Annotated in this window: 42 protein-coding genes and 1 pseudogene; 19 read left to right on the forward strand and 24 right to left on the reverse strand. The window is 71.4% G+C overall.

What is annotated here, in order from left to right; translation table 11 throughout:
- From GA0115242_RS36530 to GA0115242_RS36540, 3 genes are all read right to left on the reverse strand, one after another.
- Nucleotides 1–199 (reverse strand): maleylpyruvate isomerase N-terminal domain-containing protein (locus GA0115242_RS36530; protein WP_176729982.1); only part of this gene is annotated, 199 nt, incomplete at its 3' end.
- Between the two features lie 114 nt (nt 200–313).
- On the reverse strand, nt 314–1,480 hold the full coding sequence (locus GA0115242_RS36535) for a hypothetical protein (protein ID WP_093835957.1): 1,167 nt from the start codon (nt 1,478–1,480) through the stop codon (nt 314–316).
- Nucleotides 1,477–2,418 (reverse strand): 5-dehydro-4-deoxyglucarate dehydratase, encoded by a 942-nt coding sequence (locus GA0115242_RS36540; protein ID WP_093835958.1) that lies wholly within the window; start codon nt 2,416–2,418, stop codon nt 1,477–1,479. The genes GA0115242_RS36535 and GA0115242_RS36540 overlap by 4 nt, the downstream gene beginning before the upstream one ends.
- 304 nt (nt 2,419–2,722) lie before the next feature.
- Here GA0115242_RS36540 and GA0115242_RS36545 point away from each other — a divergent pair, with 304 nt between their 5' ends.
- The 7 genes from GA0115242_RS36545 (at nt 2,723) to GA0115242_RS36575 (ending at nt 10,119) form a co-directional block, all read left to right on the forward strand.
- Nucleotides 2,723–3,532, forward strand: coding sequence for an NAD-dependent epimerase/dehydratase family protein (locus GA0115242_RS36545; RefSeq protein WP_093835959.1), 810 nt, complete (start codon nt 2,723–2,725; stop codon nt 3,530–3,532).
- A gap of 269 nt (nt 3,533–3,801) precedes the next feature.
- Entirely contained in the window at nt 3,802–4,572 is a 771-nt protein-coding gene (locus GA0115242_RS36550) for a DeoR/GlpR family DNA-binding transcription regulator (RefSeq protein WP_093835960.1), read from the forward strand.
- 79 nt (nt 4,573–4,651) lie between these two features.
- On the forward strand, nt 4,652–6,025 hold the full coding sequence (locus GA0115242_RS36555; protein ID WP_093835961.1) for an ABC transporter substrate-binding protein: 1,374 nt from the start codon (nt 4,652–4,654) through the stop codon (nt 6,023–6,025).
- Nucleotides 6,022–6,960 (forward strand): carbohydrate ABC transporter permease, encoded by a 939-nt coding sequence (locus tag GA0115242_RS36560; protein ID WP_093835962.1) that lies wholly within the window; start codon nt 6,022–6,024, stop codon nt 6,958–6,960. Before GA0115242_RS36555 ends, GA0115242_RS36560 begins: the two co-directional genes overlap by 4 nt.
- Nucleotides 6,957–7,802, forward strand: coding sequence for a carbohydrate ABC transporter permease (locus tag GA0115242_RS36565; RefSeq protein WP_093835963.1), 846 nt, complete (start codon nt 6,957–6,959; stop codon nt 7,800–7,802). Before GA0115242_RS36560 ends, GA0115242_RS36565 begins: the two co-directional genes overlap by 4 nt.
- On the forward strand, nt 7,799–8,788 hold the full coding sequence (locus GA0115242_RS36570; RefSeq protein WP_093835964.1) for a zinc-dependent alcohol dehydrogenase family protein: 990 nt from the start codon (nt 7,799–7,801) through the stop codon (nt 8,786–8,788). Before GA0115242_RS36565 ends, GA0115242_RS36570 begins: the two co-directional genes overlap by 4 nt.
- Nucleotides 8,789–8,937: 149 nt before the next feature.
- Nucleotides 8,938–10,119 carry a TerD family protein gene (locus tag GA0115242_RS36575; RefSeq protein WP_093835965.1) on the forward strand — a complete coding sequence of 394 codons (1,182 nt, stop codon included), beginning with the start codon at nt 8,938–8,940 and terminating at the stop codon, nt 10,117–10,119.
- Between the two features lie 58 nt (nt 10,120–10,177).
- Here the strand turns inward: GA0115242_RS36575 and GA0115242_RS36580 are convergent, their stop codons facing one another.
- The 6 genes from GA0115242_RS36580 to GA0115242_RS36605 all read right to left on the reverse strand — a co-directional run bounded on the left by GA0115242_RS36580 (nt 10,178) and on the right by GA0115242_RS36605 (nt 16,536).
- Nucleotides 10,178–10,492, reverse strand: coding sequence for a hypothetical protein (locus GA0115242_RS36580; protein ID WP_141721891.1), 315 nt, complete (start codon nt 10,490–10,492; stop codon nt 10,178–10,180).
- Nucleotides 10,493–10,575: 83 nt separating this feature from the next.
- A complete protein-coding gene (locus GA0115242_RS36585; protein WP_370672346.1) occupies nt 10,576–11,634 on the reverse strand; it encodes a LacI family DNA-binding transcriptional regulator in 1,059 nt (352 codons plus the stop codon).
- A gap of 200 nt (nt 11,635–11,834) precedes the next feature.
- Nucleotides 11,835–12,869, reverse strand: a complete 1,035-nt coding sequence (locus GA0115242_RS36590; protein ID WP_093835968.1) for a 1-aminocyclopropane-1-carboxylate deaminase — start codon at nt 12,867–12,869, stop codon at nt 11,835–11,837.
- A 15-nt stretch (nt 12,870–12,884) separates the two neighbouring features.
- The gene (locus tag GA0115242_RS36595; RefSeq protein ID WP_093835969.1) at nt 12,885–13,532 is read right to left on the reverse strand and encodes a GntR family transcriptional regulator; all 648 of its coding nucleotides are present in this window, start codon (nt 13,530–13,532) and stop codon (nt 12,885–12,887) included.
- A gap of 416 nt (nt 13,533–13,948) precedes the next feature.
- Nucleotides 13,949–15,382 carry a hypothetical protein gene (locus tag GA0115242_RS36600; RefSeq protein ID WP_093835970.1) on the reverse strand — a complete coding sequence of 478 codons (1,434 nt, stop codon included), beginning with the start codon at nt 15,380–15,382 and terminating at the stop codon, nt 13,949–13,951.
- Nucleotides 15,383–15,921: 539 nt separating this feature from the next.
- Nucleotides 15,922–16,536: a hypothetical protein gene (locus GA0115242_RS36605; RefSeq protein WP_176729983.1), complete on the reverse strand. Its 615-nt coding sequence runs from the start codon at nt 16,534–16,536 to the stop codon at nt 15,922–15,924.
- Between the two features lie 273 nt (nt 16,537–16,809).
- Between GA0115242_RS36605 and GA0115242_RS36610 the strand changes: the two genes are divergently transcribed.
- Nucleotides 16,810–17,280 carry an NUDIX hydrolase gene (locus GA0115242_RS36610; RefSeq protein ID WP_093835971.1) on the forward strand — a complete coding sequence of 157 codons (471 nt, stop codon included), beginning with the start codon at nt 16,810–16,812 and terminating at the stop codon, nt 17,278–17,280.
- Here the strand turns inward: GA0115242_RS36610 and GA0115242_RS36615 are convergent, their stop codons facing one another.
- A complete protein-coding gene (locus GA0115242_RS36615; RefSeq protein WP_093835972.1) occupies nt 17,281–17,832 on the reverse strand; it encodes an HD domain-containing protein in 552 nt (183 codons plus the stop codon).
- Nucleotides 17,833–18,271: 439 nt separating this feature from the next.
- On the opposite strand from GA0115242_RS36615, the gene GA0115242_RS36620 reads away from it, so the two are divergent.
- Nucleotides 18,272–18,817 (forward strand): hypothetical protein, encoded by a 546-nt coding sequence (locus GA0115242_RS36620; protein ID WP_141721893.1) that lies wholly within the window; start codon nt 18,272–18,274, stop codon nt 18,815–18,817.
- A gap of 558 nt (nt 18,818–19,375) precedes the next feature.
- Here the strand turns inward: GA0115242_RS36620 and dapD are convergent.
- The 3 genes from dapD to GA0115242_RS36635 are packed head-to-tail and all read right to left on the reverse strand — an operon-like array spanning nt 19,376 to nt 21,296.
- Nucleotides 19,376–20,365 (reverse strand): 2,3,4,5-tetrahydropyridine-2,6-dicarboxylate N-succinyltransferase, encoded by a 990-nt coding sequence (dapD, locus tag GA0115242_RS36625; RefSeq protein ID WP_093835974.1) that lies wholly within the window; start codon nt 20,363–20,365, stop codon nt 19,376–19,378.
- Nucleotides 20,366–20,403: 38 nt separating this feature from the next.
- Nucleotides 20,404–20,976 carry a TetR/AcrR family transcriptional regulator gene (locus GA0115242_RS36630; RefSeq protein WP_093835975.1) on the reverse strand — a complete coding sequence of 191 codons (573 nt, stop codon included), beginning with the start codon at nt 20,974–20,976 and terminating at the stop codon, nt 20,404–20,406.
- Nucleotides 20,976–21,296, reverse strand: a complete 321-nt coding sequence (locus GA0115242_RS36635; RefSeq protein WP_093835976.1) for a DMT family transporter — start codon at nt 21,294–21,296, stop codon at nt 20,976–20,978. Before GA0115242_RS36635 ends, GA0115242_RS36630 begins: the two co-directional genes overlap by 1 nt.
- Before the next feature lie 223 nt (nt 21,297–21,519).
- On the opposite strand from GA0115242_RS36635, the gene GA0115242_RS36640 reads away from it, so the two are divergent.
- Nucleotides 21,520–22,368, forward strand: a complete 849-nt coding sequence (locus GA0115242_RS36640) for an AbfB domain-containing protein (protein WP_093835977.1) — start codon at nt 21,520–21,522, stop codon at nt 22,366–22,368.
- Between the two features lie 60 nt (nt 22,369–22,428).
- Here the strand turns inward: GA0115242_RS36640 and GA0115242_RS36645 are convergent, their stop codons facing one another.
- Genes GA0115242_RS36645 through GA0115242_RS36680 form a run of 8 tightly spaced genes read right to left on the reverse strand, consistent with a single transcriptional unit; the run spans nt 22,429 to nt 29,004 of the window.
- Nucleotides 22,429–22,767, reverse strand: a complete 339-nt coding sequence (locus tag GA0115242_RS36645) for a metal-sulfur cluster assembly factor (RefSeq protein WP_093835978.1) — start codon at nt 22,765–22,767, stop codon at nt 22,429–22,431.
- The gene (gene sufU, locus GA0115242_RS36650) at nt 22,764–23,216 is read right to left on the reverse strand and encodes a Fe-S cluster assembly sulfur transfer protein SufU (RefSeq protein WP_093835979.1); all 453 of its coding nucleotides are present in this window, start codon (nt 23,214–23,216) and stop codon (nt 22,764–22,766) included. Before sufU ends, GA0115242_RS36645 begins: the two co-directional genes overlap by 4 nt.
- A gap of 16 nt (nt 23,217–23,232) precedes the next feature.
- Nucleotides 23,233–24,489 carry a cysteine desulfurase gene (locus tag GA0115242_RS36655; RefSeq protein WP_093835980.1) on the reverse strand — a complete coding sequence of 419 codons (1,257 nt, stop codon included), beginning with the start codon at nt 24,487–24,489 and terminating at the stop codon, nt 23,233–23,235.
- Nucleotides 24,486–25,253, reverse strand: coding sequence for a Fe-S cluster assembly ATPase SufC (gene sufC, locus GA0115242_RS36660; RefSeq protein ID WP_093835981.1), 768 nt, complete (start codon nt 25,251–25,253; stop codon nt 24,486–24,488). The genes GA0115242_RS36655 and sufC overlap by 4 nt, the downstream gene beginning before the upstream one ends.
- 7 nt (nt 25,254–25,260) lie before the next feature.
- Nucleotides 25,261–25,593 carry a bifunctional 3-phenylpropionate/cinnamic acid dioxygenase ferredoxin subunit gene (locus GA0115242_RS36665; protein ID WP_093835982.1) on the reverse strand — a complete coding sequence of 111 codons (333 nt, stop codon included), beginning with the start codon at nt 25,591–25,593 and terminating at the stop codon, nt 25,261–25,263.
- Nucleotides 25,590–26,774 (reverse strand): Fe-S cluster assembly protein SufD, encoded by a 1,185-nt coding sequence (gene sufD, locus GA0115242_RS36670; RefSeq protein WP_093835983.1) that lies wholly within the window; start codon nt 26,772–26,774, stop codon nt 25,590–25,592. Before sufD ends, GA0115242_RS36665 begins: the two co-directional genes overlap by 4 nt.
- Before the next feature lie 56 nt (nt 26,775–26,830).
- Nucleotides 26,831–28,255, reverse strand: coding sequence for a Fe-S cluster assembly protein SufB (gene sufB, locus GA0115242_RS36675; RefSeq protein ID WP_093835984.1), 1,425 nt, complete (start codon nt 28,253–28,255; stop codon nt 26,831–26,833).
- Nucleotides 28,252–29,004 (reverse strand): helix-turn-helix transcriptional regulator, encoded by a 753-nt coding sequence (locus tag GA0115242_RS36680; protein ID WP_093835985.1) that lies wholly within the window; start codon nt 29,002–29,004, stop codon nt 28,252–28,254. Before GA0115242_RS36680 ends, sufB begins: the two co-directional genes overlap by 4 nt.
- A gap of 217 nt (nt 29,005–29,221) precedes the next feature.
- On the opposite strand from GA0115242_RS36680, the gene GA0115242_RS36685 reads away from it, so the two are divergent.
- The 4 genes from GA0115242_RS36685 to GA0115242_RS36700 all read left to right on the forward strand — a co-directional run bounded on the left by GA0115242_RS36685 (nt 29,222) and on the right by GA0115242_RS36700 (nt 32,864).
- Entirely contained in the window at nt 29,222–30,016 is a 795-nt protein-coding gene (locus GA0115242_RS36685; RefSeq protein ID WP_202556435.1) for an aminoglycoside N(3)-acetyltransferase, read from the forward strand.
- A gap of 11 nt (nt 30,017–30,027) precedes the next feature.
- Entirely contained in the window at nt 30,028–30,951 is a 924-nt protein-coding gene (locus GA0115242_RS36690; RefSeq protein ID WP_093835987.1) for an ABC transporter ATP-binding protein, read from the forward strand.
- 53 nt (nt 30,952–31,004) lie between these two features.
- The gene (locus GA0115242_RS36695) at nt 31,005–31,721 is read left to right on the forward strand and encodes an ABC transporter permease (protein ID WP_202556437.1); all 717 of its coding nucleotides are present in this window, start codon (nt 31,005–31,007) and stop codon (nt 31,719–31,721) included.
- Between the two features lie 126 nt (nt 31,722–31,847).
- Nucleotides 31,848–32,864: a COX15/CtaA family protein gene (locus tag GA0115242_RS36700; protein WP_093835989.1), complete on the forward strand. Its 1,017-nt coding sequence runs from the start codon at nt 31,848–31,850 to the stop codon at nt 32,862–32,864.
- A gap of 78 nt (nt 32,865–32,942) precedes the next feature.
- On the opposite strand, the gene GA0115242_RS36705 is transcribed toward GA0115242_RS36700, so the two are convergent.
- Both GA0115242_RS36705 and GA0115242_RS36710 read right to left on the reverse strand, forming a co-directional pair.
- The gene (locus tag GA0115242_RS36705; RefSeq protein ID WP_093835990.1) at nt 32,943–33,287 is read right to left on the reverse strand and encodes a hypothetical protein; all 345 of its coding nucleotides are present in this window, start codon (nt 33,285–33,287) and stop codon (nt 32,943–32,945) included.
- 91 nt (nt 33,288–33,378) lie between these two features.
- Nucleotides 33,379–34,365, reverse strand: coding sequence for a heme o synthase (locus GA0115242_RS36710; RefSeq protein ID WP_370672347.1), 987 nt, complete (start codon nt 34,363–34,365; stop codon nt 33,379–33,381).
- 347 nt (nt 34,366–34,712) lie between these two features.
- Between GA0115242_RS36710 and tkt the strand changes: the two genes are divergently transcribed.
- The 5 genes from tkt to pgl are packed head-to-tail and all read left to right on the forward strand — an operon-like array spanning nt 34,713 to nt 41,374.
- A complete protein-coding gene (tkt, locus tag GA0115242_RS36720; RefSeq protein ID WP_093835992.1) occupies nt 34,713–36,800 on the forward strand; it encodes a transketolase in 2,088 nt (695 codons plus the stop codon).
- 33 nt (nt 36,801–36,833) lie between these two features.
- The gene (gene tal / locus GA0115242_RS36725; RefSeq protein ID WP_093835993.1) at nt 36,834–37,952 is read left to right on the forward strand and encodes a transaldolase; all 1,119 of its coding nucleotides are present in this window, start codon (nt 36,834–36,836) and stop codon (nt 37,950–37,952) included.
- 4 nt (nt 37,953–37,956) lie between these two features.
- Complete coding sequence (gene zwf, locus GA0115242_RS36730; RefSeq protein ID WP_093835994.1) at nt 37,957–39,480, forward strand: glucose-6-phosphate dehydrogenase; 1,524 nt, start codon at nt 37,957–37,959, stop codon at nt 39,478–39,480.
- Nucleotides 39,477–40,595, forward strand: coding sequence for a glucose-6-phosphate dehydrogenase assembly protein OpcA (opcA, locus tag GA0115242_RS36735; RefSeq protein WP_093835995.1), 1,119 nt, complete (start codon nt 39,477–39,479; stop codon nt 40,593–40,595). Before zwf ends, opcA begins: the two co-directional genes overlap by 4 nt.
- Nucleotides 40,592–41,374, forward strand: a complete 783-nt coding sequence (pgl, locus tag GA0115242_RS36740) for a 6-phosphogluconolactonase (protein ID WP_093835996.1) — start codon at nt 40,592–40,594, stop codon at nt 41,372–41,374. Before opcA ends, pgl begins: the two co-directional genes overlap by 4 nt.
- 103 nt (nt 41,375–41,477) lie before the next feature.
- Here pgl and GA0115242_RS36745 read toward each other — a convergent pair.
- A pseudogene (locus tag GA0115242_RS36745) lies at nt 41,478–42,040 on the reverse strand (glucose-6-phosphate isomerase); the annotation flags it as partial.

A 42,040-nucleotide genomic window follows, 5' to 3' on the forward strand; every position in this document is an offset into this window, starting at 1 on the left:
GGGTGTCGGTGGTGGCGCCCAGGTCCTTGCGGGCGGCGTCCCGGAAGGCGGCGCAGAGGCCGGTGAGATGCCCGAGCAGGTCGCGCACGGCGAGGCCGGGGCAGGGCGTGGGGTCCCCCAGCCGCGCGTCGTCCACCTCCCGGGCGAGCCGGGCGACGATACGGGTCTGCGGTCCCAGGTCGACGACGGTGTCGGTCATCGTGGCTCCTCAGGGAGGCGGGGCGGTGTCCTGAAGGGTGGACCGCCGCCCCCGGGCGAACTCATCGCCCGGGGGCGCCGCGCTCGCCCTCGGCCCCGCCCCGGCTCCCCCGGGTCAGCGCGCCGCCAGCGCCTCCCGCACCGCCGCGAGGTCGGCGTCGGAGGCCAGTCCCGCGTGGTAGAGGCGGGCCTCGGTCGCGCCGTGCGCGCGGGCCCCCGCCAGCCGGGCGGCGAGGCCGGTGGGGTCGCCGCCCATGCCGGAGACGACCGGGAGGTTCGCGGCGAGCACCGCGTCCGGGCGGCCCTGCGCGGCGAACGGCGTGAGCAGGCCGGGTCCGTCCGCGCACGGGACGACCACACCGTCCGCGACGGACAGGATGTGCGCGGGGTCGACGCCGGGGTTGGCGCCGACGTGGTGGGTGACCGGGTCGGCGTGCAGCAGCACCTGGAACCCGGCCGGGGCGGCGGCCCTGACCGCGGCGACCGCCTCCTCCTGGAGGGTGCGGGCGACGCCGTCGCGCCAGGCGCGGACGGCCCCGGCCTCCGCCGCGCCGAGCAGGGTCCCGACGGCGTCCCAGCCGCCGCCGGGCTCCGGCGCGCCCCGCCAGACGGGCTCCAGGGCGGCGCGCACCCGGGCCGCCAACGCGTCGGCGTCCAGGCCCTGTTCGCCGTAGCCGGTGCGGCAGACCGGGCAGAAGCAGAGTGCCATCAGGTACTCGGCGGCCTCGCCGAGCGGGACCCCGCCGGTCTTGTCGTGGGCGTGCAGATGGGTGAGGCCGTACCAGCCGAGGGACTCCAGCTCGGTGCCGCCCGCGCCGGGCCGCGCCGCCGCCTCGGCGGCCAGGTCGACCAGGTAGGTCCGGGTGGCGGGGCGGGCGACGCAGGGCGCCCACGGGTAGCGGTCGCCGTAGGCGTTGACGACGGAGGTGTCCGGACGGTCGGCGCCCAGGCGGGAGTTGTGCGCGAGGACTACCCAGGTGTGCACGTCGAGTCCGGCCGCGGCGAGCGCCTCGGCGGCCTCGCCCCAGGCGTCGCCCGGCGCCCAGTCACCGGCCGGGTACGGGCGCAGCTCCCGCCCGCGCCACCGGTCGCCCGGCGGGTAGAGGACGGCGGCGTGCTCGGCGGTGACGATCCGGTGGCGGGGGTGGCGCGGGGTGAGGGCGCGGGTGGAGTGGTAGGCGGCGGCGAGCGTGACCTGCTCCACGCCGAGCGCGGCGATCCGCTCGGGCGCCGCGGGGTCGCCGCAGACGTCCCAGGGGTAGACGAACGCGGACGTCCTCACCGGTCCCCCTCCAGCAGCGCGTGGCCGCGTTCGATCAGGTGGGCGAGCTGCTTGACGTGCTCCTCGGTCGGCTCGTGCAGCGGCGGCCTGACCTCGCCGACGTCGAGCCCGGTCATCCGCACCCCGGCCTTGACCAGGGCGACGGCGTACCCGCGGCCCTGGGCGCGCAGTTCGACGAACGGCCGGTAGAACCCGTCGAGGAGGCGGTGGGCGGTGGCGTCGTCGCCGGTCCTGAGCGCGGTGTGGAAGGCGAGGGCGATCCGGGGCACGAAGCAGAAGACGGCGGAGGAGTAGAGGGTGATGCCGAGGCCCCGGTAGGCGAGCTGGGTCTGCTCGGCGGTCGGCAGCCCGTTGAAGTAGAGGAACTCCGCGGGGACCTCGGTGCGGACGGCGCTGACGGTCCGCTGCATCAGGTCGAGGTCGCCGAGCCCGTCCTTGAGGCCGATGATCCCGTCGGTGCGGGCGAGTTCGACGACGGCGGGCGGGGTGAACACGGCGTTGTCGCGCTGGTAGACGATGACGGGCAGCGCGGTCGCGGCGGCCACCTCGCGGTAGTGCCGCACCAGCCCCTCCTGTCCGGCGACCACCAGGTAGGGCGGCATGGCGAGCAGCCCGTCGGCCCCGGCCGCCTCGGCGAGCCGGGCGTAGCGGACGGCGAGCGCGGTCCCGTACCCGGCGCCCGCCACCACCGGCACCCGCCCCTCGGCGGCCTCGACGGCGGCCCGCACGCACCGCTCGTACTCCTCGGGCGTGAGCGCGTGGAACTCGCCGGTGCCGCAGCAGGCGAAGACGGCGGCGGCACCGGCGTCGACCCCGCGGCGCACGTGGGCGCGGTAGACGTCGAGGTCGAGGTCGCCGCCGGGCCCGTAGGCGGTGACGGGGAAGAACAGCGGCCCGCTGGGGATGCTGAGTCGAGCGGCGAGAGGGGCAGGCGTCACGGGCTCTCCCTGGGGCTGGCGTGAACGTTCTTCCGGGGCGCACGCGGTCGGGCGGGTACGCCTTCCGCTGCGTACGTTCCTCTGATCAGTGTCCATATTTCTGAACAACAGCAGCCTATGAAGCGGACTCCGACCCGGTCAAGCGCGCGGATCGGGCGGACACCAGCGGAAAGGGCGCGCGCACGGGGGCGCGGCGGCACACTTGACGGCGTACGCGGGACCTCCCTAGCGTGGTCACGAATGTGAATTACATCCACAGATGAGGCCACCTGTCTCAGGCGGCGGACCCCAAGGAGACCCGAGGATGCCCGCTCCCCGCACCGTTCTGCTCACCGGCGCCGCCGGCGGCCTCGGCACCCTGATGCGGGACCTGCTCCCGGCCCACGGCTACCGGCTGCGCCTGTTCGACCTGCGCCCCGTCGAGGGCGCCCCGGACGCGATCACCGCGGACCTCGCCGACCGGGCGGCCGTGCGCGAGGCCGTGCGGGGCGTCGACGCGATCATCCACCTCGCGGGCATCTCCCTGGAAGCCCCCTTCGAGAAGATCCTGCGGGCCAACATCGAGGGCACCTACCACCTCTACGAGGCCGCGCGCGAGGAGGGCGTCGGACGGATCGTCTTCGCCTCCTCCAACCACGCCGTCGGCTTCACCCCGCGCCCGCAGGGCGACGACCCGCTCATCCCGATCGACACCCCGCGCCGCCCGGACACCTTCTACGGCCTCTCCAAGTGCTTCGGCGAGGACCTCGCCCAGCTCTACTGGGACCGGCACGGCCTGGAGACCGTCTCGGTGCGCATCGGCTCCTGCTTCCCCGAGCCGACCAGCGTGCGCATGCTGTCGGTCTGGATGAGCCCCGCCGACGGCGCCCGCCTCTTCCACGCCGCCCTGACCGCCGAGAACGTCGGCCACACCGTCGTGCACGGCTCCTCCGCCAACACCCGGCTCTGGTGGGACCTCTCCGGGGCGCGCGCCCTCGGCTACGAACCCCAGGACGACTCCGAGCCGTACGCCGCGAAGCTGATCGCCGAGCAGGGGGAGCTGGATCCGGACAACATCGGACATGCGTGTTTGGGCGGCCACTTCGTGAACGACCCGCCGATCTGGCCGTACTGATCCTTTCGCGGGAGCGATTTTCCGTGGGGCGGGCACCGAACGGGCCCGCCCTCCGGCACGTTCGGGCACGGCCACTGCCCGATCCCACGCCCCCCACAGCTGCCGCGCAGGTCGAAGGCGGTCCCCGCGTGAGGCAAACGGGCCGACCCGGGCAGGAACGGGCGTGCAACAAGCCTGGTCAGAGGCGCGTGCCCGTTGTAGAACTTCCCCCATGGGTCCCACCGGGCCCGAACGGGCACACACAATGGGGTGAGAGGCGGGTGTCAGCCATGGAGGCGAGATCGGCGGAGGAACGCCAGCGGGAGATCGTGCAGGTCGCCCGCGCCACCGGTTCGGTCGACGTCACCGCGCTCGCCGACCGCCTGGGCGTGGCGAAGGAGACCGTACGGCGGGATCTGCGCGCCCTGGAGGACCACGGCCTGGTGCGCCGCACCCACGGTGGCGCCTACCCCGTGGAGAGCGCCGGTTTCGAGACGACTCTCGCCTTCCGCGCCACCAGCCACGTGCCCGAGAAGCGCCGGATCGCCGCAGCGGCGGCCGAGCTGCTCGGGGACGCCGAGACGGTCTTCGTCGACGAGGGCTTCACCCCCCAGCTCATCGCCGAGGCCCTCCCCCGGGACCGTCCGCTGACCGTGGTCACCGCCTCGCTCCCCGTCGCGGGCACCCTCGCCGAGGCCGAGAACGTCTCGGTGCTGCTGCTCGGAGGGCGGGTCCGTCCGGGCACGCTCGCCACCGTCGACCACTGGACCACCAAGATGCTGGCCGGTTTCGTGGTCGACCTCGCCTTCATCGGCGCCAACGGCATCTCCCGCGAACACGGCCTGACCACCCCCGACCCCGCCGTGTGCGAGGTCAAGGCCCAGGCCATCCGCGCCGCGCGGCGCACCGTGTTCGCGGGCGTGCACACCAAGTTCGGCGCGGTCAGCTTCTGCCGGTTCGCGGAGATCGGCACGCTGGAGGCCATCGTCACCAGCACCATGCTGCCGTCGGCCGAGGCCCACCGGTACTCGTTGCTGGGGCCGCAGATCATCCGTGTCTGACCGTTTCACCACTGTTCCCCCCAGGGCTTCTTCACACCCGTAAGCGCCCCTTATCTACACTTATGTTCAGGAGCGATCCATGCGCACCCCGAGCCGACGGAGGCCGCGAGCAACGCTTGCCATGGCCGCCGCAGGGACGCTGCTCGCCGCCCCGATGCTCTCCGGCTGTTGGGTCGGGGCGGGCGGGTCGGGTTCCGGCGGCGACTCCGTCAACGTCCTCATGGTGAACAACCCGCAGATGGTGGAGCTCCAGAAGCTCACCGCGGGACACTTCACCAAGGAGACGGGCATCAAGGTGAACTTCACCGTGCTGCCCGAGAACGACGTCCGCGACAAGATCAGCCAGGACTTCGCCAACCAGGCGGGCCAGTACGACGTCGCGACCCTCAGCAACTACGAGATACCGATCTACGCCCGCAACGGGTGGCTGCACGACATGGACCCGTACGTGGCCAAGGACCCCGGCTACGACGAGAAGGACATCCTCAAGCCGATGCGCCAGTCGCTGACCGGCGACGACGGCAAGCTCTACGGCCAGCCGTTCTACGGCGAGTCCTCCTTCCTGATGTACCGCAAGGACGTCTTCAAGGAGAAGGGCCTGACCATGCCGGCCCACCCCACCTGGACCCAGATCGCCGACCTGGCCGCCCAGGTGGACGGCGCCAAGCCCGGCATGAAGGGCATCTGCCTGCGCGGCCTGCCCGGCTGGGGCGAGGTGATGGCGCCGCTCACCACCGTCGTCAACACCTTCGGCGGCACCTGGTTCGACAAGGACTGGAAGGCCCGGCTCGACTCCCCCGAGTTCCAGAAGGCCGTCAAGTTCTACGTCGACCTGGTCCGCAAGCACGGTGAGTCCGGCGCCGCCCAGTCCGGCTTCGCCGAGTGCCTGAACAACCTCACCCAGGGCAAGGTCGCCATGTGGTACGACGCCACCAGCGCCGCCGGTGCCCTGGAGGCCGCCAACTCCCCGGTCAAGGGCAAGCTCGACTACGCCCCCGCGCCGGTGGAGAAGACCGAGTCGGCGGGCTGGCTCTACACCTGGGCCTGGGGCATCCAGAAGGCGTCCCGCAACTCCGACAACGCCTGGAAGTTCGTCTCCTGGGCGTCCAGCAAGGAGTACGAGGAGCTGGTCGGCAAGACCAGCGGGTGGGCCAACGTGCCGGCCGGCAAGCGCGCCTCGACGTACAGCAACGCCGACTACCGCAAGTCCGCCGCCTCCTTCCAGGAGATGACGAAGGAAGCCATCGAGGGCGCCCGCCCGAACGACCCGGGCGTGCAGCCGCGCCCCGCGCCCGGCATCCAGTTCGTCGGCATCCCCGAGTTCACCGACCTCGGCACCAAGGTCTCCCAGGAGATCAGCGCGGCCATCGCCGGACGCCAGTCCGTCGAGTCGGCCCTGAAGAAGTCCCAGAAGCTGGCCGCGAAGATCTCCGAGGAGTACGAGGGACGATGACCGCTACGACGGCGGCCCCACGGGCCGCGACCCCCGTACCCACCCGCAACCAGCCCTCCGCCCGGCTGCGCGCCTGGGCCACCAGGGCACCGCTGCTGCCCGCCCTGATCTTCATGATCGCGGTGACCCAGCTCCCCTTCGTGGCCACCCTGGTCATCTCGTTCTTCGACTGGAACGCGCTGTACCCGAAGGCCCGCCGCTTCACCGGCTTCGGCAACTACCAGCAGGTCCTCTCCGACGCCGACCTGCGCCACTCGGTCTGGACGACGATCCTGCTGACCGCGGCCGTGGTGCTGGCCAGCCTGGTCCTCGGCCTCGGCCTCGCCCTGCTGCTCGACCGCAAGTTCCGCGGCCGGGGCGTGGTCCGCACCCTGCTGATCGCCCCGTTCCTGGTCGTCCCGGTGGCCGCCGCGCTGCTGTGGAAGCACGTCCTCTACAACCCGGAGTACGGTCTGCTCAACGGCCTGCTGCACTACGTGGGCGGCCCGCAGCCCGACTGGATCTCCAACACCCCGCTGCTCGCCGTCGAGGCGTCGCTCGTCTGGCAGTGGACGCCGTTCATGATGCTGATCCTGCTGGCCGGGCTGCAGAGCCGCGACTCCCAGCAGATGGAGGCCGCCCGGGTGGACGGCGCGAGCGACTGGCAGATCTTCCGCCACCTCACGCTGCCGCACCTGCGCCGCTACCTCGAACTCGGCGGGCTGCTCGGCTCGATCTACATCGTGCAGAACTTCGACGCCGTCTTCACCATCACCTCCGGCGGTCTGGGCACCGCCAACCTGCCCTACACCGTCTACCAGAGCTTCTACCAGGCGCACGAGAACGGCCTCGCCTCGGCGGCCGGTGTCCTGGTGGTCATCGGCTCGATCGTCATCGCGACCTTCGCGCTGCGCGTGGTGTCGTCCCTGTTCCGTGAGGAGGTGGGCCGCGCATGAGCGCCACGACCGCAACGCCCGTACGCCGTAAAGGTTTTGGCCTGGGCCTGCTGGCCTGGCTGGCGGGCATCGTGTTCTTCCTCCCGATCGCCTGGATGACGCTGACGTCCTTCCACTCGGAGAGCGACGCGGCCACCAACCCGCCGTCCTTCGCGGCGCCGCTCACCCTGGACGGCTACCGCGACTTCTTCGGCAGCGGCGGCGGCGCGAGCCCCTGGCCCTCGCTGATCAACTCGACGGTGGCGTCGCTGACGTCGACGCTGCTGGTCCTGGTGCTCGCCCTGCCGGCCGCCTACGCGCTGTCCATCCGGCCGGTGAAGAAGTGGACCGACGTCCTGTTCTTCTTCCTGTCGACCAAGATGCTGCCGGTCGTCGCGGGCCTGCTGCCGATCTACCTGTTCGCCAAGAACACCGGCATGCTCGACAACATCTGGCTGCTGGTCATCCTCTACACCTCCATGAACCTGCCGATCGCGGTCTGGATGATGCAGTCGTTCCTGGCCGAGGTGCCCGTCGCGGTCATCGAGGCCGCGCGGGTCGACGGCGCCAAGCTGCCGACCATCCTGGCCCGCGTGGTGGCCCCGATCGCCCTGCCGGGCATCGCCGCGACCGCGCTGATCTGCTTCATCTTCAGCTGGAACGAGCTGCTGTTCGCCCGCGTCCTCAGCGGCGTGGTCGCCGAGACCGCCCCGGTCTTCCTGACCGGCTTCATCACCAGCCAGGGCCTCTTCCTGGCCAAGGTGTGCGCCGCGTCGCTCGTCATCTCCCTGCCGGTGCTCGCCGCGGGGTTCGCCGCCCAGGACAAGCTGGTCCAGGGCCTCTCTCTGGGAGCCGTCAAATGAAGGCCGCCGTCATCGAGTCCGTGGGCCGCGCCGTCGTCAGCGAGGTCCCCGACCCGACGCCGGGACCGCGTGACGTCGTCGTCGAGGTCGCCGCGTGCGGCATCTGCGGCACCGATCTGCACATCCTCCAGGGCGAGTTCGCGCCCAAGCTGCCGATCGTCCCGGGCCACGAGTTCGCGGGCGAGGTCGTCGGTGTCGGCGCCCAGGTCACCGAGGTGTCGGTGGGCGACCAGGTGGCCGTCGACCCGTCCCTGTACTGCTACGAGTGCCGGTTCTGCCGGGACGGCCACAACAACATGTGCGAGCGGTGGGCCGCGATCGGCGTGACCACCGCGGGCGGCGCCGCCCAGTACGCGGTGGCGCCGGTGGCCAACTGCGTGAAGCTGCCCGAGCACATCCGCACCCAGGACGCGGCCCTGATCGAGCCGCTGTCCTGCGCGGTGCGCGGCTACGACGTCCTCAACTCCCGCCTCGGCGCCCGCGTCCTGATCTACGGCTCGGGCACCATGGGCCTGATGATGCTGGAGCTGGCCAAGCGCACCGGCGCCGCCAGCGTCGACGTCGTCGACCTCAACCCGACCCGTCTGGAGACCGCGCAGCGGCTCGGCGTCACCGGGGCCGCGGCCAACGCGGACGAGCTGGAGCGGCCGCAGGGCTGGGACGTCGTCGTCGACGCCACCGGCAACGCGGCGGCGATCCAGGACGGCCTCGGCCGGGTGGCGAAGGCGGGCACCTTCCTCCAGTTCGGGGTGGCCGACTACGCGACGCGGGTGACCATCGACCCGTACCGCATCTACAACCAGGAGATCACCATCACCGGTTCGATGGCGGTCCTGCACAGCTTCGAGCGGGCGGCCGACCTGTTCGCGAACGGCGTGCTCGACCCGGAGATCTTCATCAGCGACCGCATCGCGCTGGACAACTACCCGCAGGCTCTCGAGCAGTTCGCGGCGGGCGTCGGCCGGAAGATCGTGGTCGTGCCGTAACGGACCCCACCCCCACCCCCCACACGTTCGGGCCCGGAATCCCTCACAGGGTTCCGGGCCCGAACGGCGTCACCCAAACCGGCTCAAAGGTTCGACATCGGGTAAGGGAACGGTAAAGCGGTGTTGCTCGTTCCCCCTGCATGACAGCTATGACCCCCGGCTCGAACATCCCTCTCTCCGTCGCCCGCGTGGTGGTGGACGTCGCCGCCCCCGTGCGGCTCGACGTATCGGGCCTGCTGCTCACCGGCGACGGCAAGGTGCGCTCCGACGACGACTTCATCTTCTACAACCAGCCGTCAGGGCCGGGCGTGACGTACCGCTCGGGCGGCGGCACCGCGCCGGACGCGATCGTGGTGGACACCACCGCGGTCCCCCCGGGCATCGAGAAGATCGTCGTGACGGCGAGCCCCGACGCGGCCGGTCAGACCTTCCAGGGCATCGAGCCGACGGCCACCCTCCGCGGCGCCGACGACCACAGCGTCCTGGCCACCTTCACTCCCCCGCAGCTCGGTGCCGAGACGGCGCTGGTGATCATGGAGATCTACCTGCGCAACGGCGCCTGGAAGGCCCGCGCGGTGGGCCAGGGCTACGCGAACGGCCTGGCCGGGATCGCGACGGACTTCGGCGTGACGGTGGAGGAGCCCGCCCCGGCCGCTCCCCCGGCCCCGCAGGCCGCTCCCCCGGCCCCGCAGATGGCGGCACCCCCGATGCCGTCGGCGCCGCCCGCCCCGCCCGCCGCCCCGCCGGGCACCGGCAAGGTCAACCTCGACAAAGGCCGCGTCAGCCTCCAGAAGAACCAGACCGTCTCCCTCGTCAAGGGCGGCCGCCCGCTGCTCTCCCAGGTCAGGATGGGCCTGGGCTGGGAGCCCGCCTACGGCGGCCGGGACATCGACCTGGACGCGTCGGTCATCGCCTACGGCCCCCAGCGCAACCACCTCGACAGCTGCTACTTCGGCAAGCTGACCATCCTCAACGGCGCGATCAAGCACTCGGGCGACAACCTCACCGGCGAGGGCGGCGGGGACGACGAGGTGATCGTCGTCGACCTCGGCCGCATCCCGCAGGAGGCGACCGGGCTGGTCTTCACGGTGAACTCCTTCTCCGGGCAGAAGTTCACGGAGGTCGCCAAGGCGTACTGCCGCCTGGTCGACGCCGCCACCGACGAGGAGCTGGTCCGCTTCGACCTCACGGGCGCCGAGCCGCAGACGGGCGTGCTGATGGCGAAGCTGATCCGCCAGTTCTCCGGCGAGTGGGAGATGACGGCCATCGGCGACTTCGTGAAGGCCCGCACGGTGCGGAACATGGTGAAGCCGGGGGCGCAGGCGCTGTAGCCGCTCACCGGCCGGAACGGGCCCCGGGCGACCGGGGCCCACCGGCCGGGCCCGCCACTCAGTCGCCCCGGTTCCCTGCCGCGTTCCTGCGGGCCGCCGCCACGAAGAGGACCGCGGCGGCCCCGGCGAAGCCCAGGCCCACGGTCGCGCAGAGCGTGACCGTCCGGGAGGAGGCGTCCGCCAGCCGGGGGACGCCGTTGACCAGGGCGAGCCCGTAGAGGCACAGCAGCGCCCAGGCGGTGAGCCGCGCCCCGGCCCCGCCCCGGCGCAGCCAGGACGGTGTCCGTCCCGCCAGGATCATCACCGCCACCGGAACCATCAGCACCGTGCACACGGCCAGCGCCACCGCGTGGTACACCGGATCGCCGTTCACCTTCGCCCCCCGTCGCAGATGACCGGCAGCCTAGGGAGGGACGCGGCCCGCGTCCACGCCGGGGTGCGGGAGCCCGTCCCCGGTCAGGCCGACGCGCGGACGACCAGTTCGGGGACGACCCACGCGTCCGCCCCGCTCAGCGGCTCCTCACCGGCCCGCAGGCGGGCGACCTGCTCGACCGCGAGACGGCCGAGGCGGCGCTTGTCGATGTGCAGGGTGCTCAGCGCGGGCTCCACCAGCTCGCCCAGCGAGAGCCCGTCGAAGCCGAGGACGGCGACGTCGTCCGGCACCCGGCGCCCCGCGCCCCGCGCGGCCCGGACCGCGCCGACGGCGATCAGGTCGTTGAAGCCGACGACGGCCGTCACCTCGGGCCGCCGCGCGAGCAGCCGCGCCATCCCCGCCCCGCCGCCGCTCACGCTGTGCTCGGGGCAGAGCACGATCCAGCTCTCGTCGACCGGCAGCCCGTGCCGCCGCACCGCGCGTTCGAAGGCGACACGGCGCGGCCCCGGCGCCCCCGCGTCGCCGTCCAGGAGGCCGATCGCCCGGTGCCCGGCCGCGACCAGGTGGGCGACACCGCGCTCCATGCCCGCGGCGACGTCGATGCCGACCGCGCCGAACCTGGTCTGCCGCGGACCGCGTTCCAGCAGGACGAGCGGGACGCCGCCGAGGTGCCGAGCGAGCACCTCGTCGGCGTCGGTGAAGTAGCCGACGACCGCGTCGGCCTGGTGCGAGAGCATGTCGAGCGCCTCCCGCTCGCGGCCCGGGTCGGTGCGGGAGTCCCACACCACGACCTGCCAGCCGCGCTGCTCGGCCGCCTCCAGGACACCCGCGGCGACCTCGGGGAAGTACGGGTTCATCAGGTCGGGGACGACGAGTCCGGTGGTCACCCCGCCCTTGCGGACCAGCCCGCGGGCGAACCGGCTGGGCCGGTAGTCGAGGCGGCGTGCCGCGTCCAGGACGCGTTCCTTGGTGGCGGGGTCGATCTCGCCCTTGTCGTTGACGGCACGGGAGACGGTCTGCCGTGACACACCGGCCAGGTGGGCGACGTCATGGATGGTGGCCCGGCGCCGGGCCCCGTCCACCCGCCCGTCCCCCGTGTCCCGCGTGTCCCGCCCGTCCCGCTGCTGATCGTCCGCCCGCACGCCGTGCACTGTATCCGGAGGGGCCGTGGCCGTCGCCGCGCGGCCCCGCCGGAGGCGACAGGGCGGGACGGGCGGCGGACGGCGACGTCGGTCAGTCGGCGTCGGGCGTCCGGCGACCGGCGACAGGCAGCCGGAGTGCGGCATCCGGTGCCCGGTGCCCGGCGACCAATGTCCAGTGTCCGGCGACCGGCGACCGGGCTCTAGAACAGCGCGCTGTAGGCGTTCAGGGCGGGCTGGCCGCCGAGGTGGGCGTACAGGACGGTGGAGTCGCGGGCGATCTCGCCGCGCTTCACCAGGTCGACGAGCCCGGCCATCGACTTGCCCTCGTAGACGGGGTCGGTGACCATCCCCTCGGTGCGTGCCGCGAGCCGCATCGCCTCCAGGGTCGTCTCGTCGGGGATGCCGTACGTCCCGGCGTGGTAGCGCTCGTCCAGCTCGACGTCCGCCTCCGTCAGCTCCCTCTCGACGCCGATGAGCCGACCGGTGCGGTCGGCGATCCTGGCGATCTGCTCCCGGGTCCTGGCGGGGGCCGCGGAAGCGTCGACGCCGATCACCCGGCGGGGTCGGCCGCCCGCCTGCTCCAGCGCGGCGAACCCGGCGACCATCCCGGCCTGCGTGGATCCGGTCACCGAGCAGACGATCACGGTGTCGAAGAAGACGTCCGCCTCGCGCTCCTGCTCCGCGACCTCGTAGGCCCAGTTGGCGAAGCCCAGGCCGCCCAGCGGATGGTCCGAGGCACCGGCCGGGACGGCGTACGGCTTGCCGCCGGACTCCTCGACCTCGCGCAGCGCCCGCTCCCAGCTCTCCTTGAACCCGATGTCGAACCCGGCCCGCACCAGCCGGACGTCCGCCCCGGCCAGTCGGCTGATCAGGATGTTGCCGACCTTGTCGTAGACGGAGTCCGGCCACTCCACCCAACTCTCCTGGAGCAGCACGCACTTGAGCCCGGCGCGGGCGGCGACGGCGGCGACCTGGCGGGTGTGGTTGGACTGGACGCCGCCGATCGAGACGAGCGTGTCGCAGCCCTGCGCGAGGGCGTCGGCGACCAGGTACTCCAGCTTGCGGGTCTTGTTGCCGCCGTACGCGATACCGGAGTTGCAGTCCTCCCGCTTGGCCCAGAGGGAGGCGCCGCCGAGGTGGTCGGTGAGCCGGGCCAGCGGGTGGATCGGGGACGGGCCGAACAGCAGCGGGTAACGCTCGTACGAGGCGATGGACTTGGCGGGCGGGGGTGTCATGGTTCCTCCGGAGGGTCAGTCGTCGTCGGCGAGTTCGGCGAGGCTGCGCCAGATCTCGGCGGTGACACGGACCGCGTCGTCCACGTCGCCGGCCGCGCAGGCGTCGATCAACTGCTCGTGCAGGCCCGCCGAACGGCAGCTGCCGCCCTCACCGAAGCGCTGCCGCTCCAGTCGGCGCACGAGCGGGGTGTGACGGGTGATGGTGGCCGCGGCGGCGCGGTTGGCGGCGACCCGCACGAGGACGTCGTGCAGCGCGTCGTCGGCGGCCAGCGCCCCGTCCACGTCGCCCACGGAGACGGCGGTGGCGAACCGCTCGTTGGCCGCGCGCATCGCCAGGACGTCGGCGCCGGTCAGCCGGGGCACCGCGACCCGGGTGGCCAGCTCGTGCATGGCGCCGACGACGGCGGCGGCGTCCCGGACGTCGGCGGCGACGACCGGGGTCACCCGGGTGTAGCTCTGCGGCTTGCTCTCCAGCAGTCCCTCGTCCACGAGGCGGGAGAACGCCTCGCGCACGGGGGCCCGGGACAGGCCGAGCCGCTCGGCGAGGTCGGCGTCCCGCACCACCGCGCCGGGCTCGATGCGCCCGGTCACGATGGCGTCCCGGATCGATGCGTAGGCGCGGTCCCTGAGCAGGGTGCGCCGGACGGGTCGCAGAGGCTCCATGACTGAAATGTTAGATGTCAGTCACGGGCGCGACAAGGGGCCGCTTCGGTGCGCACGGGGAAGGGCGCGTCCCGCACCCCCCGTTTGAAGTGCGGGCCGCGCCCGGCAGGATCGGCGTCGCACTGAGCCTGGTGGGACGCCGCGCACCCACTGTAGGAGGCGGGCCGTGAGAGGGGCGAGGTCATTACCCGCCCGTCCGTGCCCGGCCGGGCACGGACGGGACCGGAGACCGCCGGAAGCGGCCCCGCGACGGCCAGGAGCGGCGCCGGAACAGGCCCTGAGCAGGGCCGGAACAGGGCCGGAGCCCGAGCGGGCGCCGACCGGAGACCGATCCGGACCAGATCATCCGGAACAGGTCGGGCGGCCGCTTCCGGGGACCGCCGGACCCGCGCCCGGGGCCCTGTCCCGGACTCTTCTCAACCCCCGTGCTGGGAACGGGCCTTGAAGGCGGCCTTGCGGGCCTCCTTGGCGATCCGCTTGTCCGGGTGCAGTCGCCCCATGGCCTCCAGGACGTCGGCGGTGGCGGGGTGCTCGACCCGCCAGGCGGCGTCGAAGAAACCGCGGTGCTGGGCCGCCAGCCCCTGGACCAGGGCGCGCAGCTCCTCGGAGTTGCCCTCGGCGGCGAGCTGCGCGGCGACCGTGTCGATGGTCAGCCAGAAGATCAGGTCCTCGGAGGGCGCGGGCACGTCCCGGCAGCCGTTCTCGGTGAGCCAGACCCGGGCCAGGCCGCCGAGTTCGGCGTCGTCGAGGACCTCGCGCAGCGCGGGTTCGGCCTCGGCGCCGACCAGCGAGAGGGCCTGCTGGCAGTGGAGCCTGCGCAGCGGTGCGGCGGGGTCCTGGCCGCGCGCGGCGGACAGCAGGTCGCGGGCCGCGTCGAGGGGCGCGCGGCGGCGCACCCACTGGTCGATCTCGGCCTGCGCGGCGGCCTGCGGGAACGTCGCGGTGCCGTCGAGGAGCGCGTCGGCGTCCTTGTCGGCGAGGTCGCCGACGGCGGGCGCGGCGAGACCGGCCTCCAGGAGCCGGGCGCGCAGCCCGTAGCGGCCGAGCGGGGTGAGGCGGACCATGCCGTAGCGGGAGACGTCGGTGTCGTCGACGGGGGCGGCGGGCTCCTCGTCGGCGTCCGCCATCAGGGCCTCGTCGACGGGCTGGTACTCGACCAGGCCGACCGGTTCGAGCAGGCGGAACTGGTCGTCGAGGCGCATCATCGCGTCGGAGACCTGCTCCAGGACATCGTTGGTGGGCTCGCCCATATCGCTGGGCACGATCATCGAGGCGGCGAGGGCGGGCAGCGGGACGGGGGCGTCGCCGGGTCCGTCCTCGGTGACGGTGAGCAGGTAGAGGTTGCCGAGGACGCCGTCGAGGAACTCGGCCTCGGCCTCGGGGTCCCAGTCGAGTCCGGTGAGGTCCGGCTCGCCGGGGCCGTCGACGGCGTCGATCAGTCCGTCGAGGTCGGGGACGGTGGCGTCGGCGAGGACGGTCTCCAGAGCGGTGAGCCAGAGGCCGAGCACGTCGTGCGGGGAACCGGCCAGCAGGGCGAGGTCCTCGCCCGCGGTGACGGTGCCGTCGCTGTCGTCGTCGGCGTCGGCGATCTCCACCAGGCCGGTGTCGACGGCGACCCGCCACGCCTCGCTGGCGTACGCGGTGGCGTCCTCGCCGGTCAGGCCGAGGGCCTCGGCGGCGGCGGGGAGCTGCTCGTCGACGAGGCCGCCGCCGGCGTCGACCCGGGTGCCGGGACCGGCCCAGCGGGCGAGCAGCGCGGCCCGGGAGAGCAGGGGCGTGGACAGCGCGTCCCGCGCCAGCTCCGCTTCGGAGTGCAGCCGCACCGGCGGCAGGGGGGAGCTGTCTGGCATCGGCTGGTTCTCCTCGGGCCGGGTGGGTCTCGGCCGCTCAGCCTAGACGGATTTGGGACCATGCCGCCCGGTTCCTCTCCCGGCCCGCGTCAGGACATGGCCGAAACCCCGGCGGGGAGCGCAGTGGGCACGGGGGATCGCGTACGAAAAGGGGTGCGGGCGGGGGCCGGGGGCGGGTCAGGACAGGGTCGCCGGGCTGTGCGGGGCACGGTCGCCGCCCATCGTGTCCCCGCCGTCCCGGCGGTCACGGCGGCCCGGGAGGGATCACGTCCGGGCACGTCGACCGCCCGCCGGGACCCGGCCACCGGTGCGGGCACCCCGGGTCGGGGCGGGTCAGGCACCGCGGCCCGGGGCCGGTGGCACCGCCCGAGCCCGGGGCCGCCGCCGCCACGCCGTCGCCGGAGACGACATCGACCGGAAACCGGCTCCCCGGGACGGCGCGAGCGCCCGGCCGACCGCTGCCGGCGGGGCACTCGCGCGGAACTGCGGGTGACGGTCCCTCAGTTGTGGCTGTTCTGATGACGCAGCAGGTCAGGACATCAGTCCTCCCCCTGGGCCGTCTCTGGGCCGTCGTGCGGTACGCACTCCCCGCGGAAGACGCGATCCACAGCGGCCCGGGTCCGGGCCTCGCTGGACGGCATCAGGTGCGTGTACGTGCGGAGCGCGTGCATCCCGTTATCGCGACCGAAGGGCACGCCAGCGGTGACGAAGATGAGCGAGGCCGTGGCAGTGGGCCCGTCCAGGGTCTTCCAGGGCAAGGTCACCTGCATCGACGGATGCCGGGTGATGTGAGCGGCGAGCGCGAACGCCACGGTCTCGGGCAGCGGCACGTCACGTTCCTCGCCGCCCTTGGGAGGCCCGAAGACGGGACGGGATCCCTGAAGGAGCTTCACCTGCCGGACCACGTGCAGGGTGCCGCCGAGGAAGTCGATGTCGTCGACGGCCAGCCCGAAGATTTCCCCTTGCCACAGTCCGCAGCCAGCACCGACCGCGGTCATCTCCTGGTTCTGGTCGAGCAGGGACTCGTGCAGCTGCATCACGCGGTCCGCAGTCCACAGCTTGATCTTGCGGGGGGCCAGTCGCGGAGCGCGGACCGATCGAGCCCGGCAAGGGTTCTCGGCGATGATCCGGTCCTCTACGGCCGCCGTGAACACCGCCGAGACGTTCGCGAAGATCGAGCGCCGGTAGGAGGCAGCGCGGCCAGTCGCTTCGAGCTGCCTCTCCCAAGAAGGGGAAGGCGTGCACGCGTAGGCGGATCTCGACGCTCTCACGCGTCACGGGGTCAGTGGTGAGCGCCGCCATCCACGTCTTCGCGTACTGCTCGAAGGTCACCACTCCGGCCGATTACATGCGGAGCTTCGACTACGCCTTGGATGGTGGTCACCCCGCGTAGGAGCGTGCACCCTGCGGACATGCGAGCTGGAGGCATGGCCCGCATCGACTACGTCAACGATCCGAACGCCCCGATGGCGAACAGCATCGTCCCCTCCGTGATGGCTGTTGCCGTCAACGACGCCGGTCATGTCCTCATGATCCGCAAGACGCATAACGACCTGTGGGCACTCCCCGGCGGCGATGTGGAGATCGGCGAGTCCGTCGCAGACGCCGCCGTTCGGGAGACCAAGGAAGAGACCGGGATCGATGTCGAGGTGACGCGCGTGGTCGGTCTCTACACCGGCCCGGCTCACGTCATGGCCTACGACGATGGCGAGGTCCGCCAACAGTTCTCGATCTGCTTCACGGCCCGCATCCTCGGTGGCGAGCCCCGAACAAGCAGCGAAAGCAAGGAAGTCGTCTTCGTCGACTCGGAGCAGCTGGGCGAGCTGAACATCCATCCGTCTATGCGGATGCAGATCGAGCACGGCCTGTCCAACCGCTCCGAGCCCTACATCGGGTGACTAGGCAGCGATGCGACTACGAGTGCGTTCGACCGCGGCCCCGAGGTACGGCCGGGCCTTGCTGATCGCGTTGTGCACTTCACTTCCGGGCTCGTACCGCACCAGGATCTCGTCGATCCGACGATCAAAGTCGAAGTTTTGGCCGGCGGGCCCGGTCGTCATGTCAGCGTAGATAAGCGCATCGAGGAGGGGCGAGTCTTCCCGCTCGTAGACGGCCAACTCCGCCGACAGGCCGCGCTGTTCAGCCTCATACACAGCACCGGAGTGATGGGCGACTAGCCGTACGAGCCGGTCGGGAGCCCCCAAGGATTCAAGGTGACGGGCCCCGCCAAGCCGATGGAACCCGGTCTCGCGCAGCTCCGGCGCGTAGCCGATGTCGTGCAACCACGCCGCGGCGACGAGGAGATCGCGCTCATCCTCCGGCACAGCCGCCACAGCATCGCGTGCCCGTGCAGCAACAGCCTGAGTGTGGAGCCAGCGGTTACCGAGCGGGGGCAAGAGAGAATCGGCCAGATCGGCCGCTCCCTGAGGCGTGTCCAGTGCAAGAGGCATGAATCGCACCGCATCCGAGCCGCGGAGCGCAGGACAGTCCGGCGATGCCAACGAGGCCCCTGGTGCGGTGGAACTTTCCCTACTTCATCAAGGCCCGCGCACAGCGCGGGCACGGGCCGCCTCAGCGGCCCGGCCTGCCTCCTGTCTGCGCCCCGGCTGGCCGGGCCCGGCGGCCCGCTGCGTGCATGCGGGCAAGGTCAGGGAACACCCTCTGTGACTGGGGCGGTCGGCTCCACGGCTTTAGGCAGCCACTTTGGGGCGAGCCTCTAAGATCATGGCCCAACGTCGTGCTTTAACGGGCAGCCTCACAGACTGCCCGCCTCGCCATCAACTTAACGGGCCATGATCACTCGCCCCAAAGCAACTCCAGCCCAAGGCCGCTCCGCCGACCTTCTCTGAAGAGGACTTCCGCCCCACCTGGCGGATCTAGAGTTGCCGCATGACTCCTCGCGATCAGAACAGAATGGATCGGTATACCTGGCTGCCTCACCAAGCAGTACGCGCCTGCATTCGGCTATCCAAACGACATGAAAAGAAATTCCAAGAAGCGCGGCATTTTATGATCGACGTCGCCGCGTTCATCTCAATCATGTCACACCCGCCCCAGGGAACACGCAGAACGGATCAGGACATGCTCGACGCTCTGACGCTGGTGGCTGAAATGCAGGTATTACTGGAGACTTCGGAGGAGCGACTGCTCCGAGAGGCTCGACGACGAGGGATCACGTTTCGCGAGATAGCTGATGCCATGGCCATGCAAAGCAGGCAATCCGCAGAACAGCGCTTCATCCGCCTCGCCGGAGGCAAGGGAGAAGCCGAAAAGAATCACATGAATCACCGCCGCCAGGCGCGTTTCGGCTACATCATAGACGCCCAAGACAGGCACGAGAACCACCTCATGAACCTGAATCTAGCATTCCGCTGGATTGCGTTTGATGCGGACCTCCCTGAGGAAGTCGTACAGGATCCTGAGGACGAGAACTAGACCCGACCCCGCCCTGGACGTGGGCTTGTTGGATCAGCAGTAGCATTCCCGAAACGGCCGCCATCTGCTCCGAGCTAACGAATTGCAAACAGGCAATTAGTAGCCCAATTTGAACGAACATACTCAAATTCAGAGCGCGCGCTACGGTCACGATTTTCCCGTATCGAGAGGTTCGCATTAGCAGTTCCACCCCTTCACCTTCCGGAATACTGCTACCGACGAATCAATAGTGGCACTCGTAAGGGGCGGGTTCTCAAAACAGGAAAATGTTATCCGGGCCTAGAAGGACTCCTCGGCCCGCAACGACACAGGTGAGGGACCCGAAGGTCTCCGTTCAAGATCTCAAGCTTGTCAACGAAAAATTGACTACACAGGACGGCACCACGTTATAGACGAGGCGAGCAGCGACGTCGGACCCTCACGCACGAGCGCCCTCCCGGGCCGTCCTAGGGCCGTGGAAGGGCGCTCAGTGTTGACCAACGTCGACAGCTACCGACAGCTCAGCAGCAGGTCAGGGCGTTGACCGATAAGGCAGCCGCAGGTCACGGCCGCCGATGATCAGTTGTGGCTGTGCAGCACGTCGTTGAGGCCCGCCCACTCCGCGTTGTTCGGCACGGCCTGGACGGCGCCGGTGACCGAGTTGCGGCGGAAGAGGATGTTGTCGGCGCCGGACAGCTCGCGGGCCTTGACGATCTGGCCGTCGGGCAGGGTGACCTTGGTGCCCGCGGTGAGGTAGAGCCCCGCCTCGACCACGCAGTCGTCGCCGAGCGCGATGCCGACGCCCGCCTCCGCGCCGACCAGGCTGCGCTCGCCGATGCGCACGCGCTCCTTGCCGCCGCCGGAGAGGGTGCCCATCGTGGACGCGCCACCGCCGATGTCGGCGCCGTCCCCGACGACGACGCCCTGCGAGATGCGGCCCTCGACCATGGAGGTGCCGAGGGTGCCCGCGTTGAAGTTGACGAAGCCCTCGTGCATGACCGTGGTGCCCGCGGCCAGGTGCGCGCCGAGGCGGACCCGGTCGGCGTCGGCGATCCGGACACCGGCCGGGGCGACGTAGTCGGTCATGCGCGGGAACTTGTCGACGCCGGTCACGCCGAGGTGCAGACCCCGGGCGCGGGCGGCGAGCCGGACGGTCTCCAGGGTGTCCACGGCGACCGGGCCGAGGGAGGTCCAGACGACGTTGGCGAGGAAGCCGAAGATGCCGTCCAGGTTCTGCTCGTTGGGCCGCACCAGGCGGTGCGAGAGCAGGTGGAGGCGGAGCCAGACATCGTGGGTGTCGAGGGGCTTGTCGTCCAGGGAGGAGATGACCGTGCGGACCGCGACGATCTCGACGCCACGGATGTCGTCCTTGCCGAGGGCCGCCACGCCGTGCTCGCCCAGCAGTTCGCGGGTGCGGTCGGCGTCGAGCCGCTCGGTGCCGGCCGGTCCCGGCTCCTCCGCCAGCGCGGGCGCGGGGTACCAGGTGTCGAGAACGGTGCCGTCGGCGGCGATCGTGGCGAGGCCGGCGGCCGCGGCGCCGGTGGTGCGAGGAGCAGTCGTGTCGGTCATGAGGGCAACCTAACCGGCCGGGACGGGCGGAGGCGAACTCACGGCGACGGTGTCTCAGGACGCGGTCCGCCCGGCGCCGCGGCCACCCTGGCGAGGATCTCGCGGGCGTACGCCTCGTCGTAGGGCGTGCCGGTGAGCAGGACCTGGAGGCAGACGCCGTCCAGGACGGCCACCAGGGCGCGGGCGGTGACGGGGTCGGTGCGGGCGGCGAGGAGTGCGGCGAGGTCGTCGGTCCACTCCGCGGCCACCGGGCGCAGCGCGGGTCGGCGCAGGGCGGCCAGGTACAGCTCGTACTCCAGCTCCACGCCGGTGCGGTCGCCGCCGAGCCACTCCCCGAGCAGGGCGGCGAGTCCGGCGGCCAGGTCGGCCCCCGGGCCGGTGAGGGCGTCCCGGTCGCGGACGACGGCTGCGAAGCCCTCGTTGGCCTGGCGGAGGGCGGCCACCATGAGGTCGTCGAGGGTGGCGAAGTGGTAGGTGGTCGAGCCGAGCGGCACGTCGGCCTCGGCGGCGACGGAGCGGTGGCTGAGTCCGGCGAGGCCCTTCGCGCCGACGACCCGGATCGCGGCGTCGATGATCCGCTGGCGGCGGTCGGGGTCGTAGCGGCGGGCCATCAGTGCGCGCCGCCCAGGTTGAGCACGACGACGCCGACGATGATCAGGGCGATCCCGGCGGCCTTGGTGACGGTCATCCCCTCGCCCAGGAAGACCATGCCGATGGTGGCGATGGCGGCGGTGCCCGCGCCGGACCAGATCGCGTAGGCGCTGCCGACGGAGACCGTCTTGAGGGTCTGGGCGAGCAGCGCGAAGGAGACGACGTACCCGAGGACGGTCAGCAGGGAGGGTCCCAGCCTGGTGAAGCCGTCGGTGTACTTCATGGCGGTCGTCGCGCCGACCTCGGCGGCGATGGCCGCGCCGAGCAACAGGTATCCCATGTGGACGAGCGTACATAACGAGGGACCGGCGCAGGACCCGTTCGGCCGTGCCCGCGGCCGGGAGCCGGAGGAACCGGCATCTCGGGAAGATGGTCACCGTTCATGGAAACCGCTCACTGAAAGCGCTCCCCGCACCCCCCGGGCTCCACTAGTGTTTCACCGCTCACCTACGCCCCCCTCACATCCCCGGCCGCCGCCTCGGGCGCCGCTGGAGGAATTCCGCATGCCTGAACAGACCCCCCGGCCCCCGCAGGACCACCCGTGGGACACCGGCTGGACCCCCGACACCGCCCGCACCCCCGGGACCCGAAGACTCTGGCTGGCCGGGGTGCTCGCGCTGGCCACCGTCGCCGCCTGCGCGACCGCGATATCGGTCACCGACCGCCACCGCGACCGCCCCGAGCGCACCACCGCCGCTCCCGCCCCCTCGGACCAGGTCACCGAACCCGGCCTGATCTCCTTCGGCTCGCCGTCCCCGAGCGAGGCCGCCTCCCCGGCGGGCGAGACGGACGAGAAGGCGGCCGACGGCGAACGGACCCCGCGGACCCCGGACGCACCGGCGCACCGCTCGGCGACCCCGTCCGCCCCCGCCGCCCCGTCCGCCCCGCGCACGAGCCCGACGGCGGTGCCGGAGCCCTCCGCTACCTGGCGTTCACTGCGCTCGGTCAACCAGCCCGACCGCTTCTGGCACGTCACGGGCGGCCTGGTGCGGCTCGACCCGGTCGGCTCGGCACGCGACCGCGCGGACGCCACCTTCAAGCTGGTCAAGGGCCTCGCGGACAGCTCCTGCTCCTCCTTCGCGACGGCCGACGGCGGCTATCTGCGCCACCGCGACTTCGTGCTGCGCGCCGAACACGACGACGGCTCCGCCCTGTTCGAGAAGGACGCGACCTTCTGCGCGCGCCCCGCGGAGGTCTCCGGCGCGGTCGTGCTGGAGTCGGTGAACTTCCCCGGGCGCTTCCTGCGCCACCGCGACTTCCTGCTGCGCCTCGACCCGTTCCGGTACGACCCCCTCTACCGCGCCGACTCGGCGTTCCGGCTGGTGGACGGCCTGGGCACGCGTGCCCCGTGACAAGGCGACGGCCGCACCCTCGCGGGGTGCGGCCGTCGCCGACGTGCGGTGCGCGGTGGCTCAGACGTTGAACCCCAGCGCCCGGAGCTGCTCGCGTCCGTCGTCCGTGATCTTGTCCGGGCCCCACGGCGGCATCCAGACCCAGTTGATGCGCAGTTCGCTGACGAGGCCGTCGGTGGCGGACTTGGCCTGGTCCTCGATCACGTCGGTCAGCGGACAGGCCGCCGACGTCAGGGTCATGTCGATGGTCGCGATGTTCGCGTCGTCGATGTGCACGCCGTAGATGAGGCCGAGGTTGACGACGTCGATGCCCAGTTCGGGGTCGACGACGTCGAGGAGGGCCTCGCGGACCTCCTCCTCGGAGGCGGGCTTCATTCCCACGGTCTCGGTGTCGCTCATGCCGTCTTCCTTTCGAACGCCTGGGCCGTCGCGTCCTTCCAAGCCATCCAGCTCAGCAGTGCGCACTTGACCCGGGCCGGGTACTTGGAGACCCCGGCGAACGCGACCGCGTCCTCCAGTACCTCCTCCATCGCGTCGTCGGGCTCGATCCTGCCCTTGGACTGCATCAGCTCCAGGAAGGTCTCCTGGACCTTCTGCGCGTCCGCGAGCTCCTTGCCGACCAGCAGATCGTTGAGCACCGACGCGGACGCCTGGCTGATCGAACAGCCCTGCCCCTCGTAGGAGACGTCCGTGATCGTCGTGCCGTCGTACTTCACACGCAGGGTGATCTCGTCGCCGCACGTCGGGTTGACGTGGTGCACCTCGGCGTCGCCGTCCCTCAGACCACGCCCGTGCGGGTGCTTGTAGTGGTCCAGGATGACTTCCTGGTACATCGAGTCCAGCTTCACGATCTCAGCACGCCCCTCAGCCGAAGAAGTTCCGTACGTGCTCCAGGCCGTCGACCAACGCGTCGATCTCGGCCGGCGTGGAGTACAGATAGAACGACGCTCGCGTGGTCGCGGGAATTCCGTACCGCAGGCAGACCGGCCGCGCGCAGTGGTGGCCGACCCGGACCGCGATGCCCTCCTCGTCGAGGACCTGACCCACGTCGTGCGGGTGGATGTCACCGAGCGTGAAGGAGATCGCGGCGCCCCGGTCCTCGGCCGTGGTCGGGCCGATGATCCGCAGGTCGGGCACCTCGGCGAGACGGCGGACGGCGTACTCCGTCAGCGCGTGCTCGTGGGCGAGGACGCGGTCCATGCCGATCGCGTCCAGGTAGTCGATGGCCGCGCCGAGACCGACCGCCTGCGCGATCGGCGGGGTGCCCGCCTCGAACTTGTGCGGCGCGGGGGCGTACGTCGACGAGTGCATCGACACCGTCTCGATCATCTCGCCGCCGCCGAGGAACGGCGGAAGGTCCTCCAGCAGCTCCTGGCGGCCCCACAGCACGCCGATGCCGGTCGGACCGCACATCTTGTGGCCGGTGAAGGCCACGAAGTCGGCCTGGAGCGCCTGCACGTCGAGCGGCATGTGCGGGGCGGCCTGGGAGGCGTCGATGCAGACCAGCGCGCCGACCTCCTGGGCCCGCCGCACGATGGCCTCGACCGGGTTGACGGTGCCGAGGATGTTGGAGACCAGCACGAAGGAGACGATCTTCGTCTTCTCGTTGATGACCTCCTCGATGTTCGACAGGTCGAGGCGGCCGTCGTCGGTGAGGCCGAACCACTTCAGCTTCGCGCCGGTGCGCTGCGCGAGCAGCTGCCACGGCACGATGTTGGAGTGGTGCTCCATCTCCGTGATGACGATCTCGGTCTCGTGGTCGACCCGGTAGGGCTCGTCGGCCCAGCCGAGCATGTTGGCCACGAGGTTGAGGGACTCGGAGGCGTTCTTGGTGAAGATCACCTCGTCGCGGCTGGGGGCGTTGACGAACGCGGCGACCTTGTCCCGCGCGCCCTCGTACAGTGCCGTGGCCTCCTCGGCGAGCACATGCACACCGCGGTGGACGTTGGCGTTGTACCGCTCGTAGTACTCGCTCAGGGCGTCCAGCACCTGGCGCGGCTTCTGCGAGGTCGCCGCGTTGTCCAGGTACACGAGCTTGCGCCCGTCGTGGACCTGACGGTCCAGGATGGGGAAGTCCTTGCGGATCGCCTCGGTGTCGAGGAGGCCCGGCATCTGTGTCACGCGGATGCGCCGCCCTTCGTCGTGTACGCCTCGTAGCCCTCGTCCTCCAGCTTGTCGGCCAGCTCGGCGCCGCCGGACTCGACGATCCGGCCACCGGAGAAGACGTGGACGTGGTCGGGCTTGATGTAGCGCAGGATGCGCGTGTAGTGGGTGATCAGCAGGGTGCCGACCTCACCGGACTCGCGGACCCGGTTGACGCCCTCGGAGACGATGCGCAGGGCGTCGACGTCGAGGCCGGAGTCGGTCTCGTCGAGGATCGCGACCTTCGGCTTGAGCAGCTCCAGCTGAAGGATCTCGTGGCGCTTCTTCTCACCGCCGGAGAAGCCCTCGTTGACGTTGCGCTCGGCGAAGGAGGGGTCCATGTTGAGGCGCTGCATGGCCTCCTTGACCTCCTTCACCCAGGTGCGCAGCTTGGGGGCCTCGCCGCGGATCGCGGTGGCGGAGGTGCGCAGGAAGTTGGAGACCGAGACGCCGGGCACCTCGACCGGGTACTGCATCGCCAGGAACAGGCCCGCGCGGGCGCGCTCGTCGACGGACATCTCCAGGACGTCCTCGCCGTCGAGCAGGACGGTGCCGCCGGTGATCGTGTACTTCGGGTGACCGGCGAGGGAGTAGGCGAGGGTCGACTTGCCGGAGCCGTTGGGGCCCATGATGGCGTGCGTCTCGCCCTGCTTCACGGTGAGATCGACGCCCTTGAGGATCTCCTTCGTGGCGTTGTCGGCCTCGACGGTGACGTGCAGGTCTCGGATTTCAAGCGTTGCCATGGGTGCCTCAGGACTCCTGGGTGAGGGAGGCGTGGACGTCGACAAAGACGCTGCCCCCTTCGATCTTTACGGGGTAAACGGGGACGGGGCGCGTCGCGGGCAGGCCGGACGGCTTGCCGGTGCGGAGGTCGAACGCGGAGCCGTGCAGCCAGCACTCGATCTGGCAGTCCTCCACCTCGCCCTCCGAGAGCGAGACGTTCGCGTGGGAGCAGATGTCATGGATCGCGTACACCTCTCCCCCGGTGCGGACGACGGAGACGGGCGTGCCGTCGAGTTCCACCCGCCTGGGGGTGTCCTCGTCCAGCTCGCCCAGCTCGCAGGCGCGTACGAAGGTGGTCATGCGACCGACGCCTCCAGCTCCTCCGCGATCTTCGCGAGGAGGCGCTCCTCGATGTCCGGGACGCCGATCTGCTGGACGAGTTCGGCGAAGAAGCCGCGGACCACCAGGCGGCGGGCGTCCTTCTCCGGGATGCCGCGCGCCATCAGGTAGAAGAGCTGCTCGTCGTCGAAGCGGCCGGTGGTGGAGGCGTGCCCGGCGCCGACGATCTCGCCGGTCTCGATCTCCAGGTTCGGCACCGAGTCGACCCGCGCGCCGTCCGTGAGGACGAGGTTGCGGTTCATCTCGTAGGTGTCGGTGCCCTCCGCCCTGGCCTCGATCAGCACGTCGCCGATCCAGACCGCGTGCGCGTCCTGGCCCTGGAGGGCGCCCTTGTAGACGACGTTCGAGGTGCAGTGCGGGGTGTTGTGGTCGACGAGCAGGCGGTGCTCCTGGTGCTGCCCGGCGTCGGTGAAGTAGAGGCCGAACAGCTGGGCCTCGCCGCCGGGGCCCGCGTAGGCGACCCGCGGGTGCAGCCGGACCAGGTCGCCGCCGAAGGTGACGACGACGGACTTGAAGGTGGCGTCCCGGCCGACCAGCGCGTTGTGCTGGCCGACGTGGACGGCCTTGTCGTCCCAGTCCTGGACGGAGACCACGGTCAGCTTGGCGCCGTCGCCGAGGATGTAGTCGACGTTGGCGGCGAGCACCGCGTCACCGGTGTGGTCGATGACGACGACGGCCTCGGCGAAGGCCCCCAGCTCGACGACCTGGTGGCCGTAGGCGACCCCGCCCTCGCCGTGCACGGTGATCCGGATCGGCTCGGTGAGCACCGTCTCCTTGGGGACGGTGACCACGGAGGCCAGCTCGAACGCCGAGTGGGCCTGGGCGGCGACCCGGTCGGCCGGGACACCGCCGCGGCCGATCCGGGCGTCGTCGCGGCCGACGAGTTCGACGCCGACGCCCTCGGGGGCCTCGACGGCGGTCTTCACGCCCTCGCCGGTCGCGACGGCGGTGCCGTCGTGCAGTCCGCGCAGGCGCTCCAGCGGGGTGAACCGCCACTCCTCCTCACGGCCGTGCGGGACCGGGAAGTCCGCGACGTCGAAAGAGGGGGGCGCGCTCATGCGGGTCGCGACGGTCGACTCGGCGGCCACCGCGATGGCGCCGGCGGTGGTGGAGCCCACCGGGGAGTTCTGAGCCTCAGCCATGGCTGTCGTAGTGCTCGCTTTCTAGGACGGGACGGGCGGGAGGGTGCGGCGGGCGCTCAGCCGACCGCGCCTTCCATCTGCAGCTCGATCAGCCGGTTGAGTTCGAGGGCGTACTCCATCGGCAGCTCCTTCGCGATCGGCTCGACGAAGCCGCGCACGATCATGGCCATCGCCTCGAACTCCGTCATACCGCGGCTCATCAGGTAGAAGAGCTGGTCGTCGGAGACCTTGGAGACGGTCGCCTCGTGGCCCATGGACACGTCGTCCTCGCGGACGTCGACGTACGGGTACGTGTCGGAGCGCGAGACGGTGTCGACGAGCAGGGCGTCGCAGAGCACGTTCGACTTGGAGCCGTGGGCGCCCTCGCCGATCTCGACGAGACCGCGGTAGGAGGTGCGGCCGCCGCCGCGCGCCACCGACTTGGAGACGATGTTCGACGACGTGTTCGGCGCCATGTGGACCATCTTGGAACCGGCGTCCTGGTGCTGGCCCTCGCCCGCGAAGGCGATGGAGAGCGTCTCGCCCTTGGCGTGCTCGCCCATCAGGTAGACGGCCGGGTACTTCATGGTCACCTTGGAGCCGATGTTGCCGTCGACCCACTCCATGGTGGCGCCCTCGTAGGCGACGGCGCGCTTGGTGACCAGGTTGTAGACGTTGTTCGACCAGTTCTGGATGGTCGTGTAGCGGCACCGCGCGTTCTTCTTGACGATGATCTCGACGACCGCGGAGTGCAGCGAGTCGGACTTGTAGATCGGGGCGGTGCAGCCCTCGACGTAGTGCACGTAGGCACCCTCGTCGACGATGATCAGGGTCCGCTCGAACTGGCCCATGTTCTCCGTGTTGATGCGGAAGTAGGCCTGGAGCGGGATCTCCACGTGCACGTTCTTCGGCACGTAGATGAAGGAACCGCCGGACCACACGGCCGAGTTCAGCGACGCGAACTTGTTGTCGCCGACCGGGATGACGGTCCCGAAGTACTCCTTGAACAGCTCGGGGTGCTCGCGCAGGGCGGTGTCGGTGTCGAGGAAGATGACGCCCTGCTCCTCCAGGTCCTCACGGATCTGGTGGTAGACGACCTCGGACTCGTACTGGGCCGCGACACCGGCCACCAGGCGCTGCTTCTCCGCCTCGGGGATGCCGAGCTTGTCGTACGTGTTCTTGATGTCCTCGGGCAGGTCCTCCCAGGACTCCGCCTGCTTCTCCGTGGAGCGCACGAAGTACTTGATGTTGTCGAAGTCGATGCCCGAGAGGTCGGAGCCCCAGTTCGGCATGGGCTTCTTCTCGAACAGCTTCAGGCCCTTGAGCCGGAGCTTGGTCATCCACTCGGGCTCCGACTTCTTGGCGGAGATGTCGCGGACGACGTCCTCGTTGATCCCGCGCTTGGCAGAGGCACCGGCCACGTCGGAGTCGGCCCAGCCGTATTCGTAGGTGCCCAGGCCCTCGAGCTCGGGGTGGGCGGTCTCCTCGATGGGGAGCGTCATGCGGGGTTCCTCCCGGCGGTGCTTGCGGATGCGTGATCAGTGGTCGGCAGATTCTTGGGGATGAACGTCGTGCAGACGCCGTCACCGTGCGCGATGGTCGCCAGCCGCTGGACATGGGTGCCGAGCAGCTGGGAGAAGATCTCCGTCTCCGCCTCGCAGAGCTGGGGGAACTTCTCGGCGACATGGGCGACCGGGCAGTGGTGCTGGCAGAGCTGCTCGCCCCGTTGCGGGAACGGCGCGCTGCGCGCCGTAGCAGCGTACCCGTCCGCGCTCAACGCCTTGGCCAGGGCCGCCGTGCGGTCCTCGGGGGCCGCGGCGGCGATGGCCTCGCGGTAGGCGGCGGCCTGTTCGGCGATCCGGGCGCGGGCGAAGGCGACGACCGCCTCGTCCCCGCCGCAGCGCTCCTGGATCCAGCGCAGGGCGTCGGCGGCGAGCTTGTCGTAGGACTGGTCGAAGGCGTCGCGGCCGCAGTCGGTGAGGGCGAAGACCTTGGCGGGCCGCCCCCGGGTGCGCGCGCCGTAGACCCGCTGCTCGCGGGCCTCGACGACGTCGTCGGCGACCAGGGCGTCCAGGTGGCGCCGGACGGCGGCCTGGGTGAGGCCGAGGCGCCCGGCCAGCACGGCGACGGTGGAGGGGCCGTGGTCCAGGATGGATCGCGCGACGCGGTTGCGGGTGGACCGCTCACCGGTCGCGAGCTCCTCCTGCGGGGCCCCCGTGGGGGTCTCCCGAGCCTCGCCGACGTTTTTCACAACGCCATTGTTGCGTAATTCCTCAGGGCCGGGCAAGCCACGGCGGGGCCGACCGGCGGTGCCCTGCGTCACTTAGGTTTACCTAATCTGACCTGCGGAAACGATCACCGGCCGAGCACGGCACTGGCGTGACCAGGCCCCTTCCGGGAGACTCGGGCCCCATGCCCACCCCGCCCCGACCGGCCCCCTCGTCACCCGGGACAGCCTCTCCGCCGAGCTGCGCCGGCTCGGCGTGGCGCGCGGCGACACCCTGCTGACGCACTCCTCCCTCTCCCGCCTCGGCTGGGTCAACGGCGGCGCCGTCGCCGTCGTCCACGGGCTCCTGGACGCCCTCGGTCCCGACGGCACCCTCGTGGTCCCGGCCCACTCGGGCGACCTCTCCGACCCCGCCCTGTGGACCAGGCCCCCGGTGCCCCGCGACTGGTGGGAGCCGATCCGCGCCAGCATGCCCGCGTACGACCCGCGCACCACCCGCTCGCGCGGCGTCGGCGTGCTCCCGGAGACCGTCCGCACCTGGCCGGGCGCCCTGCGCAGCGCCCACCCGCACACCTCCTTCGCCGCCCTCGGGCCGCGGGCCGCGCACGTCGTCGAGGGGCACGCCCCCGACTGCCGTCTCGGCGAGCGCAGCCCGCTGGCCCGCCTGGAGGAGCTGGGCGCCCGGGTGCTGATGCTGGGCACCGGGTACGACACCTGCACCGGCTTCCACCTCGCCGAGTACCGGATCCCGGCGCCGCTGGTCCCCATCGGCCGCCCGGCGCCCGGCGGCGGCTGGGACGTCCTCACCGAGGTGTCCATCACCTCGGAGCGCTTCGACGAACTCGGCCACGACTTCGAACGCGACCGGCCCGTCGCGCGCGGCCGGGTCGGCGCCGCCGAGACCCGCCTGTTCCCGCTCGCGGACGCGGTGGCCTACGCCGAGCGGTGGCTCGCGACGCACCGCTCACGGGCCGAGGAACCCCCCTCGGGTGGAGATCCCGCACCCGCCGCACCCGGACCCGGGCCGCGTCCCTAGACTCTGGACCCATGCGAAGCGAGCCCGTGGTCCAGGTGCAGGCCCTGGTGAAGAGGTACGGCACCAGAACCGCGGTGGACGGCCTCGACCTGGTGGCCGAGGCGGGCGTGACCGCCGTCCTCGGACCCAACGGCGCGGGCAAGACCAGCACCGTCGAGATCTGCGAGGGGTACCGGAAGCCGGACGCGGGGACGGTCCGGGTGCTCGGGCTCGACCCGGTGCGCCAGGCCGCCGAGCTGCGCCCCAGGATCGGCGTCATGCTCCAGTCCGGCGGGGTCTACTCCGGCGCGCGGGCCGACGAGATGCTGCGCCACGTCGCCCGGCTGCACGCCCACCCGCTGGACGTGGACGCCCTCGTCGAACGCCTGGGCCTCGGCTCCTGCGGCCGCACCGCCTACCGGCGCCTGTCCGGCGGGCAGCAGCAGCGGCTCGCCCTGGCCATGGCGGTCGTCGGGCGGCCCGAGCTGGTCTTCCTGGACGAGCCCACCGCCGGGCTCGACCCGCAGGCCCGACGCGCCACCTGGGACCTGGTGCGCGACCTGCGCGCCGACGGCGTCTCCGTCATCCTCACCACCCACCACATGGACGAGGCCGAACAGCTCGCCGACGACGTCGCGATCATCGACGCCGGGCGGGTCATCGCCCACGGCTCCCCCGAGGAGCTGTGCCGCGGCGGCGCGGAGAACACCCTGCGCTTCGGCGGACGTCCCGGCCTCGACGTCGGCTCCCTCCTCAAGGCGCTCCCCGCGGACTCCAGCGCGGTGGAGCTGACGCCGGGCTCCTACCGGGTCGCCGGGGAGGTCGACCCGCAACTGCTGGCGACGGTGACCTCCTGGTGCGCCCAGCACGGGGTGATGCCGGACCGCATCTCGGTGGAGCGGCACACCCTCGAAGACGTCTTCCTGGAGCTGACCGGCAAGGAGCTGCGCTCGTGACCACCACCGCAGGCCCGTACGCACCGCGGCCCGGCGCGGCCCCGCTGCCCCGCATGATCGCGGCGCAGGCGGCCCTGGAGACGCGGATGCTGCTGCGCAACGGCGAGCAGCTGCTGCTCACCGTGGTGATCCCCACCCTGCTGCTGGTGCTGTTCTCCTCCGTCGACATCGTGGACACCGGCGCGGGCCCGTTCGTCGACTTCCTCGCCCCCGGCGTCCTGGCCCTGGCCGTCATGTCCACGGCGTTCACCGGACAGGCCATCGCGACCGGCTTCGAACGGCGTTACGGCGTCCTGAAGCGGCTCGCCGTCTCCCCGCTGCCGCGCTGGGGCCTGATGACCGCGAAGACGCTGTCGGTGCTGGTCACCGAGGTGCTCCAGGTGATCCTGCTGACGGCCGTCGCGTTCGCCCTGGGCTGGTCGCCGCACGGAGACCCGTTCTCCGTGCTGCTCCTGCTGGTGCTGGGCACGGCCGCCTTCTCCGGGCTCGGCCTGCTGATGGCGGGCACCCTGAAGGCGGAGGCGACCCTGGCCGCCGCCAACCTGGTCTTCCTGCTGCTGCTGGTGGGCGGCGGGGTCATCGTGCCGCTGGACAAGTTCCCGCCGGGGGTCAGGGACGTGCTCGGCCTGCTGCCGGTCTCGGCCCTCTCCGACGGTCTGCGCGCGGTGCTCCAGCACGGCGCCGGAACGCCCTGGGCCGACCTGGGCGTCCTGGCCGGCTGGGCGGTCGTGGGCCTGACGGCGGCGGCCCGCTTCTTCCGCTGGGAGTAGCGGCGCGGCAGCGCGCGGCGGGTCGCGGTGAGCAGCCCGGCCGACGGTGGCGCCGACGGCCGTCGCACCCGGCGCGGCGCGGCCGCGGGGGACCCTCGTGAAAGCGTGCACAAGCCTCGCCCTACGATGGTGGACGTGCCGAACCTGACCCGCGCCGACGCCGTGGCCGCCGCCCGCAACCCGCTCGCCTTCATCGCCGCCCGCTGGACGCCCTCCCCCGCGACCGTGCGCCGCGCGGCCCTGGCCGCCCTCGTCATGTCGGTGGTGATCGTGGTCACCGGTGGCGCGGTGCGGCTGACCGGCTCCGGGCTCGGCTGCCCGACCTGGCCCAAGTGCACCGAGGACTCCCTCACCACGACCAGCGCCATGGGCGTGCACGGCGTCATCGAGTTCGGCAACCGCATGCTGACGTACGTGCTGTGCGCGGCGGTCGGGTGGGCGATCGTCGCGGCCCGCGCCGAGAAGCCCCGCCGGCGCGGTCTGACCCGGCTCGGCTGGGCGCAGTTCTGGGTCGTGATGGGCAACGCGGTCCTCGGCGGGATCGTGGTGCTGGTCGGCCTCAACCCGTACACGGTCGCGGCCCACTTCCTGCTCTCCTCGGCGCTCATCGCCGTCGCCACGGTGATGTGGCAGCGCACCCGTGAGGGTGACGGCGCGCCGCGTCCGCTGGTCGGCAAGGCGGTGCGGCAGCTCGTGTGGTTCCTGGTCGCCGCGTCGGTGCTGCTCATCGCGGTGGGCACGGTGGTGACCGGCTCCGGTCCGCACGCCGGTGACTCCAGCGAGGTCGAGCGGATGCCGCTGGACTGGGAGACGGTCAGCAAGCTGCACGCCGTGCTGGCGTGGATCGTCGTGACGCTGACGTTCGCCCTCTGGTTCGTGCTGCGCGCGGTGGACGCCCCGAAGGAGCCGGCGGACCGCACCCGCGACCTGTTCCTGATCCTGCTCGCGCAGGGCGTCATCGGGTACGTCCAGTACTTCACCGACCTGCCCGAGGTGCTGGTCGGCCTGCACATGCTCGGCTCGGGCCTGGTCTGGATCGGGGTGCTGCGGGTGCTGCTCGCGCTGCGCGAACGGCCCGCCCTCACCGGCCCCGTGGAACTGCCCGGCCAGGCCGCCGAGATGACGGCGGGCACCCGGGGCTGACGGCCGCGGCCGACCTGACCCGCCCGGCCCGGACGACCGCCGAGACCCCGTGAGGGCCGGCGGTCGTCCCGTGTGGGGTCAGGTGTTGCGCGGACCGCCCACCTGGATCCCGGCCATCCGGGACCACTCGTACGGGCCGGTGCGCACCTTGGCCGCGAACTCGCCGTCGAAGCTCTCGTGGACGGTGACGCCCGCCCTGGCCACGGCCTGTTCGGCGATCTCCTGGCCGGGGGCCACCAGGTCGCCCCAGTCGCCGTCCTCGCCGACCAGCACGATCCGGCTGCCGCGCTCCCCGATGTAGGCCACCTGCGCCTCGGCCCCGCCGTGCGCCGCGGCGAAGGTCTCGATCCGGCGGGCGAGTCTGGCCACCGTCCGCTCCGCCTTGGGGTCGGTCCCGTTCCCGTCCTGCTGCGTGTCTGCCATGGCCAGGATGCTACCGACGGGTAGGGGATACGGCGACGGGCGGGGTGCGTGGTGTCGACCACGCGCCCCGCCCGTCAGGGTCGGTGCCGCGCTAGCGCAGGAAGGGGTCCACCGCGACCGCCACGAAGAGCAGCGACACATAGGTGATGGACCAGTGGAACAGCCGCATCTCCTTGAGCTTGCCGCCGGTCCGCTCGGACTTGGCCCGGTTGTGGAGGGCGTGCGCCTCCCACAGCCACCAGCCGCCCGCGGCCAGCGCCACGGTCGTGTAGAACCAGCCGGTGTACCCGAGCGGGGTCAGCAGCAGGGAGACGAGCACCATCACCCAGCTGTAGATGACGATCTGCTTGGCGACCGCCTTGTTGGAGGCGATGACCGGCAGCATCGGGACGCCGACCCGGGCGTAGTCGTCCTTGACCTTCATGGAGAGCGGCCAGTAGTGCGGCGGCGTCCAGAAGAACATCACCAGGAAGAGGACGACCGGCGCCCAGGAGACCGAGTCGGTCACCGCGGACCAGCCGATCAGCACCGGCATGCAGCCGGCGATGCCGCCCCAGACGATGTTCTGCGAGGTGCGCCGCTTGAGGATCATCGTGTAGACGACCACGTAGAAAAGGAGCGCCCCGAGGCTGAGCCAGGCGGACAGCCAGTTGACGGTGAGTCCGAACAGCAGCGTGGCGACCACCGCGAGGGTGATGCCGAAGGCGAGGCATTCACGCGGACTGACCATTCCGGTGACCAGCGGCCGCTGCGCGGTGCGGTCCATCAGCGCGTCGATGTCACGGTCGATGTACATGTTGAGCGCGTTGGCACCCCCCGCCGAGAGGTAGCCGCCGAAGCAGGTGAGAAGCACCAGCTTCAGGTCGGGCACGCCCTGTTGGGCGAGGAACATCACCGGAACGGTGGTGATGAGCAGGAGCTCGATGATCCGCGGCTTGGTCAGCGCCACGAACGCTTTGACACGGGCCCCGAACGGCCGGTGACCCGAGCTCCGGCTCGCCCCGGGCGCACCCTTCCCCAGAGCCTTATAGGCCTGGGTGGTGCCACCAGGACGGGATTCGACGGCCGTCACGCACACCCCTACAGAGACATCCCAGCAAGCCCCGCCCCGTGAAGTCCCGGTAAAGGCCCGCGCGTACCACGCCACTGTAGACGTTGCCCACACCCCGATCTTCGCGGGGGTGGGGTCGTGTTGGGGAGGCCCTTCTTCGGGGCGCGGAGAGGCTCGATTGAGCACTCGGATGAGCAGGTCCGTATTCAGTTGCCGAAGCCGATCGTGACCAGTCGAGAGGCGGATCCCCGAGAGTCCCGGCAGTCTGGAATGACTCGAAAAAATGCGCGTTCTCACGGGGGTAGGCTCGACAACGGCCGGTGGGCGCTCCGTGCACCGGCATTCGAACATGTGGAGAGGAGCCCTGACTCAGGGTGAGCACCAAGCCGACCACCACAGACCTCGAGTGGACCGAGTTGGACCAGCGGGCCGTGGACACCGCCCGCGTCCTGGCCGCCGATGCCGTACAGAAGGTCGGCAACGGCCATCCCGGTACGGCGATGAGCCTGGCTCCCGCCGCCTACACCCTCTTCCAGAAGGTGATGCGGCACGACCCCGCCGACCCGGAGTGGGTCGCCCGCGACCGCTTCGTGCTCTCCGCCGGGCACTCGTCGCTGACCCTCTACACGCAGCTCTTCCTGGCCGGTTTCGGCCTGGAGCTCGACGACCTGAAGGCGTTCCGCACCTGGGGCTCGAAGACCCCCGGCCACCCCGAGTACGGGCACACCGCGGGCGTCGAGACGACGACGGGACCGCTCGGCCAGGGTGTCGCCAACGCGGTGGGCATGGCGATGGCCGCCCGCTACGAGCGCGGTCTGTTCGACCCCGAGGCCGCGCAGGGCGAGTCGCCCTTCGACCACTACATCTACGCCATCGCCGGTGACGGCTGCCTCCAGGAGGGCATCTCCGCCGAGGCGTCCTCGCTCGCGGGCCACCAGCGGCTGGGCAACCTGATCCTGCTGTGGGACGACAACCACATCTCGATCGAGGGCGACACCGAGACGGCCGTCTCCGAGGACACCGTCGCGCGGTACGAGGCGTACGGCTGGCACGTGCAGCGCGTCGCCCCGAAGCCGGACGGCGACCTCGACCCGCACGCCCTCTACGACGCCGTCGAGGCCGCGAAGCGGGTGACGGACAGGCCGTCCTTCATCGCGATGCGCTCGATCATCGCCTGGCCCGCCCCGAACGCGCAGAACACCGAGGCCGCGCACGGCTCGGCGCTCGGCGACGACGAGGTCGCCGCGACCAAGCGGGTCCTGGGCTTCGACCCCGAGCAGACGTTCCAGGTCGACGACGCCGTCCTCAAGCACACCCGGCAGGCGCTGGAGCGCGGCCGTGAGGCCAAGGCCGCGTGGGAGGCGTCGTTCCAGCAGTGGCGGAGCGCCGACGCGCAGCGCGCCGCCGAGTTCGACCGGATCAGCGCGGGCGAGCTGCCCGCGGGCTGGGAGGAGAAGCTCCCGGTCTTCGAGACCGGCAAGGGTGTCGCCACCCGGGCCGCCTCCGGCAAGGTGCTCCAGGCGCTCGGCGCGATCGTCCCCGAGCTGTGGGGCGGCTCGGCCGACCTGGCCGGCTCGAACAACACGACGATCGACAAGGACAGTTCGTTCCTCCCGGCGGGCAACCCGCTGCCGGAGGCGGACCCTTACGGCCGCACCGTGCACTTCGGCATCCGCGAGCACTCGATGGCCGCCGAGATGAACGGCATCACCCTGCACGGCAACACCCGTGTCTACGGCGGTACGTTCCTCGTCTTCTCCGACTACATGCGCAACGCGGTGCGGCTGTCGGCGCTCATGCACCTGCCGGTCACCTACGTGTGGACGCACGACTCCATCGGCCTCGGCGAGGACGGCCCGACCCACCAGCCGGTCGAGCACCTCGCGTCGCTGCGCGCGATCCCGGGCCTGAACGTGGTCCGCCCGGCCGACGCCAACGAGACGGCGATCGCCTGGCGCGAGATCTTCCGCCGCCACACCAAGGTCTTCGGCAAGGGCGCCCCGCACGGTCTGGCCCTCACCCGCCAGGGCGTGCCGGCGTACGAGGCGAACGACGACGCCGCGAAGGGCGGCTACGTCCTGTTCGAGGCCGACGGCGGTGCGCCCGAGGCCGTGCTGATCGCCACCGGCTCCGAGGTGCACCTCGCCGTCGAGGCGCGCGAGCTGCTCCAGGCGGACGGCGTCCCCACCCGGGTCGTGTCGATGCCGTCCGTGGAGTGGTTCGAGGAGCAGGACCAGGGGTACCGGGACAGCGTGCTGCCGCCGTCGGTGACGGCACGGGTCGCGGTGGAGGCCGGTATCGGTCTCACCTGGCACAAGTACGTCGGGGACGCCGGTCGCATCGTTTCCCTGGAGCACTTCGGCGCTTCCGCGGACGGCAAGGTCCTCTTCCGCGAGTTCGGCTTCACTGCCGAGAACGTGGCCGCCCAGGCGCGGGAGTCCATCGAAGCCGCGCGGCGCTGACGCCCACCCACGACACGTAGGAGATGTAATTCCATGACAGACGCACTCAAGCGCCTCTCCGAGGAGGGCGTCGCGATCTGGCTGGACGACCTGTCGCGCAAGCGGATCACGTCCGGCAACCTCGCCGAGCTGATCGACCAGCAGCACGTCGTGGGCGTCACCACCAACCCGTCGATCTTCCAGAAGGCGATCAGCGGCGGCGACGGCTACGAGCAGCAGCTCAGCGACCTCGCCGCCCGCCGGGTCACGGTGGAGGAGGCCGTCCGCATGATCACGACGGCGGACGTCCGCGACGCCGCCGACATCCTGCGCCCGGTCTTCGACACCACCGGCGGCCAGGACGGCCGGGTCTCCATCGAGGTCGACCCGCGCCTGGCGCACGACACCAAGGCGACGGTCGCCGAGGCCAAGCAGCTCGCCTGGCTGGTCGACCGCCCCAACACGCTCATCAAGATCCCGGCCACCAAGGCGGGTCTGCCGGCGATCACCGAGGTCATCGGCCTCGGCATCAGCGTCAACGTCACGCTGATCTTCTCGCTGGAGCGCTACCGCGAGGTCATGGACGCCTTCCTGGCCGGTCTGGAGAAGGCCAAGGAGCGCGGCCTCGACCTCTCGCTGATCCACTCGGTGGCGTCCTTCTTCGTCTCCCGGGTCGACACCGAGATCGACAAGCGGATCGACGCGCTGGGCACCGACGAGGCCCGCGCCGCGCGCGGCAAGGCCGCCGTCGCCAACGCGCGGCTCGCCTACCAGGCGTACGAGGAGGTCTTCTCCTCGGACCGCTGGACGCCGCTGGGTGCCGCGGGCGCCAACAAGCAGCGCCCGCTGTGGGCGTCGACCGGCGTGAAGGACCCGGCCTACAAGCCGACCCTGTACGTCGACGACCTGGTGGCGCCGAACACGGTGAACACCATGCCGGAGGCCACGCTCCAGGCGACCGAGGAGAGCGGCGAGATCACCGGCAACGCCGTCGTCGGGACGTACGCGCAGGCCCGCGCCGACCTCGACGCCGTCGAGAAGCTCGGGATCTCGTACGACGACGTGGTGCAGCTCCTGGAGGACGAGGGCGTCGAGAAGTTCGAGGCGTCCTGGAACGACCTGCTCAAGTCCACCGAGGCGGAACTCAAGCGCCTCGCCCCGTCGGAGGGCTGAAACGTTGTCGAGCAGCAACCCGCTGCGTGACCCCGCAGACCGACGGCTCCCGCGCATCGCGGGGCCGTCGGGCCTGGTCATCTTTGGCGTCACGGGCGATTTGTCACGTAAAAAGCTGATGCCCGCCGTGTACGACCTCGCCAACCGGGGGCTGCTGCCGCCGGGCTTCTCCCTGGTGGGTTTCGCACGCCGCGAATGGCAGAACGAGGACTTCGCACAGGAGGTCCACGACGCCGTCAAGGAGCACGCGCGCACGCCGTTCCGTGAGGAGGTCTGGCAGCAGCTCATCCAGGGGATGCGCTTCGTCCAGGGCACCTTCGACGACGACGACGCGTTCGAGCGGCTGCGCGCCACCATCGAGGAGCTGGACAAGGCCCAGGGCACGGGCGGCAACTTCGCCTTCTACCTGTCGGTGCCGCCGCGCTCCTTCCCGGTGGTCATCCAGCAGCTGAAGAAGCACGGTCTCGCCGACCAGAGCAACGGCTCCTGGCGGCGCGCGGTGATCGAGAAGCCGTTCGGCCACGACCTGAAGTCGGCCGAGGAGCTGAACAAGGTCGTGCACGAGGTCTTCGCGCCCGACCAGGTCTTCCGCATCGACCACTACCTCGGCAAGGAGACCGTCCAGAACATCCTGGCGCTCCGCTTCGCCAACACCATGTTCGAGCCGATCTGGAACCGGTCCTTCGTGGACCACGTCCAGATCACGATGGCCGAGGACATCGGCATCGGCGGCCGGGCCGGGTACTACGACGGCATCGGCGCCGCCCGTGACGTCATCCAGAACCACCTGCTCCAGCTCATGGCGCTGACCGCCATGGAGGAGCCCGCGGCCTTCGACGCGGACGCGCTCGCCGCCGAGAAGACCAAGGTCCTCGGCGCGGTGCGGCTGCCGAAGGACCTGGGCCGCGACACCGTGCGCGGGCAGTACGCGGCGGGCTGGCAGGGCGGCGAGAAGGCGGTCGGCTACCTCCAGGAGGAGGGCATCGACCCCAAGTCGAAGACCGACACCTACGCGGCCGTGAAGCTGGAGGTGGACAACCGCCGCTGGGCGGGCATCCCCTTCTACCTGCGCACCGGCAAGCGCCTCGGCCGCCGGGTCACCGAGATCGCGGTGGTCTTCCAGCGGGCGCCGCACTCCCCCTTCGACCACACGGCGACGGAGGAGCTGGGCAAGAACGCGATCGTCATCCGCGTCCAGCCCGACGAGGGCGTCACGGTCCGGTTCGGCTCGAAGGTGCCCGGCACCTCGATGGAGATCCGGGACGTGTCGATGGACTTCGCCTACGGCGAGTCCTTCACCGAGTCCAGCCCCGAGGCGTACGAGCGGCTCATCCTCGATGTGCTGCTGGGCGACTCGAACCTCTTCCCGCGCACCGAGGAGGTCGAGCTGTCCTGGAAGATCCTCGACCCGATCGAGCAGTACTGGGACAAGCACGGCAAGCCCGCCCAGTACCCGTCCGGCACCTGGGGGCCGGTCGAGGCGGACGAGATGCTGGAGCGAGACGGACGGAGCTGGCGCCGGCCATGAAGATAGACCTCACGGACACCACGGCCAGCAAGATCAACAAGTCGCTGGTCCAGGGCCGCCGCGCCATCGGCACCCCCGCCGTCGGCATGGTGCTCACCCTGGTCATCGTCACCGACGAGGAGAACGCGTACGACGCCCTCAAGGCGGCGAACGACGCCTCCCGCGAGCACCCCTCGCGCACCCTCGTCGTCATCCGGCGCGTCTCGCGCACCTCCCGCGACCGCACGACGTCCCGCCTGGACGCCGAGGTCAGGCTGGGCGCCGAGGCGGGCACCGGCGAGACGGTGGTGCTGCGCCTGTACGGCGAAGTCGTCAACCACGCGCAGTCCGTCGTGCTGCCGCTGCTGCTGCCGGACGCCCCGGTGGTGGTCTGGTGGCCGGTGGAGGCGCCGCTGGATCCCGCGAAGGACCCGCTGGGCGCGCTGGCCCAGCGCCGGGTGACGGACACCTACGCGTCCGAGCAGCCGGTCCGGGACCTCACCGCTCGCGCCGACACGTACACCCCCGGCGACACCGACCTCTCCTGGACCCGCATCACGCCCTGGCGCTCGATGCTGGCCGCCGCCCTCGACCAGGTCACCTGCGAGGTCGCCGGGGTCGAGGTGGAGGGCGAGGAGTTCAACCCGAGCTGCGAGCTGCTGGCGATGTGGCTCGCGGACCGGCTCGACGTGCCGGTGAAGCGGTCGCTCTCCTCGGGCCCCGGCCTCACCGCGGTCCGTATGCACACCGACTGCGGCCCGATCGTCCTGGACCGCGCCGACGGTTCGCTCGCGACCCTCTCCATCGAGGGCCAGCCCGACCGCGCGGTCGCGCTGAAGCGGCGCGAGACGGCCGAGCTGATCGCGGAGGAACTGCGCAGGCTCGACCCGGACGACACCTACGCGTCGGCGCTGCGCTTCGGCGTGGACCGGCTGAGCGCGGAGGCGGAGAAGGCGGAGGCCGAAGCGCAGGCCGAGGCCGAGGCGGAAGCCGGGAAGGCCGCCGCGAAGAAGGCGGACGGCGACGGGAGCGCGGAGTCCGGACGGGCTCCGTCGGCCTCGTCCGCCGCCCCGTCGGCGACGGCCCCGAAGGCACCCGCCAAGAAGGCCGCCGCGAAGAAGGCGACGGCGAAGTGAACACGCCGCAGCTGGTCGTGCACCGCGACAAGGAGCTGATGGCGCAGGCCGCCGCGGCCCGCCTCATCACGAAGATCGTGGACGCGCAGGCCTCCCGGGGCTCCGCGTCCGTGGTCCTCACCGGCGGCCGCAACGGCAACGGCCTGCTGGCCGCGCTGGCGACGGCACCCGCCCGGGACGCCGTCGACTGGACCCGCCTCGACCTGTGGTGGGGCGACGAGCGGTTCCTGCCGGAGGGCGACCCGGAGCGCAATGTCACGCAGGCCCGCGAGGCCCTGCTGGACGCGGTGCCGCTCGCCCCGGAGCGCGTGCACGCCATGCCCGCCTCCGACGGGCCGTACGGCTCGGACGTCGACGCGGCGGCCGAAGCGTACGCGGCGGAGCTGGCGCGGGCCGCCGGCCCGGAAAGCCACGGACCGGTGCCGACCTTCGACGTGCTGATGCTCGGCGTCGGCCCGGACACCCACGTGGCGTCGCTCTTCCCGGAGCTGCCCGCGGTCCGGGAGACGGAGCGCACGGTGGTCGGCGTGCACGGCGCGCCCAAGCCCCCGCCGACCCGGGTGAGCCTCACCCTGCCGGCGATCCGGGCGGCCCGCGAGGTGTGGCTGCTCGCGGCGGGCGAGGACAAGGCGGAGGCGGCGCAGATCGCCCTGTCCGGCGCGGGCGAGATCCAGGCCCCGGCGGCGGGCGCCCAGGGCAGGCAGCGCACCCTGTGGCTGCTGGACGCGGCGGCGGCCTCCCGGCTGCCCCGCTCGCTGTACCCGCCGGCGTCGCCGTAGGGCGGACCGGTGGCACGGTGACCGACGGTGCGGCGGAGGCTCTCGGGCCTCCGCCGCACCCGTGCGTGGTGGGGCCGCCGGGACCTGGTCCCGGCGGGGTTCCCTAACGGCCGCGCAGCTCGCGGTACTTGGCGACCAGCGCGGTGCTCGACGCGTCCAGGCCGGGTACCTGGGCGCCCTCGGTCAGGGCGGGTTCGACGCGCTTGGCGAGGACCTTGCCCAGCTCCACGCCCCACTGGTCGAAGGAGTCGATGTTCCACACCGCGCCCTGCACGAACACCTTGTGCTCGTAGAGGGCGATGAGCTGGCCGAGCACCGACGGGGTCAGCTCCCGGGCCAGGATCGTGGTGGTGGGGTGGTCGCCCTTGAACGTCTTGTGCGCGACCAGCTCCTCCGGGACGCCCTCGGCACGGACCTCGTCGGGCGTCTTGCCGAAGGCGAGGGCCTGGGTCTGCGCGAAGAAGTTCGCCATCAGCAGGTCGTGCTGCGCCTTCAGCCCGTCGCTCAACTCGGCCACCGGCTCGGCGAACCCGATGAAGTCCGCCGGGATGAGCTTGGTGCCCTGGTGGATCAACTGGTAGTAGGCGTGCTGCCCGTTGGTGCCGGGCGTGCCCCACACCACGGGCCCCGTCTGCCAGTCGACCTCCTGCCCGTCCCGGCCCACGT

This window comes from Streptomyces sp. SolWspMP-5a-2 (assembly GCF_900091845.1).
In the GTDB taxonomy this organism is placed as follows: domain Bacteria; phylum Actinomycetota; class Actinomycetes; order Streptomycetales; family Streptomycetaceae; genus Streptomyces; species Streptomyces doudnae.

Excerpts from the sequence above, each read along its gene's own strand:
- GA0115242_RS36545 (WP_093835959.1), top strand. The coding sequence starts at position 2,723 with ATGCCCGCTCCCCGCACCGTTCTGCTCACCGGCGCCGCCGGCGGCCTC.
- GA0115242_RS36550 (WP_093835960.1), top strand. The coding sequence starts at position 3,802 with ATGGAGGCGAGATCGGCGGAGGAACGCCAGCGGGAGATCGTGCAGGTC.
- GA0115242_RS36555 (WP_093835961.1), top strand. The coding sequence starts at position 4,652 with ATGCGCACCCCGAGCCGACGGAGGCCGCGAGCAACGCTTGCCATGGCC.
- GA0115242_RS36560 (WP_093835962.1), top strand. The coding sequence starts at position 6,022 with ATGACCGCTACGACGGCGGCCCCACGGGCCGCGACCCCCGTACCCACC.
- GA0115242_RS36565 (WP_093835963.1), top strand. The coding sequence starts at position 6,957 with ATGAGCGCCACGACCGCAACGCCCGTACGCCGTAAAGGTTTTGGCCTG.
- GA0115242_RS36570 (WP_093835964.1), top strand. The coding sequence starts at position 7,799 with ATGAAGGCCGCCGTCATCGAGTCCGTGGGCCGCGCCGTCGTCAGCGAG.
- GA0115242_RS36575 (WP_093835965.1), top strand. The coding sequence starts at position 8,938 with ATGACCCCCGGCTCGAACATCCCTCTCTCCGTCGCCCGCGTGGTGGTG.
- GA0115242_RS36590 (WP_093835968.1), bottom strand. The coding sequence starts at position 12,869 with ATGACACCCCCGCCCGCCAAGTCCATCGCCTCGTACGAGCGTTACCCG.
- GA0115242_RS36595 (WP_093835969.1), bottom strand. The coding sequence starts at position 13,532 with ATGGAGCCTCTGCGACCCGTCCGGCGCACCCTGCTCAGGGACCGCGCC.
- GA0115242_RS36600 (WP_093835970.1), bottom strand. The coding sequence starts at position 15,382 with ATGCCAGACAGCTCCCCCCTGCCGCCGGTGCGGCTGCACTCCGAAGCG.
- GA0115242_RS36610 (WP_093835971.1), top strand. The coding sequence starts at position 16,810 with ATGGCCCGCATCGACTACGTCAACGATCCGAACGCCCCGATGGCGAAC.
- GA0115242_RS36615 (WP_093835972.1), bottom strand. The coding sequence starts at position 17,832 with ATGCCTCTTGCACTGGACACGCCTCAGGGAGCGGCCGATCTGGCCGAT.
- GA0115242_RS36620 (WP_141721893.1), top strand. The coding sequence starts at position 18,272 with ATGACTCCTCGCGATCAGAACAGAATGGATCGGTATACCTGGCTGCCT.
- dapD (WP_093835974.1), bottom strand. The coding sequence starts at position 20,365 with ATGACCGACACGACTGCTCCTCGCACCACCGGCGCCGCGGCCGCCGGC.
- GA0115242_RS36630 (WP_093835975.1), bottom strand. The coding sequence starts at position 20,976 with ATGGCCCGCCGCTACGACCCCGACCGCCGCCAGCGGATCATCGACGCC.
- GA0115242_RS36635 (WP_093835976.1), bottom strand. The coding sequence starts at position 21,296 with ATGGGATACCTGTTGCTCGGCGCGGCCATCGCCGCCGAGGTCGGCGCG.
- GA0115242_RS36640 (WP_093835977.1), top strand. The coding sequence starts at position 21,520 with ATGCCTGAACAGACCCCCCGGCCCCCGCAGGACCACCCGTGGGACACC.
- GA0115242_RS36645 (WP_093835978.1), bottom strand. The coding sequence starts at position 22,767 with ATGAGCGACACCGAGACCGTGGGAATGAAGCCCGCCTCCGAGGAGGAG.
- sufC (WP_093835981.1), bottom strand. The coding sequence starts at position 25,253 with ATGGCAACGCTTGAAATCCGAGACCTGCACGTCACCGTCGAGGCCGAC.
- GA0115242_RS36665 (WP_093835982.1), bottom strand. The coding sequence starts at position 25,593 with ATGACCACCTTCGTACGCGCCTGCGAGCTGGGCGAGCTGGACGAGGAC.
- sufD (WP_093835983.1), bottom strand. The coding sequence starts at position 26,774 with ATGGCTGAGGCTCAGAACTCCCCGGTGGGCTCCACCACCGCCGGCGCC.
- sufB (WP_093835984.1), bottom strand. The coding sequence starts at position 28,255 with ATGACGCTCCCCATCGAGGAGACCGCCCACCCCGAGCTCGAGGGCCTG.
- GA0115242_RS36690 (WP_093835987.1), top strand. The coding sequence starts at position 30,028 with ATGCGAAGCGAGCCCGTGGTCCAGGTGCAGGCCCTGGTGAAGAGGTAC.
- GA0115242_RS36695 (WP_202556437.1), top strand. The coding sequence starts at position 31,005 with ATGATCGCGGCGCAGGCGGCCCTGGAGACGCGGATGCTGCTGCGCAAC.
- GA0115242_RS36700 (WP_093835989.1), top strand. The coding sequence starts at position 31,848 with ATGGTGGACGTGCCGAACCTGACCCGCGCCGACGCCGTGGCCGCCGCC.
- GA0115242_RS36705 (WP_093835990.1), bottom strand. The coding sequence starts at position 33,287 with ATGGCAGACACGCAGCAGGACGGGAACGGGACCGACCCCAAGGCGGAG.
- tal (WP_093835993.1), top strand. The coding sequence starts at position 36,834 with ATGACAGACGCACTCAAGCGCCTCTCCGAGGAGGGCGTCGCGATCTGG.
- opcA (WP_093835995.1), top strand. The coding sequence starts at position 39,477 with ATGAAGATAGACCTCACGGACACCACGGCCAGCAAGATCAACAAGTCG.